The organism is Spirosoma jeollabukense (assembly GCF_054777855.1).
Map to the genome: position 1 here is coordinate 1 of NZ_BAAHAD010000007.1, position 57,671 is coordinate 57,671.

The 57,671-nt window shown below is 49.5% G+C and carries 45 protein-coding genes and 1 tRNA gene; 25 read left to right on the plus strand and 21 right to left on the minus strand.

The window, feature by feature from the left end; translation table 11 throughout:
* Nucleotides 1-565: 565 nt before the first annotated feature.
* Both ACYVEA_RS22785 and ACYVEA_RS22790 read left to right on the plus strand, forming a co-directional pair.
* Nucleotides 566-3,811 carry a SusC/RagA family TonB-linked outer membrane protein gene (locus ACYVEA_RS22785; protein WP_461115746.1) on the plus strand — a complete coding sequence of 1,082 codons (3,246 nt, stop codon included), beginning with the start codon at nucleotides 566-568 and terminating at the stop codon, nucleotides 3,809-3,811.
* A 21-nt stretch (nucleotides 3,812-3,832) separates the two neighbouring features.
* Nucleotides 3,833-5,269, plus strand: a complete 1,437-nt coding sequence (locus tag ACYVEA_RS22790) for a SusD/RagB family nutrient-binding outer membrane lipoprotein (protein ID WP_461115747.1) — start codon at nucleotides 3,833-3,835, stop codon at nucleotides 5,267-5,269.
* 166 nt (nucleotides 5,270-5,435) lie between these two features.
* On the opposite strand, the gene rocD is transcribed toward ACYVEA_RS22790, so the two are convergent.
* Nucleotides 5,436-6,689 carry an ornithine--oxo-acid transaminase gene (rocD, locus tag ACYVEA_RS22795; protein WP_461115748.1) on the minus strand — a complete coding sequence of 418 codons (1,254 nt, stop codon included), beginning with the start codon at nucleotides 6,687-6,689 and terminating at the stop codon, nucleotides 5,436-5,438.
* Between the two features lie 119 nt (nucleotides 6,690-6,808).
* On the opposite strand from rocD, the gene ACYVEA_RS22800 reads away from it, so the two are divergent.
* The 3 genes from ACYVEA_RS22800 (at nucleotide 6,809) to ACYVEA_RS22810 (ending at nucleotide 8,189) form a co-directional block, all read left to right on the plus strand.
* Nucleotides 6,809-6,979, plus strand: coding sequence for a DUF5522 domain-containing protein (locus ACYVEA_RS22800; protein ID WP_461115749.1), 171 nt, complete (start codon nucleotides 6,809-6,811; stop codon nucleotides 6,977-6,979).
* 60 nt (nucleotides 6,980-7,039) lie between these two features.
* Nucleotides 7,040-7,279 (plus strand): 50S ribosomal protein L28, encoded by a 240-nt coding sequence (gene rpmB / locus ACYVEA_RS22805; protein WP_093830281.1) that lies wholly within the window; start codon nucleotides 7,040-7,042, stop codon nucleotides 7,277-7,279.
* Nucleotides 7,280-7,466: 187 nt separating this feature from the next.
* The gene (locus tag ACYVEA_RS22810) at nucleotides 7,467-8,189 is read left to right on the plus strand and encodes an RluA family pseudouridine synthase (RefSeq protein WP_461115750.1); all 723 of its coding nucleotides are present in this window, start codon (nucleotides 7,467-7,469) and stop codon (nucleotides 8,187-8,189) included.
* 142 nt (nucleotides 8,190-8,331) lie between these two features.
* Here the strand turns inward: ACYVEA_RS22810 and ACYVEA_RS22815 are convergent, their stop codons facing one another.
* Nucleotides 8,332-8,760, minus strand: a complete 429-nt coding sequence (locus ACYVEA_RS22815) for a PIN domain-containing protein (RefSeq protein WP_461115751.1) — start codon at nucleotides 8,758-8,760, stop codon at nucleotides 8,332-8,334.
* A gap of 143 nt (nucleotides 8,761-8,903) precedes the next feature.
* Nucleotides 8,904-9,353: an excisionase family DNA-binding protein gene (locus ACYVEA_RS22820; RefSeq protein WP_461115752.1), complete on the minus strand. Its 450-nt coding sequence runs from the start codon at nucleotides 9,351-9,353 to the stop codon at nucleotides 8,904-8,906.
* A 139-nt stretch (nucleotides 9,354-9,492) separates the two neighbouring features.
* Here ACYVEA_RS22820 and ACYVEA_RS22825 point away from each other — a divergent pair, with 139 nt between their 5' ends.
* Together ACYVEA_RS22825 and ACYVEA_RS22830 are read left to right on the plus strand one after the other, a co-directional pair.
* Nucleotides 9,493-10,356, plus strand: coding sequence for a restriction endonuclease (locus tag ACYVEA_RS22825; RefSeq protein ID WP_461115753.1), 864 nt, complete (start codon nucleotides 9,493-9,495; stop codon nucleotides 10,354-10,356).
* 48 nt (nucleotides 10,357-10,404) lie between these two features.
* Nucleotides 10,405-11,979 carry a Na+/H+ antiporter gene (locus tag ACYVEA_RS22830; protein ID WP_461115754.1) on the plus strand — a complete coding sequence of 525 codons (1,575 nt, stop codon included), beginning with the start codon at nucleotides 10,405-10,407 and terminating at the stop codon, nucleotides 11,977-11,979.
* Between the two features lie 186 nt (nucleotides 11,980-12,165).
* On the opposite strand, the gene ACYVEA_RS22835 is transcribed toward ACYVEA_RS22830, so the two are convergent.
* The 3 genes from ACYVEA_RS22835 to ACYVEA_RS22845 all read right to left on the minus strand — a co-directional run bounded on the left by ACYVEA_RS22835 (nucleotide 12,166) and on the right by ACYVEA_RS22845 (nucleotide 17,689).
* Nucleotides 12,166-15,348, minus strand: a complete 3,183-nt coding sequence (locus tag ACYVEA_RS22835) for an efflux RND transporter permease subunit (RefSeq protein WP_461115755.1) — start codon at nucleotides 15,346-15,348, stop codon at nucleotides 12,166-12,168.
* Nucleotides 15,349-15,443: 95 nt separating this feature from the next.
* Complete coding sequence (locus tag ACYVEA_RS22840) at nucleotides 15,444-16,400, minus strand: efflux RND transporter periplasmic adaptor subunit (protein WP_461115756.1); 957 nt, start codon at nucleotides 16,398-16,400, stop codon at nucleotides 15,444-15,446.
* 2 nt (nucleotides 16,401-16,402) lie between these two features.
* Nucleotides 16,403-17,689 carry a TolC family protein gene (locus tag ACYVEA_RS22845; RefSeq protein ID WP_461115757.1) on the minus strand — a complete coding sequence of 429 codons (1,287 nt, stop codon included), beginning with the start codon at nucleotides 17,687-17,689 and terminating at the stop codon, nucleotides 16,403-16,405.
* A gap of 239 nt (nucleotides 17,690-17,928) precedes the next feature.
* Between ACYVEA_RS22845 and ACYVEA_RS22850 the strand changes: the two genes are divergently transcribed.
* The 3 genes from ACYVEA_RS22850 (at nucleotide 17,929) to ACYVEA_RS22860 (ending at nucleotide 23,307) form a co-directional block, all read left to right on the plus strand.
* Nucleotides 17,929-20,970 carry a SusC/RagA family TonB-linked outer membrane protein gene (locus ACYVEA_RS22850; RefSeq protein ID WP_461115758.1) on the plus strand — a complete coding sequence of 1,014 codons (3,042 nt, stop codon included), beginning with the start codon at nucleotides 17,929-17,931 and terminating at the stop codon, nucleotides 20,968-20,970.
* A gap of 12 nt (nucleotides 20,971-20,982) precedes the next feature.
* The gene (locus ACYVEA_RS22855; RefSeq protein ID WP_461115759.1) at nucleotides 20,983-22,539 is read left to right on the plus strand and encodes a SusD/RagB family nutrient-binding outer membrane lipoprotein; all 1,557 of its coding nucleotides are present in this window, start codon (nucleotides 20,983-20,985) and stop codon (nucleotides 22,537-22,539) included.
* A gap of 75 nt (nucleotides 22,540-22,614) precedes the next feature.
* On the plus strand, nucleotides 22,615-23,307 hold the full coding sequence (locus ACYVEA_RS22860; protein WP_461115760.1) for an N-acetylmuramoyl-L-alanine amidase: 693 nt from the start codon (nucleotides 22,615-22,617) through the stop codon (nucleotides 23,305-23,307).
* Nucleotides 23,308-23,321: 14 nt separating this feature from the next.
* Here the strand turns inward: ACYVEA_RS22860 and ACYVEA_RS22865 are convergent, their stop codons facing one another.
* On the minus strand, nucleotides 23,322-24,989 hold the full coding sequence (locus ACYVEA_RS22865) for a M28 family metallopeptidase (protein WP_461115761.1): 1,668 nt from the start codon (nucleotides 24,987-24,989) through the stop codon (nucleotides 23,322-23,324).
* A gap of 185 nt (nucleotides 24,990-25,174) precedes the next feature.
* Here ACYVEA_RS22865 and rihA point away from each other — a divergent pair, with 185 nt between their 5' ends.
* Complete coding sequence (rihA, locus tag ACYVEA_RS22870) at nucleotides 25,175-26,113, plus strand: pyrimidine-specific ribonucleoside hydrolase RihA (RefSeq protein ID WP_461115762.1); 939 nt, start codon at nucleotides 25,175-25,177, stop codon at nucleotides 26,111-26,113.
* A gap of 64 nt (nucleotides 26,114-26,177) precedes the next feature.
* On the opposite strand, the gene ACYVEA_RS22875 is transcribed toward rihA, so the two are convergent.
* Entirely contained in the window at nucleotides 26,178-26,759 is a 582-nt protein-coding gene (locus ACYVEA_RS22875; RefSeq protein ID WP_461115763.1) for a hypothetical protein, read from the minus strand.
* Nucleotides 26,760-27,160: 401 nt separating this feature from the next.
* On the opposite strand from ACYVEA_RS22875, the gene ACYVEA_RS22880 reads away from it, so the two are divergent.
* The 6 genes from ACYVEA_RS22880 to ACYVEA_RS22905 all read left to right on the plus strand — a co-directional run bounded on the left by ACYVEA_RS22880 (nucleotide 27,161) and on the right by ACYVEA_RS22905 (nucleotide 31,670).
* On the plus strand, nucleotides 27,161-27,403 hold the full coding sequence (locus ACYVEA_RS22880) for a hypothetical protein (protein ID WP_461115764.1): 243 nt from the start codon (nucleotides 27,161-27,163) through the stop codon (nucleotides 27,401-27,403).
* Entirely contained in the window at nucleotides 27,393-27,956 is a 564-nt protein-coding gene (locus ACYVEA_RS22885) for an NUDIX hydrolase (RefSeq protein WP_461115765.1), read from the plus strand. The genes ACYVEA_RS22880 and ACYVEA_RS22885 overlap by 11 nt, the downstream gene beginning before the upstream one ends.
* Before the next feature lie 136 nt (nucleotides 27,957-28,092).
* A complete protein-coding gene (locus tag ACYVEA_RS22890; protein ID WP_461115766.1) occupies nucleotides 28,093-29,301 on the plus strand; it encodes a pyridoxal phosphate-dependent aminotransferase in 1,209 nt (402 codons plus the stop codon).
* 81 nt (nucleotides 29,302-29,382) lie between these two features.
* Nucleotides 29,383-29,730 carry a GxxExxY protein gene (locus tag ACYVEA_RS22895; RefSeq protein ID WP_461115767.1) on the plus strand — a complete coding sequence of 116 codons (348 nt, stop codon included), beginning with the start codon at nucleotides 29,383-29,385 and terminating at the stop codon, nucleotides 29,728-29,730.
* A gap of 107 nt (nucleotides 29,731-29,837) precedes the next feature.
* Nucleotides 29,838-30,695: a prephenate dehydrogenase gene (locus tag ACYVEA_RS22900; RefSeq protein ID WP_461115768.1), complete on the plus strand. Its 858-nt coding sequence runs from the start codon at nucleotides 29,838-29,840 to the stop codon at nucleotides 30,693-30,695.
* 108 nt (nucleotides 30,696-30,803) lie between these two features.
* On the plus strand, nucleotides 30,804-31,670 hold the full coding sequence (locus tag ACYVEA_RS22905; RefSeq protein ID WP_461115769.1) for an aldo/keto reductase: 867 nt from the start codon (nucleotides 30,804-30,806) through the stop codon (nucleotides 31,668-31,670).
* 66 nt (nucleotides 31,671-31,736) lie between these two features.
* Here the strand turns inward: ACYVEA_RS22905 and ACYVEA_RS22910 are convergent, their stop codons facing one another.
* Nucleotides 31,737-32,192 (minus strand): ferritin-like domain-containing protein, encoded by a 456-nt coding sequence (locus ACYVEA_RS22910; RefSeq protein WP_093830239.1) that lies wholly within the window; start codon nucleotides 32,190-32,192, stop codon nucleotides 31,737-31,739.
* Between the two features lie 364 nt (nucleotides 32,193-32,556).
* Here ACYVEA_RS22910 and ACYVEA_RS22915 point away from each other — a divergent pair, with 364 nt between their 5' ends.
* Both ACYVEA_RS22915 and ACYVEA_RS22920 read left to right on the plus strand, forming a co-directional pair.
* Nucleotides 32,557-33,306: a ferritin-like domain-containing protein gene (locus ACYVEA_RS22915; RefSeq protein WP_461115770.1), complete on the plus strand. Its 750-nt coding sequence runs from the start codon at nucleotides 32,557-32,559 to the stop codon at nucleotides 33,304-33,306.
* A gap of 24 nt (nucleotides 33,307-33,330) precedes the next feature.
* Nucleotides 33,331-34,131 (plus strand): ferritin-like domain-containing protein, encoded by an 801-nt coding sequence (locus ACYVEA_RS22920; RefSeq protein ID WP_461115771.1) that lies wholly within the window; start codon nucleotides 33,331-33,333, stop codon nucleotides 34,129-34,131.
* Between the two features lie 134 nt (nucleotides 34,132-34,265).
* Here ACYVEA_RS22920 and ACYVEA_RS22925 read toward each other — a convergent pair whose 3' ends face one another.
* Nucleotides 34,266-34,664: a DUF983 domain-containing protein gene (locus tag ACYVEA_RS22925; RefSeq protein ID WP_461115772.1), complete on the minus strand. Its 399-nt coding sequence runs from the start codon at nucleotides 34,662-34,664 to the stop codon at nucleotides 34,266-34,268.
* Nucleotides 34,665-35,131: 467 nt separating this feature from the next.
* On the opposite strand from ACYVEA_RS22925, the gene carB reads away from it, so the two are divergent.
* Nucleotides 35,132-38,008, plus strand: a complete 2,877-nt coding sequence (carB, locus tag ACYVEA_RS22930) for a carbamoyl-phosphate synthase large subunit (RefSeq protein ID WP_461115773.1) — start codon at nucleotides 35,132-35,134, stop codon at nucleotides 38,006-38,008.
* Nucleotides 38,009-38,072: 64 nt separating this feature from the next.
* Here the strand turns inward: carB and ACYVEA_RS22935 are convergent, their stop codons facing one another.
* The 7 genes from ACYVEA_RS22935 to ACYVEA_RS22965 all read right to left on the minus strand — a co-directional run bounded on the left by ACYVEA_RS22935 (nucleotide 38,073) and on the right by ACYVEA_RS22965 (nucleotide 45,507).
* Nucleotides 38,073-38,507 (minus strand): hypothetical protein, encoded by a 435-nt coding sequence (locus ACYVEA_RS22935; RefSeq protein WP_461115774.1) that lies wholly within the window; start codon nucleotides 38,505-38,507, stop codon nucleotides 38,073-38,075.
* Nucleotides 38,508-38,680: 173 nt separating this feature from the next.
* A complete protein-coding gene (locus ACYVEA_RS22940; protein WP_461115775.1) occupies nucleotides 38,681-39,628 on the minus strand; it encodes a hypothetical protein in 948 nt (315 codons plus the stop codon).
* 134 nt (nucleotides 39,629-39,762) lie between these two features.
* The gene (locus ACYVEA_RS22945) at nucleotides 39,763-40,719 is read right to left on the minus strand and encodes a hypothetical protein (RefSeq protein WP_461115776.1); all 957 of its coding nucleotides are present in this window, start codon (nucleotides 40,717-40,719) and stop codon (nucleotides 39,763-39,765) included.
* A gap of 35 nt (nucleotides 40,720-40,754) precedes the next feature.
* Nucleotides 40,755-42,179 carry a hypothetical protein gene (locus ACYVEA_RS22950; protein ID WP_461115777.1) on the minus strand — a complete coding sequence of 475 codons (1,425 nt, stop codon included), beginning with the start codon at nucleotides 42,177-42,179 and terminating at the stop codon, nucleotides 40,755-40,757.
* The gene (locus tag ACYVEA_RS22955) at nucleotides 42,148-42,732 is read right to left on the minus strand and encodes an RNA polymerase sigma factor (protein ID WP_461115778.1); all 585 of its coding nucleotides are present in this window, start codon (nucleotides 42,730-42,732) and stop codon (nucleotides 42,148-42,150) included. The genes ACYVEA_RS22950 and ACYVEA_RS22955 overlap by 32 nt, the downstream gene beginning before the upstream one ends.
* A gap of 36 nt (nucleotides 42,733-42,768) precedes the next feature.
* Entirely contained in the window at nucleotides 42,769-43,713 is a 945-nt protein-coding gene (locus ACYVEA_RS22960) for a hypothetical protein (RefSeq protein WP_461115779.1), read from the minus strand.
* Nucleotides 43,714-43,959: 246 nt separating this feature from the next.
* Nucleotides 43,960-45,507 (minus strand): DUF4394 domain-containing protein, encoded by a 1,548-nt coding sequence (locus ACYVEA_RS22965; protein ID WP_461115780.1) that lies wholly within the window; start codon nucleotides 45,505-45,507, stop codon nucleotides 43,960-43,962.
* A gap of 219 nt (nucleotides 45,508-45,726) precedes the next feature.
* Between ACYVEA_RS22965 and ACYVEA_RS22970 the strand changes: the two genes are divergently transcribed.
* On the plus strand, nucleotides 45,727-46,545 hold the full coding sequence (locus ACYVEA_RS22970) for an aldo/keto reductase (RefSeq protein WP_461115781.1): 819 nt from the start codon (nucleotides 45,727-45,729) through the stop codon (nucleotides 46,543-46,545).
* Here the strand turns inward: ACYVEA_RS22970 and ACYVEA_RS22975 are convergent.
* A complete protein-coding gene (locus ACYVEA_RS22975) occupies nucleotides 46,542-47,321 on the minus strand; it encodes a Nif3-like dinuclear metal center hexameric protein (protein WP_461115782.1) in 780 nt (259 codons plus the stop codon). The two genes, ACYVEA_RS22970 and ACYVEA_RS22975, sit on opposite strands and share 4 nt — an antisense overlap.
* Nucleotides 47,322-47,748: 427 nt before the next feature.
* Between ACYVEA_RS22975 and ACYVEA_RS22980 the strand changes: the two genes are divergently transcribed.
* From ACYVEA_RS22980 to ACYVEA_RS22990, 3 genes are all read left to right on the plus strand, one after another.
* Nucleotides 47,749-49,134 carry an MATE family efflux transporter gene (locus ACYVEA_RS22980; protein WP_461115783.1) on the plus strand — a complete coding sequence of 462 codons (1,386 nt, stop codon included), beginning with the start codon at nucleotides 47,749-47,751 and terminating at the stop codon, nucleotides 49,132-49,134.
* A 189-nt stretch (nucleotides 49,135-49,323) separates the two neighbouring features.
* Complete coding sequence (gene hflX / locus ACYVEA_RS22985; RefSeq protein ID WP_093830218.1) at nucleotides 49,324-50,607, plus strand: GTPase HflX; 1,284 nt, start codon at nucleotides 49,324-49,326, stop codon at nucleotides 50,605-50,607.
* Nucleotides 50,608-50,665: 58 nt separating this feature from the next.
* Nucleotides 50,666-50,740, plus strand: a tRNA-Arg gene (locus ACYVEA_RS22990).
* Nucleotides 50,741-50,764: 24 nt separating this feature from the next.
* Here ACYVEA_RS22990 and ACYVEA_RS22995 read toward each other — a convergent pair.
* The 3 genes from ACYVEA_RS22995 to ACYVEA_RS23005 all read right to left on the minus strand — a co-directional run bounded on the left by ACYVEA_RS22995 (nucleotide 50,765) and on the right by ACYVEA_RS23005 (nucleotide 55,105).
* Nucleotides 50,765-51,697, minus strand: a complete 933-nt coding sequence (locus tag ACYVEA_RS22995; protein ID WP_461115784.1) for a DUF3078 domain-containing protein — start codon at nucleotides 51,695-51,697, stop codon at nucleotides 50,765-50,767.
* Between the two features lie 35 nt (nucleotides 51,698-51,732).
* Nucleotides 51,733-54,282, minus strand: a complete 2,550-nt coding sequence (locus ACYVEA_RS23000; protein WP_461115785.1) for an FdhF/YdeP family oxidoreductase — start codon at nucleotides 54,280-54,282, stop codon at nucleotides 51,733-51,735.
* A gap of 538 nt (nucleotides 54,283-54,820) precedes the next feature.
* The gene (locus tag ACYVEA_RS23005) at nucleotides 54,821-55,105 is read right to left on the minus strand and encodes a hypothetical protein (RefSeq protein WP_461115786.1); all 285 of its coding nucleotides are present in this window, start codon (nucleotides 55,103-55,105) and stop codon (nucleotides 54,821-54,823) included.
* A gap of 576 nt (nucleotides 55,106-55,681) precedes the next feature.
* On the opposite strand from ACYVEA_RS23005, the gene ACYVEA_RS23010 reads away from it, so the two are divergent.
* Nucleotides 55,682-57,652, plus strand: a complete 1,971-nt coding sequence (locus tag ACYVEA_RS23010) for an ATP-binding protein (RefSeq protein WP_461115787.1) — start codon at nucleotides 55,682-55,684, stop codon at nucleotides 57,650-57,652.
* The last annotated feature ends 19 nt before the right edge of the window (nucleotides 57,653-57,671 follow it).

Consider the following 57,671-nt stretch of genomic DNA (forward strand, 5'->3'; position numbering starts at 1 on the left):
GGAAGTGAATTACTTACAGGCTGATCGAGCGCGCATAAGCTGTTTCTTTCGGAAGAAGGAGGTAGCATTCTTTACGGACTAACTCACGCGTCTATAAAGATGGCTCTTGATCCATACTCGTCCGCCAGTCCGGTGAGAAAGTTGAGTTATATAATTTACCCCAAGATTTAATTTTGATTTATATAACATTATGAAAATTATATTTTAAAAATATCAATTTTAAATATCATTAAATTCGAAATATTACATAAATGCAATAAAAAATTCCTTACATGGCTTGACAGTCACCTATCCACCGGATTATATTTGAATTAAAGGGAAATTAAAAATTCTCCAAGTCAGCTGATTCTTATTCCAATCTCACTTCACACGATCCAAAATTGACGTGAGCGTTCTCTGACACCATACGGCCACCCATAAGTCGAAGCTACATAAACAAGTAACTACGCCAGCCATTCCAAACTGGTCCTTAGTCAAGATCATAAATACGCATACGCTTTTATTAACAGCGCTAACTCAGTGCTGCACCTACTCACAATAGTCCTTTTATTTAACCTATAATGCAATGCAAAACAGAGGTTTACTACTAATGCTGTTTTTTGTCCTTTATGTACCCGCCCAGCTTTTTGCTCAGAGCCGGACCATTAAAGGAATTATTACATCAGGAGACGACAACTCGGCTACGCCCGGCGTAAACGTTATCGTAAAAGGCACCAATGTTGGCGCATCCACCAATGCCGAAGGCGCATATTCGATCACGGTCCCCGAAAATCTGATCAAAAATGGGGTATTAGTTTTTTCCTTCATCGGTATGAAAACGGCGGAGGTTCCTATTGGGAATCAGAGTGCCATATCGATCAAGTTACAACACGACGCTACGTCGCTGGATGAGGTCATTGTCAGTGCATTAGGTTTTAAGGAAAACGCGGATAAGCGGGGTGCCACGGCCTCGAAAATCGAAGCCAAAGACATCGTCCGATCGGGCGAAACGGGCGTTATCAACGGGATGTCCGGTAAAGCCGCTGGAGTCCAGATTACCAAATCAGCCGGTGATCCCGGTGCCGGTTCCTACATCCAGATTCGGGGGCAGAATACGATTACGGGGTCTACGCAGCCACTGGTGATTGTGGATGGTATCCCCATCAGCAACTCGACACTTGGCGACCAGACGGCGGGCGTAACCCAGCAATCTCGTTTGAATGACATCAATCCCGAAGACATTGCTTCGATGCAAATCCTGAAGGGGGCATCGGCTGCGGCATTGTGGGGCTCCCGGGCGGCCAACGGGGTAATCGTGATTACGACCAAAAAAGGAGCGAACAGCGATAAAGTAAATATCTCCTACAGCGCTACGGTTTCGTTCGATAAACCTAACCTGTTGCACCCGCTGCAAAGCAATTACGGCCAGGGATCGGACGGGGTCTATAACCCAACCGTCGCCAATTCGTGGGGCGACAAAATTGCGAATCGGGCCGGGGGCGACGATATCCTTAACATGAATGGCGCGCGCTTTGAATCGTATACCGGAAAGACATACTACCCAATTCTGACTAAAAACTCGAAGGAAACCTATAACGATGCACGCAAAAACGCTGTTTTTCGGACTGGTACGTACATTGATAACAATCTGTCGATCAGTGGTGGGAATGAAAAAGGAAACTTCTACCTGAGCATTGGCGATCTGCGTCAGAAAGGCATTATCAACGGACAAAGTGATTACAATCGGACGACTCTCCGGTTTAATTCGGAACGTCGCTTCAATGATGTGATTAAATCGTCTACGAACGCTACGTATGCCCGGACAACCTCGAACCGGATTCAGCGAAGTAACAGTGTCAATGGGCTTTACATTGGGTATCTCCGCTCCGCCCCTGATTTCGACAGCCGCGATTACAAGGGAAATTATTTTGCGTCGCCAACGGCCAGCGCCATCCCAAACCGGCAGCGGTCTTACCGAAACTATTTAGGCGCGCTGGCCAATCCGATCTATAATGATCCGCTGTGGGCTATCAACGAATTGACCAATTTCTCGGAAGTTGACCGCTTCATTATGAGTTCGGAACTGCTGATTACGCCTTCAAAATGGTTCGACGTAACGGTTCGGGGCGGTATTGATGCGAACACAGATCACCGAATCACGAATTATCCCGTTAACTCGGCGGTAAACAGTGGGTTAGGCAGCTACGAAGAAGCGATCTACAAAGAATCGGAAATGAACGGCGACATTATTGGCCGGGCGTTCGGTGATTTTGGGAAGAACATTACCAGCACCCTGATCGTGGGTTTCAACCTGAACGACCGGAAATACCTGAACCTGGGTGGTACAATGAATACGTTCATTATTCCAGATGCCCCCGCCAACTTTGGCAACTCGCTGACGTCGAACGATGCCCCCTATCGAACAACCACGCACCGCCGAATGGCCCGACTCTATTCAACCTTGAATGTGGGTTTCTACAATCAGTTATACGTCAATGCATCGGTAGCCGCCGAATCGGGTTCTACGTTCGGTAGTCAGACGAAATCGACGTTCTACTACCCATCGGCCGATCTGGCCTGGCAGTTTACCCAGCTCCCTATTTTCCACGACAATCCAGTGCTGTCGTTCGGTAAGCTGCGGGCTTCATACGGTACGGTGGGCGTGCAGCCCGATGCGTATAAAAACGCCACAACCTACGTAAACGCATCGTTTGCGAGCTGGGCCAATCCGCTCAGTGGCTCGGGTTATGGCAACGGCGCTTACGTACGTAACGCTACGCAGGGTGATCCATTTCTGCAACCCGAACGGAAAACAGAATATGAAGTGGGAACCGATCTCCGCTTCCTGAATAACCGCCTGACCGCAGGTTTCACGTATTACTCGAACGAGATTACCAATCTGTTGCTGAACGTAGCGGCAGCCGGTTCGACGGGTTACACCTCGAAATACACCAACGCGGGCTCGATGACCAACAAAGGATGGGAGCTTGAAATGAACGTCAACATCCTGAACAAGAAAGGATTTAACTGGAATGTCTTTGGCAACGTGAGCCGTAATATCAACCGCGTAACGAACCTGGCCGGAACGGACATTATTACGCTGGGCGGTTTCAGCAGCACCGCCAGTACGGTGGCTAAAGTGGGCTACGCCATGTCGTCGCTCTATGGTGGTACGTATCTACGGACCGAATCGGGTGCTCTGCAACTCAATGCCAATGGCTTCCCGCAAGTCGGCACTCAATTTGGAGTTGTTGGCGATCCAAATCCAGACTATCGCGGGGGGTTTGGAACGAACCTATCCTACAAAAAAATCTCCCTGAACATCCTGTTTGAGACCTTTCAGGGGGGCGATTTCTACAATGGAACACGAGGAACGCTCTATAATTTCGGTACCCATGCCGATGTGGGTAATGACGTAACGCTGACGCAGGATCTGAAGAACTACGCGGGTAAAACTATTGCAGCCGGTAGTACTGTCCGGGGTAATATTCAGGATTTCGGTGCGGGCCCCGTGCTGCTTGACCAGTCGTATTACACCTCAATCGGTGGTGGATTCAGTACGTTGGTTGAGCAATTTATTACCGATGCCAGCTGGACGCGTCTGCGTGAAGTTTCGGTCGGCTATTCGATCAGCTCACCCAAGTTTCGGGCGAAAACCAAGCTGCAATCCATCGACATCACCGTAACGGGGCGAAATCCGATTCTATGGACCAAAATGGTGGGTATCGATCCGGAAACGGCTTTGAACGGAGCCAGCAACTCACGGGGGCAGGACTATTTCAACAGCCCGAACACCAAGTCGCTGCTTTTCAGCCTAAAAATCAATTATTAATCTCCCGACGAAGCCTCTATCATGAAACGAGTATATAAATCGATTTTCGCCGTTGTGTTTGGTTTTCAGTTTCTGGCGTGTTCCTCTATCGTAGAAAACCTGAACGTAGATCCCAACAACCCGACTAAATCAACGGCCAGTCTGCTGCTGACGGGTACCGAGCTTGCCAACATGGCCACGCAGGAAGGTATGGCCAGTCGCCTGACAACCATCTGGGATGGCTATGCCTCTGGCGCCGACCGCCAATGGCTGGATTACTACAATTACAACGTAACAGCTGGCGTGTATGACGCCGACTGGAACCTGGTCTATCAGGCCACGAACGCCAATGCACTGCTCACCATTGATCAGGCGAATGCGCTTGGAAACCGTAAAATGGTTGGTATTGCCAAAATTCTACGAGCCAATGCACTCGCCACCGGTACCGAACTTTGGGGGGATATTCCGTTCGATCAGGCGGGGGATATTGCCAAATATCCCAATCCGGCGTTTGAGCCGCAGGCGACGGTGTACACCAAATTGCTTGCGCTGCTGGACGATGCGATTGCCGATCTGAAATCGGGTGTGGGTACCGTTACGACAGAGGATATTCACTTTGGGGGTGATGCGACCAAATGGACACAAGTGGCCTACACATTGAAAGCTCGTTTGCTGACTGATACCAAACAATATGATGCGGCTTATACGGCGGCTCAGAGCGGGATTAGCGCCTATGCCAATTCGCTCTATGCCCCACACGGCAACACCGCCAGTGTGAACCAGAATTCGTATTTCTCCTTTCTGGCCAGCACACGAACCGGCGATATAAACGCCGTTGGAGCCTATAACACTACGTTGCTGAATCCCACGAGTGCCCGCTACCGAGGTAATTCGAAAACGATTGAGACGGCCCGGTTTAAATTCTATTATTTAGAGACTGGTATCAACAGCCCCGGCAAGATCGAACCGAACACAACAGGAGCGACGGGTTTCTTCGCGCAGAGTGCCAGTTTTCCGCTCATTACGTATCAGGAGAATATCCTGACGCTGGCGGAAATGGCTTTGCGTTCCGGCAAGGGTTTTGCAACGGCTCTGGGACATTTGAATACCTACCGGGCATGGCTGAACACAGGGGGTAATATCAACGCTACGTATCTGACCGCTGGTGCCTACAAATATGATCCCTACGTAGCGGCTGACTTTGCGGCTGGTGGCATCGAAAATGCCGATGGCATAACGGCCGACAACGCCCTGCTCCGGGAAATTTTGCAGGAACGCTACGTATCGTTCTACGGCCAGCATATTGGTTGGGACGATGAGCGCCGGACCCGCGCCGAACCCTACGGCATCAAGCTGACGCCAAACAATGGTACCCAACTTCCTTGGCGGTTCATTTACCCGCAAAATGAGCTGAACTCCAATCCGAACGCGCCCAAACCCGTACCCGCTACGTTCGAAGCACCCGCTATTTACAAATAACCGGTACGTGTCATCCTAAAACAGCAACGAGCCAATTCGCGAATTGGCTCGTTGCTGTTTTAGGATGTTTTATAAGCGGCAAAAGAAGTTGCAAGCAGATAAATTTCGCAGGGCTAACGCACCTTTTTGTTCAATCACCCTACACATACAAAGGAAGTCAGGCTTCTTAAAACGCCAAAATAGTTTTCTCAATAATGTCACACGCTTCATGCATCTGATCTTCGTTGATGACGAGCGGGGGCGCAAACCGAATTTTGTCGCCGTGGGTCGGTTTGGTGAGCAGGCCGTTGTCTTTCAGCTTCAGGCAGATTTCCCAGGCCGTTTCTTCACCCAGATCAGGACGTTCGGTAATCACGATGGCGTTAAGCAAGCCTTTGCCACGTACTGATTTAACGAGGTCTGTTTTGTGGGTCAACGCCGTCATACGGGCGCGGAAAATCTCGCCCGTGGCAGCTGCGTTCTCGGTCAATTTCTCGTCTTCAACGACCTGAAGCGCTTCCATCGTTACGACACAAGCGAGTGGATTGCCGCCGTAGGTCGAACCGTGCTCACCAGGTTTGATTGTCAGCATGACTTCATCGGACGTCATCACAGCCGACACCGGCATAGTTCCGCCTGAGAGGGCTTTGCCCAGTACAAGCAAATCAGGTTTTACGTTCTCGTGATCGCAGGCAATTCGTTTACCCGTTCGTCCGATGCCCGTCTGCACTTCGTCGGCAATGAACAGTACGTTATACCTTGTGCATAAGTCGCGTACCCCACGCAGATACCCTTCGTGGGGTACTACTACGCCTGCTTCCCCCTGGATGGGTTCTACCATAAACCCGGCAATGTTCGGATCTCGCTTGAACGTATCTTCCAGCGCATTCAGGTCATCGTACGGAATAACGACATAGCCCGGTAGCAGCGGCCCAAAGTCATTGGTGCTGCTTGGGTCTGTCGACGATGAAATGGCGGCCAGTGTTCTGCCCCAGAAGTTTCCGGCAGCAAAAACGACCTTTGCCTGATTCTGCGCAATACCTTTGACTTTATACGCCCATTTGCGGGTTAGCTTCAAGGCAGTTTCGCCCCCTTCAGCACCTGAATTCATGATCAGCGCTTTATCGTACCCAAAATACGCGCACAGGTATTTTTCGCACAAGCCGGTTTTATCGTTATAAAAAGCCCGCGAAGTCAACGTGAGTCGCTGCGCCTGCTGAATCATGGCGTTAATGATTCGTGGGTGACAATGTCCCTGGCTAACAGCGCTATAAGCCGACAGGAAGTCAAAATAACGTTTATCGTCCACGTCCCAAACGTGAATGCCTTCGCCCCGCGTCAGCACTGCCGGAATGGGATGGTAGTTATGTGCACCGTACTGCCATTCTAAGTGCATGGCCTGATCGGCAGACGAGATGGGCGTTGTTGGTTCGTGCATCATGGTGATAAGCGGTTAAAGTGAAAGACGTTGATGAAGTCAATTCGTGTTTTGCAACTAACCGGCGACATGGTCCGTTTCCTCTCAAAAATACAGTTTCTTCCACAGACGCCCAAAACCCGATGTCATCACCTTCAAAGCCTAAGAGAATCCCCGGCCTGGCCGATGACGACTATTACTATACGCCCGAAGGGTTTGTGGTTTTTACCGCTACGTATCACCTCAAACGGGGGTATTGCTGCCGGAATGGATGCCGGCATTGTCCCTACGGATTCAAAAAAAAGGAAGAATGACTTGCAGATTATGAATTAATTAGCCAATTTTGCGCCCTCATACGGAAAACGAGTACGGTAATGGCCAGAGTTTGTCAAATCACAGGAAAACGCACACGCACGGGAAACAACGTTTCTCACGCTAATAATAAAACGAAACGTAAATTCTTCCCGAACCTGCAAAAGAAGCGGTTCTTCGTCGAATCAACCGGCGAATGGATTACGTTAAAAGTGGCTACATCGGCCATTAAGACCATCAATAAAAATGGTCTGGAAGCAACGCTTCAGAAGGCTTACGAGCGTGGTACGCTGACCGTATAGTCTTTCGCACGATATTCACCTCTAAGCCTCTTCCGATCAGGAGGGGGCTTTTTGTGTTATATGATTATATCCTGGAACACGGAGGGCATTGAGGAAAACAGAGATACACTGAGTTTTTTATTCTTTTCTCTGTGTGTCTCCGTTTTCCTCAATGCCCTCTGTGTTCCAACTTTTGACTTAACAATCCATGAAACTGAATTTTGAAGACCTCATTGTTTTTGAGAATGAGGATTACATCCTCATCAATAAACCGCCCCGCGTAGCCTCGCTCGACGAACGTACGACCGACCGGGGTGGACAAAGCATTATACGTCTGGCGAAAGCTTATTACGCTGATGCTCAGCTTGGCCATCGCTTGGATAAGGAAACGTCGGGCATTCTGGCGATTGCCAAGAATCCGGACGCTTACCGACATCTGGCGATGCAGTTTGAACACCGGGAGGTAACAAAACGCTACCACGCGGTCACCAATGGGGTGCATAATTTTGAGGGTATCTCGGTCTATCTGCCTATCTCACCCCTCAAGGATGGCACAGCCGTTCGGATTGATCGGGAGCATGGAAAAGTGGCCGAAACGATTTTCAATACGTTGCAGGCGTATCGCACCACGACGCTGGTGGAATGTATGCCTATTACAGGACGCATGCACCAGATTCGGGTGCATTTGATGTGCCTGAAAGCCCCCATTGTCAACGACGCTACGTATGGCGGCAAGCCAGTCTATTTATCGGAAGTGAAGCGGAAATTCAACCTGAAAGAAGGCACGGAAGAACTGCCTCTCATAAACCGCGTTGCGCTTCACGCCTACTCGCTAACGTTCACGATGCTAAACGGCGAAGAGCAAACCTTTGTAGCGCCTTACCCAAAGGATTTTGGCGTACTGGTGAAGCAACTGGAAAAGTTCGCCTAAGCTATCCTTTGCCTGAGTGGTGGTTGTAAGACTGATAAAAACGAGAAGCCCGTTTCTTTGACCACCATTCCGTTCTACACCTCCGACAAATGGGACGTTTATCCGTATAAGGTGTGGGTGGCTAAGAAATAGATAGAACGGATCATTCTGGCAATAAAACCATTAGCCCATCGGCTGTTTTTCCGAGTCCTGTTTTTCGTAAGGCTTGGATAACTTCTTGGGCGGTCTTTGGTGGATTTTTGAGGCTCGCCACCTGCGACTGAAAGGCTTGCAATACTTCTTCCGGATTCAGTTCAAGCAGATATGTGATGAATTCATCTGGATGCTGTGCTTCTATATCGAATTGGCTCAAATAGTCATTGGGAAAATCTTTAAGATTAGCCGTCACGATTACATGAGCCTGCCCTCGAATGGCAGCCGCCAGAATATGACGGTCGTCTGGATCAGGGAGATTGATGGAATTGATAAGCGGTTCATAATGATGAACGGTTGCATCAGGAAAAGCCCTGTTCATCTGCTTGGTTGCCCGTAAAAGTTGGTCGGCCGATATATCGGGTCGATTGAGCAACAAATTCCGAGTCCATTACTCGTGAATTATGTCCGTCCATTTAGGCATATATAATCCGGCATCCGCCAAGTAAAGCAACAAATCACGTATTGGGGCAGGATAAAGTACGCAGGCATCCAGCAGGGCTGTAAGCTTTGAAAATTGAATCATTCGTAACCCAATTTAAGCTCCTGTGCTTGTTGGGTTAAAAACTGTAAATTTTCTTTACGCATCTCCTTTTGCTGGTTTGCATAGATCAATACGTCTTCCAGCAAAATACGCCGGTGACTACCTACCTTCTTAAACGGAATAACTCCTTCTTCGAGCAGCTTGACCACATGCGGCCTCGACACATTCAGGATGCCAGCCGCTTGTTGGGTACTGATCTCTGAATCGGATGGAATGAGTGAAATAGCCTTTCCCTGAGCCATGCTGGCAAGAATAACCGCCAGCAAATGCAAGGTTTTCGCTGGTACGCTGATTGACAGCGAATTAGCTTGTATCTGGATACTACCCTGCTCTGATTCCTTCTGAGCAATCGCCTTAGTAATGAGTGGGAGTGATTCGCGCGCTACTTGCTGATCCTGTAAAGTTGGTCTCTCAACAACGGTTGCCATAGCTCTTATAAATCTTCTACAAGTATAACAAACGAAATAAACGAAACAAAGTTCTTGACCTACTACGTCCATCAAGAATTAGATTGCCGCAATTGAGTTATGTATATTTGGAAGTTAGCATCAATTTCCAAACGCCTTCATGCCAGAACTGTTCAAGTATAAATACGACGACTTATTCAATCCAACATTAGCAGCTCTACATAACCTTGGGGGCTCAGGTTCAATAGAAGAGATTGAAGAAGAGGTGGCGAAAAATTTAAATCTGACAGACGGCCAAGTAAACGAGATTCATAGAGGCAATACAAGCAAACTTTCTTATCGCCTTGCTTGGGCTCGAAATTATTTAAAGCGCTATGGACTTTTAGAAAATTCATCTCGTGGAGTTTGGGCTTTGACAGAGAGCGGTTTAAAAACATCTTCAATAGATCAGGAGACAGTTAAAAAGAAAGTTGTTACAGAGGACAGACAGCAAAGGCTTAAAGACAAAACAAAATCAAATGATATTCCGGGTGATGCTGGAGTAGACGAAGAACTACAGAAATACTCTTGGCAAGAGCAATTAATCGAAGAACTTCAAAAAATTAGCCCAGCTGCCTTCGAGCGCCTGTGCCAGCGACTATTACGTGAACTTGGATTCCAGAATGTGGAGGTAACCGGGCGGTCAAACGATGGCGGCATTGATGGAAAAGGGACGTTGCGACTTGGCGGTGTTTTATCGTTTCATGTAATTTTCCAAGCTAAAAGATATAAGGGAACAGTGTCGCCATCAATTGTGAGAGACTTTAGAGGTGCAATGGTAGGGCGTGCAGATAAAGGATTAATTATAACTACTGGTAACTTTTCGAGAGAGGCAAAACGAGAAGCTTCTCGCGATGGCGCTCCTCCGATTGATTTAATGGACGGGAATGACCTTGCCGAAAAATTAAAAGAATTGAAACTTGGGATTGAAATTGAATTAGTAGAAAAAGTTCTCATCAAACCTGACTGGTTTAAAAGCATATAGAACTCGTGCTATTATTGGTTTCGGTCCCTCCCCTAATTTTTCACTACAATGCTTGAACACGTTACGTTTTATCTGGGGACGGTGCTGGTCATGTTGCTGTTGATCATCCTGGCTCAGAAAATAAAAGTGGCTTATCCGGTGTTGCTGGTGGTGGCTGGCCTGGGCATTAGCTTTGTCCCCGGCGTACCGGTGCTCAACATGGACCCGGAGCTGATCTTCATCATCTTTTTACCACCGCTGTTGTACGAGGCTGCCTGGTCCGTTTCCTGGAAAGAGCTGTGGAAATGGCGACGTATCATCCTCTCGTTTGCCTTCCTGGTCGTCTTTGTTACGGCACTGAGCACCGCCCTGATTGCCCGTCACTTTATTCCCGGCTTTACCCTGGCGCTGGGCTTTTTACTGGGCGGTATTGTGTCGCCCCCCGATGCGATCAGTGCGGCTGCTATCATGAAATTCGTTAAAGTACCCAAGCGTATTTCGTCCATTCTGGAGGGCGAAAGCCTGCTCAACGACGCGTCCTCGCTGATTATATTTCAGTTTGCGCTGTTAGCTGTGTCGACCGGTAAATTTGACGTGCAGGATGCCTCGCTTAGTTTTTTGTGGATGGTGATCGGTGGCGTAGGGATCGGCCTGCTGGTTGGCTGGCTGTTTATGAAAACGCATAAACTACTCCCGACCAATGTTAATATCGATATGGCCCTGTCCATTCTCACGCCCTACGCCATGTACATTGCCGCCGAAGAAGCCCATAGCTCGGGGGTACTGGCGGTCGTGAGTGGTGGACTGCTTATGTCCTACAATCGGTTCAATTTTTTGAGTGGACGATCCAGAATAAGAGGCTTTAATTTCTGGGAAAGCACATCCTTTATTCTGAATGGCCTTGTCTTTATTCTGATCGGACTCGACCTGCCGGAAATTGTTGCCGGCCTGGGTCACACCAGTATCGGGGAAGCGATTGGCTACGGCGTACTGATTACGGTGTCCTTGATTGTTGTCCGGATTTTATCGTGCTACGGGGCCGTCATCACCACCCTTGTGATGCGGAACTTTATAACCGTGGCCGATACCACAAATCCGGGCTGGACTACGCCCCTGTTCCTGGGTTGGACCGGTATGCGGGGCGTGGTCTCGCTGGCGGCCGCCTTATCCATTCCCATTCACATGGGTAATGGAGCTGCTTTCCCTCAACGAGACCTGATCCTGTTCATTACGTTCGTCGTGATTCTGCTAACCCTTGTTGTCCAAGGCCTTACGTTACCTGCTATTATAAAAAAATTCGCCTTTGAAGAACGGGATTATGTCAAGCCAGAGGAGAAGGTCGATGCCTTCATTGAAAAAGAGTTTGCTGCCCTGGCCCTGCAATACATCCGGGAGAATCTGAGCGAGTATGAACTTACCCAACCCGTTTACAAAAAATTAATTGACCACAGCTCCCGCCAATTATCGGGCGATGAAGCGTTTACCCTCACTGAGCCGGTCAAAGAACTCTACCGGCATATTCTGGATCGGCAACGGCAATGGCTGGTCGACAAAAACCGAAGCGTCATGACCCTCGACGAAGATATTGTCCGCAAGCATCTGTACTACCTGGATCACGAAGAGGAGCGGCTTTTTTTGCGTTAAATTGTAGTAGCCCTAAAAACCCCTAAATCCCCTGAAGGGGACTTTGTTCGCAAGTGAATTAAGTCCCCTTCAGGGGATTTAGGGGTTTACAGTCGGTTTCTAAGGAAAACCATGCCCAATACGAATAGGCGGCTTTATAAATCAAATTATTTTCTTTTTGAAAAACCACTCACCACCAACCTTTTTTCAAATCTCCGTCCCCTCTTCAATCGGTTCGGGGATGTGATGGCCCGTTGAGTTCAGTGGGGTTGGGCGAGGTCGTTTGCGGTTGACGAGGTAGAACAAGGGAGGAATGATCAGTGGCGCGAACAGCAACGTAGTGGTCAGTCCGCCGATGATAACCGTGGCCAGCGGGCGTTGCACATCGGAACCGATACCGCTGGAAATAGCCGCCGGAACGAGACCGATAATTGCCACGACCATGATCGCCATGATGGCCCGAAACTGCTCCTGCGCCGTTTCAATAGTAATCTCCAGCAATGACTTCGGGTTATTGAGCAGGTTCCGGTTCAAGGCCGAAACGAGTAAAACGCCCGCCATCACCGAAATACCGAAGATCGAGACAAAGCCCACCCCAGCCGATACATTAAAATTGTAGCCACGTAGCAACAGCGCCCCAATACCTCCGCCCAAGGCGAACAACAAACAGGTGAGTGTCAGCAACGTATCGCGGACGTTTCCGTAAAGCATAAACAAAAACAGGAATACCACCACAATGGTCAGCGGAATGGAGATGAGCAACTGACCGCCCGCCCGTTCCAGGTTTTCATATTGACCACCGTAGATGACGCTGTATCCTTCAGGGATTTTAACGTGCTGCCGGACTTTCTCACTGATTTCTTTCACAAATCCACCCTGATCGCGGCCCCGAATGTTGGTTCGGACGGTGACCATGCGTTTGCCATTGATCCGGTAAATATTCGTTTGTCCCTGCACATAACGAATGTCGGCCAGCTCGTTCATGGGAATCAACGCACCTGTGGCCGAGGGAACCTGCAACAACCGAATGGCGTCAATACTGCCCCGGCTTTCGGGGGTGAAACGAACCACAATATCGTAGCGTTTGGCTTCGTCGTAGATTGACCCAACGGTTTTGCCACCGATGGCCGCTTCAATCATGTTCTCGATTTCCGATACGTTGATTCCATAGCGAGCCGCAGCCGGGCGATTGATCTTAATAGCTAGCTGATCTTGTGGTCCCTCCTGCTCGATATTGACCGACACGGCTCCGCTCATCCCCCGCACCAACGTAGCAATACTGTCAGCTTTAGAGCGCATCAGCGTTAGATCGTTACCGACGACTGAAATGGCTAAGTCGGCCGCGCTGCCCGTCACGATTTCCATGACCTGGTCGATAATTGGCTGCCCCGATGAGAAAAACGCGCCCGGAAACGCTTCCTGCAATTTACTCTGCATCGACCGTACGATCTCTTTCTTCGCAATCGTATCCGACCAGGTACTGTAATCTTTCAGGCCAATCAGGATTTCGGTCCGGTCGGTTGGGAACGGATCGGTACCGTCGTCGTTACGTCCGGCCTGCGTTATCACAAAACTAACGGGCTTATACGTACTGATAATGTCCCGAATTTTGGGTGAAATCTTCGCATTTTCCTGAATTGTGATCCCTGACGGCATAAACGCCCGCATAAAAATGGACCCCTCATCGAGTTCGGGCAGGAACTCCGTACCGAGTTTCAACCCAAAGCCGATCATAACCAGCACAACCGCCATGCCAACGCCGACAATCAATCCCGGCACCCGCATCAGCGTTGAACGTAGCAGCCATTGATATCCCTTTTCCAGCGGTGACAGCAGGAAGTTTTTATGTTCTTTCAGCGGTTTGCCGTTGGGTGAAAGCGCTTTGCGAAAGGCAAACGAAATCAGCACCGGAATAATCGTTAGGGCACAGATCAGCGAGCCGATTACGGCAAACGACAAGGTTAACGCCATAGGGCTAAATAACTTCCCTTCAACGCGTTGCATCAATAGAATCGGCATGTAAGCCAGAATGATGATCGTGACGGAAAAGAAAATTTCCCGTGCCACTTCCCCCGCCGACCGCGCCGTTACGTTCACGACGCCCTGATTGCGTTCGGCCGGCCCCGCCGACCTATATCGTCTGATAAGATGCTCGGCCATAACGCTGGCACCGTCCACAATAATTCCAAAGTCGATGGCTCCCAAAGACAGCAGGTTGGCCGGAATCCCGACCAGTTTCATCAGGATAAAGGCAAACAGCAGCGAAAACGGAATCGTGACCGTAACGACCAAAGCTGCCCGCAAACTGCCCAGGAACAGAACGAGTAAAATCGCCACGATGGAAATACCTTCGATCAGCGTGTGGGCAACCGTTTCGAGTGAGTGATCGATCAGGAATCCGCGGTCGTAGAGTATCCGCAAATGAACGCCTTTAGGTAACTCGCGCGCTTCGAGATCAGCGATTTTCTCTTTGAGCAATTCCAGTACTTCGCTCGGGTTTTCGCCCCGACGTAGCAAAACGATGCCTTCAGTGGCACCAATTACGTCCAGATGCTCGTCCGGAATCCGGTAGCCCAGAATCCCCGACGGCGACGGGGGGTTGATCTCGACGCTGGCCACATCGCGCACCAGCACCGGCACACCCTCATTGGCTTTCAGGACAATATGCTGCACATCGTCGGGCGTTTTCAGGGCACCCAAACCACGTACCGCGAAGCCCTGCCCACCGCGGGAAATGACGTTGCCACCCGTGTTCTGGTTATTTTTCTGAACGGCCTCAATAACGTCCTGTAACGTCAGGCTGTATTTACGCAGCTTTGCGGGATCGGGAATTACCTGAAATTGCTTGATCGGCCCGCCAAACGTAGTGACGTCGGCCAAACCCGGCACCTGCAGCAACTGCGGAATAATGACCCAGTCCTGCAAATCGCGCAGTTGCATGGGCGTCATGCTGGCCGGAGCTTCGATTACATAGCGATAAATTTCGCCAACGGCGGTGGTCAACGGAGCCAGTTCGGGCGAAACGCCATCGGGCAGTTGAGCACCCGTGAGCCGCTCGATAACCTGCTGGCGGGCGAAGTAATCCGTAACGGTTTCATCGAAGTTCAACTGCACAACCGATAGGCCGAAGATGGTCCGCGACCGACGATCCGTTACGTGCGGAACGCTGTTGAGTACCCGCTCAATTGGAATCGTTACCTGCTGTTCGACCTCTTCGGCCGCCCGCCCATCGTATTTGGCAATCACGATGACGTTAGTATCGGCAATATCAGGATAGGCCTCAATCTTGAGCAGTTTGAAGCACCACAACCCCAGTCCCATCACGACCACCGCCATACCAACAATGGCCCAGCGGTTTTTGAGGGAAAATTCGATTAGTTTCTGAATCATATTTTTATGGAAAGGGGGGAAGAAAAAAGAAGGAGAGCATCAGTCTTATCCCATTCGTCTCCTTCCTCCCCTCCTTCCTTTCTCCTCCTCTTCTGTTAATACCCGAAGCTCAATCCCTTCAATTGTAACACATTAGCCGTTACAACCTGATCATTTTCCTTTAGGCCGCTTTGTACCACTACCCGATCATCCCGTTGCTGACCGAGTTGCACTGACCGGCGTTCGATCGCTTGTGGTCCGGCCTGAACAAACACGTAGTCGCGACCTTGTACCGTCACGATAGCATCCCGCGAGACCGTCATGGACTGCCCTTCCGAAACACCAAATTCCACCGTGGCGAACATACCCGCTTTAAGTCGACCGTCGGGGTTGGCCACCGAGATACGGAGCTTAATCTGGCGCGTGGTGTTATCGACGTAGTCATTGACATTGTCGATTCGACCAACAAATCGCTCGTTCGGGAAAGCGGTAAAATTAAGCGAACAAGTAAGCCCTTTCCGTATACTACCGAACTGATTTTCAGGTATTTCGCAAACGACAAGAATGGTATTTGGTGGCGAATTCCGAAGTTCTTTAGGATCAAAACCAGCCAGTTTCAGCGTAGCTTCATCCGAAATAATAGCGGCTTCTTCATTGGCTAACTGCGTCTGGGCTTCAATCACCTCTTTGCCTGAGGCCGCGCCGTGTGCCTGCAAATCCTTTACCCGATCCAGATTACCGCGCTCCGTTTGAATGTTAATCCGGTGCTGTAAAATGGCCGTGTAGTTCTCCGACAAACTGGGCTCATCGAATAAAACCAGTCGCTCAGCCGGATTCTCCACAGAACGCAGCACCATAGCCGCTACGTGGCCGGGCGCCGAAAAGTCGGTGCGAATAGCCCCTGAATGAGCGGGCTGTGTCGTGAAGGCCCGCATCATCACCGAATCCGGGAAAGTGATACGTCCGCCATCCGTACTGATTGTTGGGCGGGGAATTGACGTAACAACTGGCTTTGGTTTCTCTTTACAGGCAAACACCAGGAGAGCCAGCAAGCATATAGGGTGGAATTTCATTATCAGTAGGAATTGATCTGCCCGGTCACATACAATAGTCGGACGTAGTTTTGACGGTAGGTATAGAGTGTCTGATAATAAGCAGTTTGCGTATCGAACCACGACGTTTGGGCCTGGAGCAGGTCAATAAGTGTTGTAGCCCCCCGCAGATACGCATAGCGAACAGAGGCCAAAACCTGGTCGGCGTCGCGCCGGATACCAACGTATCGATCAATATTCTGACGGCTGATCATGAAGGACTGATAAGCCGTTTCCACTTCCGACCGTATTCGTATCTGAACCAGATCAGCCGCCTGTCCAGCCTGCTCCTGCAATACCCGCGACTTCTGAATTTCGCCCTGATTTCGGCTATACACCGGCAGTTCGAGCGTTAGAAATACACCCGCGTAGGGAACGGCATTTTGTGGATTCCAGATCAATCCCGCTTCGTTACGGGGCTTGGCCAGCACCTGCTGTAAATCTACATTTCTCCGGGCGGCTTCCAGATTGGCTTCCGCCACCCGCACATCGGTACGAGTAGTAGCCGCCAGCCGGAGTAAGCTATCCTCGCTGGCCTTTACCGTTGGGTATAACCGCAGGGGCGTTGTGAAAGGTGGATTAACAATCGAGTCGTTCAGCGCTACGTTGATGCTATCGGTTGCCCCAACCACCAGGCGTAGTTCATTCAGTCGATTGCGCAGTTCCTGCTGAGCCGTTCGGGTCTGAATATCATATTGATCCGAGATCAGTTGCGTACGAGTAAGATCGGTACTCGTGATAACCAGGTTTTTCAGGCGCACTTTATTGAGCTGCACCAACGTATCTACGTTGGCTTTGGCACGTTGCAGCAAGGCAAGCTGGACACGCGCATACCAGGCATCGAGGAAACGATTGGCCGCGTCGAAAAGTAAACTCCGTTCGGTTTCGGCCACGCTACGGACCGCAAGATTGGTGCTGGCTTCAGCAAAACGGCTCCGGTATTCCCGTTTATGGTGAATGTCAAACTCTTTCGTGGCCTGCAACCAGAACTGTCGCCGTTGCCGGTTTAACATACCTGCGCTTTCTCCACCCGGGATTGGGGTCAGTTGCAAAAGCGTTTGGTTGTTGATGACCGGATTAGGCCGTAGGTTGGCCGTCACCTGATCGGCCTGGGCCGCGTTGATATTCAGGCGCTCAACACGCAGCGCCGGACTGTTTGTACGTACCTGTTGAAGCGTCTGTTGCAACGTCAGCGTCACCTGTGCCGAAGCGGGCAGACAGGATAACATACAGATGCATAACAGGTATGGTATTGGAATTCGCAGATTCATTCGATAATTGGGGGCATAATAAAGGAACGTTTTGCCCGTCCTAAAACCGTAAAATTGCGATTAAAAGCCCATAAAACAGCCATTAAAAAATAGTTAAAAATACCTATATATACTTAGTACTATTAGGCTACCGAAGGTCACTGAAGCCCATTTCATTTAAGCAACCTTTAAAAGTCATTAAGATGGAATTAAAACCGGTATCAATTATCTTTACTCTACACAAAAACTCTTTTTGACATATGAGGAAACTACTACTCTTTATCTTACTGCTAAGCTTCCAGTTGATCGCCCGGGACGGGTGGGCACAGGCCGTGTCCATCTCGGGGGTGGTCACATCAGGTACAGATAACACATCCGTTCCTGGGGCAACCGTGGCGGTCAAAGGCACCACAACCGGCACGACGACAAATGCCGATGGGAAGTACACCATCAACGTAGCATCAGGAAAAATTCTGGTATTCAGCCACATTGGCTTCACAACCCAGGAAATCACCGTTGGCAACTCATCAATCATCAATGTGGTTTTGCAGGACGACTCCAAAAGCCTGAGCGAAGTGGTTGTTACGGCCTTTGGTATCAAGCAGGAAACGCGGGGCCTCGGTTATGCGGTGCAGAATGTCAAAGCCAAGGAGATTGTCGATTCGCAACAACCGAACATCGTGAATGCACTGCAAGGCAAAGTAGCGGGCGTTCAGATCACCAATTCGGGTGGTGCGCCGGGGGCATCGTCCATCATGCTGATTCGTGGTGGAACGTCCTTAAGCGGTAATAATCAGCCGCTTTACGTCGTGGATGGCATTCCGATTGATAACACGACGCCCGTTGGCCAGGGAGGCTTGACGGCCGATATGGCGCCGTCCTCCAACCGCGCCGTCGACATCAATCCGCAGGATATCGAAAATGTGACGGTATTGAAAGGTCCGGCGGCAGCGGCTCTGTATGGCTTACGGGCGGCCTCGGGCGTAGTAGTGATCACGACAAAAAAAGGCACGAACGGCAAAGCAAAAATCAACTATTCCAACAGTTTCTCATTCGACGTAGCGAACCGATTGCCCAAACTCCAATCGGTCTACAAACAGGGGGAACAGGGTGTTTTCAACCCGGCATCGGTCGGGTCCTGGGGGCCAAAATTTGAGGCCAACGAGCCGATTTACGACAACCTCGGCACCATGTTCCAAACGGGTTTCACGCAGAAACACGACGTATCGGTCAGCGGTGGCAGCGAACGGTCTACGTTCTACGCATCGGCGTCGCGCTACGACCAGAAAGGAATTGTGAAAAACACGGACTTCGTGCGTAACTCGTTTCGTATCGCAGCCGACACAAAAGTGGGAACACGATTGTCGGTGGGTGGGAGCGCCAGCTACATCAAAACGAACCGGGCGTACGTGTCGCAGGGAAGTGCGAACGGCGTGATGGGGGCCGTTTACTGGCCACGCAACGACGACATGACCAATTACCTCAAACCCGATGGAACCCAACGCACCATTGCCGCTAATGACAATCCGCAATGGAGCATCCGGTATAAACCCATTACGGACGATGTCGACCGAATTATTGCCATCGGGAATCTGTCGTACGACCCGTTTAGCTTCCTGAACATTACGTATCGGCTAGGAACGGACTATTACACCGACAATTTCACGAGCATCCGCTCGACGGGTTCGATGGTGGTGGGGGATGAAAAAGGCGCGATTTCGCAGTCGAGCAGCAACAACCAGATCACTACGTCGACGCTGCTTATCACGGCCAAAAAGTCCTTCGGCAATTTCAACGCCAGTTTTACACTGGGCAACAACGCCGAAGATTCCCGTCGGCAAACCGTTACGTGGTTCGGCCGGAATTTCATCGACCCGAATTTTGCCAGTATCAATAACGTACTGGAAACCAACCGGACGGTTTCACAAAACACGCAACGCCGACGGATCGTGGGCATTTTCGGCGATCTGAATCTGGACTGGAAAGGCATTGCTTTTTTGAACTTCCGGGGACGTAACGACTGGTCCTCAACCCTACCCGTTGCCGATCAATCGTTCTTCTATCCGGCGATAAGCGGTTCGCTGGTTCTGACCGATCTATTCAAGGAATTCGGAACAATGTCGGAGAATAATTTCCTGTCATTCGCCAAGATTCGGGCGTCGTGGGCACGTGTGGGCAAAGATGCGCCCCCGCACGTACTGACCTCCACGCTGGCCACCGTGACCAACGATTTCACGATTGCGCCCCGTGGGTTTATTTCCAATGTGAACAACTACTTCGGCAATCCAACGCTGAAACCGGAATTTACCAACTCGGTTGAAGTGGGTGCCGATGTCCGGTTCCTCCGCAATCGCTTAGGCCTGGACATTGCCTATTACAAAACGAGCACCGATAACCAGATTCTGGCCACGCGCACCCCGCCCTCATCCAGTACGTTCCTGGCTTACCTGAATGGTGGTCAAATCGACAACGAAGGCCTAGAATTTGTGCTGAATGTGCAGCCGATACGGGGTAAATTCAGTTGGTCGGCCGATCTTAACTTTGCCCGCAACCGTGCTACGGTTAAAGCCTTACCCGGTACGTTAGACCGCGTTGAACTGTCGGATGCGTGGGTAGCCGGTTCGGTGGCACAGGGCGCGGCTTTCCTCGGTGGGTCACTGTTTGGCATCAACGGCAACGTTTGGAAACGAAACGACAAGGGCCAACTGTTGCTGGACAACAACGGCTATCCGCAGGTAAAATCGACGCTGGAATCCATCGGCGACCGCGCACCAAAATGGACGGGTGGCCTCACGAATACGTTCACGTACAATTCATTATCGCTGGCGTTTATGATCGACGTTCGGATTGGTGGGCAGGTTTACAATGCGACCGAAAACACGCTGGTATCGTCGGGTCTCAGCCTTAAAACCCTCGATCGCGGGCAAACGAAAGTGTTTGAAGGACTTATCGAATCGAGTGGTGAAACGAACGCCAAGGCTGTTGTGCTGGATCAGAATTACTACCAGACGCTCTACACCAAACAGGGCTACGATTTCGTCGAAGATGGCGGCTGGTATCGGTTGCGCTACGTAACGCTGAACTATTCGCTACCTAAAACCCTGCTGGAGAAAACACCGATCAGCAATCTGCAACTGTTTGCCACCGGTCGCAACCTGATCCTGATCACGAATTATTCGGGTGTAGATCCGGAGGTTTCGGGAAGTGGTGCCGGTGTTGGTGGGTCGGGTTCGTTCGGGTTCGACAACCTTGGCATTCCAGCTACGCGCGGCTTTGATTTCGGTTTGAAGTTGACTCTTTAATTGCCCTCACTCATGAACACATACGTATCAAAATTCTATTTTCTTTTTCTGGGTACAGCCTTGCTGACAAGCTCGTGTAAGGAATACCTGGACGTTAACAAAGACCCGAACTTACCGACGCAGGTGCCTGCCGCCAGCCGGTTAGTAGGCACTATCACGACCACCAACGGAGCCGCCATGTTTCGGGGAGCGCGCGAAATCACGGGCGTCACGCAGTATGGCGTAACGAAACTGACCACCGGCACCAACCGAAATGCGGAAACTTGGCGCTTCACGGCCTCGTATTTCCTCTGGCAGAATGCCTATACCTGGGCCATTCCCAACTGTGTGGATATGGCGTTGCTAGGGGAGAAAGAAGGCTCCCCGCACTTCGTTGGCGCGGGTAAAGTGATGCTGGCCATCAACTATGGGATGCTGACCGATCAATACGGCGCCATCGTCATGTCGGAAGGTTACGACGGGGTTTCGCAGGTGAAACTGACGCCCAAAATGGACGATCAGCAAACGGTTTATGCTGGCATCGACAAACTGCTGGATGAGGCCATCGTAGCCTTCAACAATCCCAATAACAAAACGGGATTGAACGCCAACGGTGGCGACATTATGTACGCGGGTGACGTCGACAAATGGCGTCGATTGGCGTGGTCGCTGAAGGCCCGCTACCTGAGCCACCTGTCAAAAAAAGGCGCCTTGTACGATCCGAAAAAAATCATTGAAGCCTGCACAAACGGATTCAATAAAGACGGCATGGACGCCGAATTTGCCTATCTGGCCAGCGCTCAGCAAACCGACCAGAATCCGTGGTTCAGCTGGGGCGGTTTCACCAGCGCTACCGATCCGCGTTACTTCACCTACTCGCAGTTTTTCGTGGATTTGCTGTCGAAATTTCCGGTGACGGAAACGGTATTTCAGGACCCACGTATCAGCCGAATTATGAGTCCGGCTCCGTCCGATGGCAAGTATCGCGGTCTGAAACCGGGTTTAGGTCTGGCCGGTGGTCAGGGCGGTACTGGTCAGTTCAAGAACGAGAACGATTACGGCAAGTTCAGCAATAGCGGTTTCTACACAAAAGCGGCTTCTCCGTTCCCGTTCATTACGTATTCGGAAGTAAAACTCATTGAAGCAGAGGCTCGGTTGCGCTCCAACGACGTAGCGGGTGCGTTGGTGGCTTACGAAGAGGGCGTAAAATCGAACATGCGGAAACTGGGCGTAACGGCGGCCGAAATCAATACGTACTGGACGGCTCAACTGGCCGACGGATTAGCTGCGCATTTCACCAATCAAACCAGCGGACTAAGCCACATCATGCGCCAGAAATACATCACGCAATGCCTGAACCCCGAAACCTGGGTCGACATGCGCCGGATGGATTACAACACGGATATCTATGGCCCCAGCCTGCAACGCCCGGCGAACCTGAACACGGTAATCTTTGATGCAAATAACGCCAAGGACTGGATTCAGGCGATGGTTTACGAGTCGAACGAGCAAAACCGGAACCCAATGAATGTGGGCGACAATACGGAAAAGACACGGCTGAAAACGCCATTGTGGTGGAATCAGCCTTAATACGTACCGATAAAAAGAAAATCCTCTCAAGTTGAGAGGATTTTCTTTTTTTGCAATCTCCCAAGCCCACCGACAATGACTCGTTCTACCTACCCAATCAACTATCTTTCCCGGATTTTGCCCTTCGCGGCCCTATTCGTAATCAATTCCTGCGTCGCCCAGAAACCAACATTCCGGATGATTGACAAACCGATCATTTTTGATGAGGAACGTAAAAAGCTATCACTCGAATATCTGTCTCAACGACATGGAATTCAGCAGACGGAGCCCTTCATTAAACCCAAAATGATCGTGCTGCACTGGACGTCGATTCCAACGCTCGAAGCGACGTTCGACGTTTTCAAACCAAGCGTGTTACCCGGCCGTCCGGACCTCCAGGCAGCCAGTCGACTGAATACGTCCGTGCCCTTTCTGGTTGACCGCGACGGCACTATTTTTCGCTTATTGCCCGACACTACGTTTGCCCGCCACTGCATCGGCCTGAATTATTGCGCCATTGGTATCGAAAACATTGGCAACAACGACCTGACCAAAGCTCAGATAAAAGCGAATATCCAATTGGTTCGCTACCTCAAACGTCATCACAAAGGCATCGAATACCTGATTGGCCACTACGAATACAAAGACTTCATCGGCACACCGCTCTGGAAAGAAACCGACCCTAACTACCTGACCGGCAAAACCGATCCCGGCGAATCGTTTATGCGAAAAGTCAGGAAACAGGTCAAAGATTTGAATTTAAAAGGTAGTCCCAAAGATGCTGAGTGACAAAAAAACGCGTTCTACCTCACTACGTTACCCATCCCGAATTTCGTCCCGAAAAAATCACCCTGATTCCAGGTAGGACGCTGGTCGGATTGGGCCGTTAAGTAGGCGATCAGGAATTGCAATTGAGCGTGCTTAGCCGCGGAGTTGAAGTCGAATGGCTGGTTCATGTCGTCCTGGGGCGTGTGGTAAATCGTGGCCCGCCAGTCGAGGTTTAGTTTCGTACCGTCGAGGTTTGGATTGCCGGTTTCTGAACCGCTTTTGATAAACAACGCCGGAATTCCCTGCCGAACAAAGCTGAAGTGATCACTCCGCATAAAGACGGTCTGCTCAGGAATTGGGTCCGGGCTGATTTTCACCCCCAGAAACGCAGCCGCCTGACGAACTTCCTGACTCAAACTTGAGTGTTCGGCCCCGTAAGGAACAATATCGAGTAAGGGATGAAAGAAAAACGGCATGTCTAACGCCAGATTGGCCACTATCTTTTCTTTTGGCACAGTTGGATTGCTGGCAAAATAATCGGAACCCAACAGGCCCATTTCCTCCCCGGTTACGCCCACAAACACGATCGATCGCCGGGGTGCTTTAGGAAGCGACGCAAAGAGCCGGGCCATTTCCAGGTTGATCGCCACACCGGACGCGTTATCATGGGCACCGTTGTAAATCGAATCGCCTTTCACGGGTCGGCCAACGCCTAAGTGATCGATGTGAGCGGCACAAACAACGTATTCATTTTTCAGGGCCGGATCGGAGCCTGGCAGCATGGCCACGACGTTGTACCCCGCTACGTCCTCCACCATATCGGTTTGCACATGCATACGAACCGATATGTTTAGCGGAAATGGCTGTGGTTTATTTTTAATGGCACTGTTCGTTACATCACTGAACGTAGTGGATGCGCCCGCAAAGATCAGCCGGGCGGCCGAATCACTCAGCGACGCTGCGCCTTTAATGGCCGGAAACGTACGCTGGGGTTTTCCCTGTTTATCTAGCCAGCGGTAAATTCCCTGCCGGGCGCGGGGGGCAGCTGTTTCGATGCGGTTGCGTAAATCGGTTGGCAAGTTGAACGCTAACGTTCCCACGGCACCATGTAAAGCCGCATTTTCGGCCTTAGACGATGTATAGTAAGCGCGTTGATTGGATGGAAACGTGGAAGGCGCTCCATTAAGATACAGAACGATTTTACCCTTGACATCCAGGCCTTTGTAGTCGTCGTAACCCAACTCAGGTGCCGACACACCAAATCCAACAAACACTACGGGCGCCGTTACGTCGCTGACAGGATGGTCGGGCGTAGGGCTGAAGATGAATTGCCTGCCATACGTCAGTGGCTGCTCGCGTCCATTGACCAGTAAGGTTAGGGCACTATTTCCCTCATTCACCTGCCACCGACGTAGTGGCACATCCTGCCGATACGTATTGTTTTCTCCGGCGGGTTGCATCCCCAGCGCTTTCAACTGGCTCACTACGTAGGAAGCGGCCATATCGAAGCCTGGCGTACCCGGTTTCCGACCTTTCATCGAATCGGCAGACAGGATGCGCATATGCGTTTGAATCGCAGTGGGTCGGGCTGTTCGGCTAACGCGTTGCACCTCTACGGGTATGGCATCGGACTGTGCCAGCAATTGACCTGTACTGCACAGACCACTGAGCAGGCTAAAGAAAGTAAAGAAGGGTATCCGCATGATGTCGTGTAAAAACTAGGAACTGTTAGCTAAGATAGTTGACAGATCTAGTAGAAAAAATTTGAAAGACAGCCTGGGATTACTTTTTGGGCTTTTCGATTCGCTTACCGGACATATAGTATATTCGTCGCCAAAATTCGGGTACAATCGCTAGCCTTTTGCCAACGAGTTCCTAGATATACTTCATGAAGAAATTACCCATATTAATTGACTGCGACCCCGGCCACGATGATGCTGTGATGCTGATGCTGGCCGTTGGCAGTGGTCTGTTTGACATCAAGGCCATTACGACATCGGCCGGCAATCAGACCCAGGAAAAAACGCTCAATAACGCGCTGAAACTCGTGACGCTGATGAACGTCGATATTCCGGTCTATAAAGGCAGCGATAAACCCCTTTTCCGCGAGCTGATCATTGCCGACTACGTGCATGGCCAGATGGGCATGGATGGCCCAACGCTGCCTGAGCCGGATCTAAAACCCGGACCTTTATCGGCAGTAGAAGCCATAGCTAAAATCCTGACGGATAGTCCCGAAAAAATTACGCTTGTGCCCACCGGCCCATTAACCAATGTTGCTACGTTCCTGCTGTCGTACCCGCACCTGAAATCGAAAATCGAGCGAATATCACTGATGGGTGGCGGGGCGTTTCGCGGCAACATCACCCCCACGGCCGAGTTCAATATTTACGTCGATCCAGAAGCGGCTTCGGTCGTGTTCAACTCCGGGGTTCCAATTACGATGTGCGGTTTAGACGTAACGCACAAGGCCTTGGTATTTCAGGAGGACATTGAGTTGTTCCGGTCCATCGGCAATGAGTCGGGAAAAGTATTCGCGGATTTAATGGACTTCTTTTCCATTTTTTATCGCCAGGAACGGCAGGAGCTCGATGGTGGCGCTGCGTTGCACGACCCTTGCGCCATCGCCTGGCTGATAGATCCGTCAATGTTTACCACAAAGTCGTGCTACGTTGATGTTGAGGTGAGTGGTACGTTAACCGCAGGGACTACGGTCGTCGATTTTTACGATGTCCTGAAACAAACCCCGAATGTGGAGTTCGTTTACGACATCGACCGGGAGAAGTACATTCAACTGATTTATAACGCCGTCCAAAAGTTGCCGTAATAGGTTTTCGACAGGATAGAAAGGATTATGGTTGATAGAAAATCCTGTCTATCCTGTCGAAAATTTAAAACCAGGGCCGCTTGACTTTGAAGGACTTTTTCAGGCCGCTGATCATCAGGAACGCCCCAACAACGCCGAAAATGATAGCCAGAATCGTGACGTGCAAGATGGCGAACACCACGGCTACCAGCAGGATAATAACCGACGCTTTTAGTTTCCAGCTGATCCGTTGCCACCAGTTCAGTTCCGGGCGAAGTCGCATGCCTAAACTCTGGCGAATCTGATTACCTAGCTTAAGTTTTTTCTTTGGTTTCGGGTCTGGCTGCTTATCGGTTGTTTCGGTGGCAGAGGCCAACAATGAGCCAATCCGATGTAGCCGCTGTTCAACACGGGTGTTGGTCGATTGAACGGGATTCTGTTTCAGACTCGCAACGACCGGTGCCTCGATTTCGGGAGCGATTATAACTGATTCATCGGCTGTTACTACCGAATCTGGTATCGATGCGTCAGTCTGGGCCAACGGTTTTTCAACGGGTAATCGGGCCGCGGCCTGACGGGGCGTTGGCTGAAAATAAGCAACAGGGCGATGGCAGGATGAAAGGAAAAGACATAATGTAGCAATAGAAAGGGCAAAGGCGTTTCTCATCAGGTTGTGCGTTGTACGAGAGAAAATTGCAGTGGCAAAAATCTCATCTACAACGAATCAGAGAGGTCGGTTAATATGAATTGGGCGAAAAAGCTCACTAAAATGAATAAGCTGCGTAGCTTTTTTCCGTCTAAAAGCTACCTGGCTAGAGCAATCCCCCCAACGATTCCGGGGAGAAAGCAAGGGGTTAGCCAAGTGACCTTAAGACGGCGAAAACCGTACTGGTAGCCTTTTGGCTGTCCAAATTCAACCAATCGTAACGTATCGGCTTTGCCTGAAAAACTATACTAAAACGTATGACCCGTAACACTATCAGCACTTTTTTTGACGAGCAGATATGGTCCTACAATGCCGGTGCCCCCGGCAAGTTGAAAATAGGTAGCCATCGCTAACGGTCATCAATGATCAGCCCGAATGGCGAGTTTTTAAGTGCCGTAAATGCGGAGTCTGCTTTTAGGTTGTACGATGAAACCGGATGCGGAACGGCTACGTTTCCGGCACTTAACCAGCCCATCGGGCAACCGATACGTTACCTCGACCGAACCGGCAAACACACCGTAACGGACTACGATTGGGAACAACACCTGCGCTTCGCCGATGAATTAGTCCGCTGGTCATGCCTACCTTTGCGGCATGACTCCTGAAAATGATCCTCGACCCTGGGCGGTCGAAAGCTCCGAATATATTCATCAGTTGCCGTGGTTCACGGTGCGTAAAGAGGCCATTCGCATGGATAACGGTGGCGTTATTCCTAACTACTTCATCTTCGAATACCCTACCTGGGTAAACGTAGTGGCCGTCACGACCGAAGGGCAACTGGTTCTGATTCGCCAGTATCGGCATGGCATCGCCGGTGTTCATTACGAACTCTGCGCGGGCGTTGTCGATCCCGGCGAAGACCCGCTCGTTGCCGCCCAGCGCGAACTGCTGGAAGAAACTGGCTTCGGTGGAGGAACGTGGACACCGTTAATGACACTATCCGCAAACCCCGGTACGCACAACAACCTGACTCACGCTTTTCTGGCAACAGGCGTTGAGGTAAAACAGGCGCAGCATCTTGAAATCACCGAAGAAATATCAGTACATCTCGTGTCGCCGGAACGGGCCTTAGGCATTATCAATCAGGGTGAAATGATACAGGCGTTGCATTTGGCACCCTTGCTGAAATACTTTCTTGACCGGAATTTATCTGATTAATTTGACTGACTTTGATATTGACAATGTGTGGATTAATGATTTACAGCATTACCCTAACAAGTATCTTTGCCGTCCAAATTAGTATGATAGCCTGACTTCAACTTAAAATCATAGTCAGTCAAATAAATCCCGGTTCATGATTATCCCCCTCGCCCACCGCGCCGACCAAACGCAGGAATATTATTTTTCGGTTAAGCTGGCCGAAGTCCGTCGCCTGATGGCGGCTGGCCACGATGTCATCAATCTTGGCATTGGCAATCCCGACATGATGCCGTCTGCCAATACGTTGGACGCACTTGTAAAGTCAGCGTATCTACCGACATCCCACGGTTATCAACCCTACAAAGGTACACCCGGACTACGTCAGGGTATTACTCAATTCTACAAACATACGTATGGCGTTACGCTCGATGCAGATACCGAGATTTTGCCCCTCATCGGCTCGAAAGAAGGCATTACGCATATTTCATTAACATTTTTAAATGAAGGCGACGGTGTCCTGGTGCCAGAACTTGGATACCCGGCCTACCGGGCAGTCAGTACGATGGTTGGAGCAACCGTTCGCGAGTATCCGTTGCTCGAACACGGCGGCTGGCAACCCGACTGGGATGTCATGACCGATCTGGTTCAGGAAACTAACGCAGCAAGTGCTACGTCGAAGCCCACGAAAATTATCTGGCTGAATTACCCGCACATGCCTACCGGTGCCCCCGCGACCCACGCCCTCTTTGAGCGAGCGGTTCGGTTTGCGCATGACCACCAGCTATTGTTATGCCATGACAACCCGTACAGCCTGATTCTGAATAAAAAACCGCCCATCAGTTTACTCTCAATTGATGGGGCGAAGGACGTAGCGATTGAGTTAAATTCACTCAGTAAATCGCACAACATGGCAGGCTGGCGCATTGGGTGGATGGCTGGCGCCAAATCGTATGTTGATGCCGTCCTGACGATCAAAAGCAACGTCGATTCAGGCCAATTCAAGCCACTCATGGACGCGGCCGCCGAAGCCCTCACCAATTCTGATGAATGGCATCGGGAACGTAACGCAGTCTATCAGGGTCGCCTGGATGCCGTTCACGCCTTTCTGGATGCGCTTGGATGCACCTACACTACTGATCAGGAGGGCCTTTTTATCTGGGCTAAACTCCCCGATTCGGTCGAATCAGTGGAAGCGCTGGTTGATGATCTGCTGGTCAACAAACACGTTTTCATTGCGCCAGGCTTCATTTTCGGCCCCAAAGGAAACCGGTACGTGCGGGTGTCGTTGTGTATGCCTGAAGAACGTATCGAAGAGGCAACGGGACGTCTGAACCGCACAGGCGGCCCTGCGGGATTTTTATGATTTAGCTGACTGACTTTGATTTAGTGCTGGTTGGTTATTGATTGCAACTTTTATTTGCGATTTGTAGACAAACAAGCTTATATGATTAAAGCTGAATACAGACACTCAGAATTAACTAGTAAAGTAATTGGTTGCGCATTTGAGGTTCATAAGATTCTAGGAAATGGTTTTCAAGAAGTTATATATCAACGGGCATTAGCCATAGAATTGGAAGAATGTGGAATTGGGTTTGCTCGTGAGTTTGACATGCCCATTTTCTTCAAAGGACGACATATAGGCTCCCGCAGGGTTGATTTTTTAATTGAAGACGTAGTATCGGTTGAATTAAAAGCAATCGTTGCACTCAATGATGATCATCTGGCTCAGGGAATCAACTACCTAGAAGCTTACAATATTGAAGTAGGGATGCTCATAAATTTTGGTAGCTAAAGCCTTCAGTTCAAAAGATTAATGAATAAGAAATTTAAGACTGAGAAATAAATTAAAGTCAGTCAAAAAAAACATAAAAATCCCGCCGGGTTGCCGGTGCAATTCAGATGGTTGTCAGTATCATAGGCGTAGGATTACTCGGCGGTTCGTTCGCCCTGGCCGTACGCGAGAAGTACCCAAAAATGCACTTCATTGGTGTAGATTCATCCGTAGTAAATGGTCAATTGGCGTTGGCGAAAGGAATTGTTGATGAAGTATTGCCACTGGCCGATGCCGTAGCCCAAAGTACAGTCGTTGTACTGGCAGTACCCGTCAACGTCATTATTGACCTGTTGCCTACCGTACTTGATCTGTTGCCACCAAACGCCACCGTGATTGATCTAGGCTCAACCAAAGAGCTGATTTGCGCTGTAGCCGATGCGCATCCCAAACGCGCACAGTTTGTTGCCGCCCACCCAATGGCGGGCACCGAGAATTCGGGGCCAGGCGCAGCATTCCGGGAGCTATTACCGGGGAAAAACCTGATCATCTGCGACCGCGAGAAAAGCAACGCCGATAGTCTGACGCTGGCCGAAAGTTTGTTCCGGGATGCAGGCATGAAGCTTTTCTATATGACTCCGCAGGAACATGACCTGCATTTAGCCTACGTATCTCATCTGAGCCATATCAGTGCTTTCGCCCTCGGATTGACCGTGTTGGAAAAGGAAAAAGATGAGCAAGCCATCTTCGATATGGCCAGCACTGGCTTTAGCTCAACGGTACGTCTGGCCAAGAGTTCACCGCAAATGTGGGCCCCCATTTTTGATCAGAACCGGGTGAATGTATCCGATGCGCTGGCGGCTTATATCGAGTTCCTACAGCAATTCAAGCAGGTAATCGACGATCAGGACGTAGTGACTTCGCTCGATTTCATGCAACGCGCCAACGTGATTCGGCGGGTGCTGGACGGGATTGAGAAACGGTAATAAATACGAAAACTTTAAGGGTTGCTGATACAAAAAACGTTTCTGTTAGTTTATGTATCGAGGGCGTGAATACCTGCTCTGTTTATAAATACAACCAACAGTAAGATCATGCAAGCAACAGAACAACAACCCGCTACCGCGGCTGGAACCATTACCATCGGCGGAGATATTACCGTTAACCGAATGGCTTACGGAGCTATGCGCCTGACCGGCGACGGTATCTGGGGACCGCCTAAGGACCATGATGAGAGCATCCGCGTTTTGAAACGTACACTCGACTTGGGCATTAATTTCATTGATACAGCCGATAGTTACGGGCCGCATGTTTCGGAAGAACTCATCGCGGAAGCGCTCTACCCCTACCCTAAGGGACTAACGATTGCTACTAAAGGCGGATTACTACGTACTGGGCCCAATCAATGGCCCGTTGACGGGAGCCGTAAACACCTTGAAGAAGCGCTGAACGGTAGCCTGAAACGCTTGAAACTCGACCAGATCGACTTGTATCAGCTTCACCGTTTCGACTCTAAAGTACCAACTGATGAGTACCTGAGCTTTTTGCAGGAAGCGCAGCAACAGGGGAAAATCAAGCATATTGGCCTCTCGGAAGTAGATGTTAATCAGATTGAAGAAGCCAAAAAGTATTTTGAGGTCGTATCGGTGCAGAATATGTACAACTTCGGCGAACAGCGCTGGAACGATGTGTTGACGTATTGTGAGCAAAACAACATTGCCTTCATTCCCTGGTTTCCGCTTAATGCCGGCAATATTTCGGCCGAAGAAGCCATCGAAAGAGTGGCTAAACGACACAACGCGACCGACTATCAAATTGCGCTGGCGTGGTTGCTGGCGGCTTCACCCGTGATGCTCCCCATTGCCGGAACGTCATCAGTGAAACATTTGGAGGAAAATGTACTGGCAGCAACGATTAAACTGACAGACGAAGACTTTCAGGACATGCCCCTGCCCGCCTAGAAATACCTAATAAACCAAAAAAGCCAGTCAATCGACTGGCTTTTTTGGTTTCCCTTTATGCCTGTTTTAGGCTACTTTCTGTAGGCCTTTTACTTTATCCCAAGCTTCGGTCAATTGACCAAGCTGCTTTTGCAAATCTTCTTTGATGTAAGCCGGGATGTGATCTTTCGCAATCGCGTCCTGATAAGCTTCTACAGCTGCGCTTTCGCCAAATTCGACCGAGCTTAATACTGTTTCACGGTCCTTACCCGTCAAGGCTGACTTGATATCAATCCAGGCGCGGTGAATTTTACTCGACACATCGGTCGACGTAGCATCAGACACGGCCAGCCCATCAATGCGAACTATATGGTCGGCCAGCTGGCTACGGAAATTTTGACTCTGAATAACGTAGTGCCGGAACAGATCATCCAGTTCTGAGTCCTCGTTGTCCTCAATGGCTTTTTCGTATCCCTGAATACGGTCATTATTGATTTTGACCAGATCGTTGAGATCGTCAACAATTTCTTTATTCGTAATCATAACAGTTTCTTTTTCGATGTTTCTAAACTTCTACTTACAACTAGCTCAGAAGACGATTGTTTTCAAAATAATCGCAATTCTGGCAAGCATTTTCCGTACAATCCATTATTTATCTTTGGGTTACATCGATCTTATATAAGTAACATAATTTCATATAAATCTTCAAAAGCTACAAATTTCTCACCACTAAACTGTTTATTTTTTTATTAATTTCTTTCGTAAACGGTCTTTTCCGGCCCGTTTACGCGATAAACAATTTTATTACAAAATATTTTCGATTTCACCAAAACCTTGTAGGCCATTATCGCGTAGATAATGCAAATCTTCCGACGAACGGGGGTATTCCAATAAATTATCTAGCTCAATGACACAACTTCCTAAAGACTCGACTGACGTTAGTCGCTTACTTACGGGCATAGATTCGGCCAGACTCGGGCGCCGTATTTTTATGCGATATCTTGGTGTAACAGCGGCTGCCGGCGTAGCCCTAAGTGCCTGCCACAGTGAAGTAATGGATTCAGCGGTTCCGCGCGGTGCTGGCCGTGCAGCTGCAATAGGTGAAGTGGTTGACCTTGGTGATCTTCAAACAAACGATGTAGCCATCCTTAACTACGCGTATGCGCTGGAACAACTTGAAGCGGCTTTCTATGTTCAGGTAATGATGACACCTTATTCGGGAATAACGGACAAGGAACGCATTATCCTTAAGGATATCAGAGACCACGAAGTGGCTCACCGCGAATTATTCAGAACGGCGCTGGGTGGTGCTGCTATTCCGGATCTTACTCCCGATTTCAGCACGATTGACTTCAAAAGCCGTGATGCTGTACTAGGTGTTGCCAAAACGTATGAGAACGTTGGTGTATCTGCGTACAATGGTGCTGGTAAATTTATTAAAAGCGCCGACTATTTAACGCTGGCAGGAAAAATCGTATCCGTTGAAGCCCGTCACGCAGCTGTTATCGCGACCTTAATTGATCCAATGTCAGTAGCATTCGCCGGAATGCCAGAGGTTGATGATGCAACTGGCCTGGACAAAGTACGATCGTTCAGAGAAGTACTAACCATGGTAGCTCCATTCCTCAAACAGAAGTTCAACTTCAACGCTGCTTAAGCCAGCTTCTAATCTCCTATAGCCATGATATTACAAAACATACTTAATGATATTGAAAAGGTAGATGGCGAGGTGTTCGAACGCCTTGAGCACATCTCACGCCGGAATGTTTTCCAGACCTTTATGAAGAAGGCAATGAAAGGTGCTGCCGCTGGCGCCCCTGTCGTTTTTGCCTCTATGCTAAACAAAGCCTACGCCGGAGCAGATGATGTTGTCGACGTACTGAACTTTGCCTTGACACTGGAATACCTGGAAGCCGAATTCTACAACATGGGCCTGGCTGCGTCAAATTTACTTCCTCAGGGTAGTATGGCTCGTACCATTTATACCCAAATTGCCAAGCATGAAAATGCACACGTTGCGCTGCTGAAAGGTGCTTTAGGAAGCGCTGCTATCAACAAGCCTACGTTCGACCTTACCTATGGTGGTGCTTTTGGAAACGTTCTTACCAACTATGACACATACCTTGCTGTATCCCAGGCGCTGGAAGATACAGGTGTTCGGGCTTACAAAGGCCAGGCACCACGGCTGATGGGTACGCCTGTGTTAGAGGTAGCTTTACAAATTCACTCGGTTGAAGCTCGTCATGCAGCGCGTGTTCGCTATCTGCGTGGCTACAAAGGCTGGATCACCAACGAGGATACCACTAACATCCCGGGTGTTGGAGCTGTTTACAAAGGCGACAATATGATTACGCAAGCCAATCTTAACGTAGCATCCATAAGCGGTGTTTCGACGGATACTACGTCGGAAGCATTCGATGAGCCACTGACCAAAGAACAGGTTTTAGCTATTGCTACGCCGTTCGTTGTAAAATTCAATTAACAGTAGCGACTACGTAAAAAAATCGGTAGTGGGGATTAACCCGCTACCGGTTTTTTGCTTTTTGGTAATGCTAACTAGCATGGTCGGGATCGCAGGCTAGTTTCTAAAAAGTTTTACGTCAACTCGTTTACATATTATCCCTTAGCAATTGGGGATGAACTCCCCACATGATTAGGTTTGGGAGCGATAAATAGCGTTAACCAGGTTCTGCGTGCTACCCGAAAAAAATAAGGTGTCAGAATAAGGTAGGACGGAATTAATCCCATCAGATAATAGTCTACATCCACTTTGAGCCACTGCACTGCAACGAAGAAAGTGAGCAGGGTCCAGATGGTAAAGAAAGCATAACTTACAAACATGGATGCCCAGTAGAAGCCGGGTTCGGGCGTAAAGTTCTCTCCACAATGTGGACAATGATCGTGCATGTCGTCGAAGTGGCGACTGAAAGCGCTGTTGGTAACAAAAAAGTCGCCCTCATGACAACGAGGACATTTGTTAAACAATATGCTGTAGGATCGGCTATCTTTTATCATGATTGTCAGACGGTTTTGGGACATAAACAGACGCTTACAGCCTGGGCGGTGTTCGGCTTGTTTACGTTTCAAAGGTACCGCGTATACGTAGCGTCGGCAAAGACAGACTACGCTACGTATGGTACAAATCAACGATCATCGTCAGGTTTCTAACCAAATATTCTGTGCCACAACCCATTAAAAGTCGTCAGAAATACTGATTTTTCAGATGGTCTTACTACCGGACTATAGTAAACAGTATTAACGTATAAGGCCTCTTAGCGTTCAATTTGTTAGGAAGCAGACTTTTTTTCGGATTATTACCCTGTTCCTTTGGCCGGGATGCACTACTTTTGCAGGATTTTTGGCTAGCCATCAACAGCTAACAAGTCGTAAATTCATCTTGGTTACCACTATTCAATAGACATTATTCCTTCGGGGTCGCCCGCGTGCCGGGTGACCGTAGCGGTTCATTGTCCCACTGAAAGATGCCTAAAAACTCCCAAATTCGCTCAGTTCTTATTATCGGCTCAGGCCCAATCGTCATTGGTCAGGCGTGTGAGTTCGATTACGCTGGTTCTCAGGCCGCCCGATCCATTCGCGAAGAAGGCATTGAAGTGTCGTTGATCAACTCCAACCCGGCCACGATCATGACCGACCCGATCAACGCCGATTTCGTTTATCTGCTGCCGCTGGAGAAAAAATCCATTGTTGAAATCCTGAAAAAACACCAGGAAATGGGTCGGCCTATTGACGCCGTCCTCCCAACGATGGGCGGTCAAACAGCCCTGAATCTGGCCATTGACTGCGATAAGGCGGGTATCTGGCAGAAATACGACGTCAAGATCATCGGCGTGGATATTAAAGCCATTGAAACAACCGAAGATCGTGAGAAATTCCGGTTGTTGATGATCGAACTAGGTGCCGGTGTTTGCAAAGGACGCACCGCCCGTTCCTTTCTGGAAGGCAAAGAAATTGCGCAGGAGATTGGCTTTCCGCTTGTCATTCGGCCATCGTTTACGCTCGGTGGTACGGGGGGTGGTTTCGTGAACCGGCCCGAAGATTTTGACAAAGCACTCACCGCCGGTTTGCACGCATCGCCTGTTCACGAAGTGTTGGTCGAACAAAGTGTAATGGGCTGGAAAGAATATGAGCTGGAGTTGCTACGTGATAACAACGGCAATTTCGTCATCATCTGCTCCATCGAAAACTTCGACCCGATGGGTATTCATACCGGCGACAGTATTACGGTTGCTCCGGCGATGACGCTGCCCGATACGTTATACCAAAAAATGCGTGACCTGGCCATCCGCGTGATGAGCGGCATCGGCCAGTTTGCGGGCGGGTGTAACATCCAGTTTTCGGTCAACCCGCAAACCGACGACATCATTGTTATTGAAGTGAACCCACGAGTGAGCCGGTCGTCGGCGCTGGCGTCAAAAGCAACGGGTTACCCGATTGCAAAGATTGCCGCAAAAATGGCGGTAGGTTACAATCTCGACGAGTTGATCAACCCCATTACGGGAACAACATCGGCCTTTTTCGAGCCTGCCATCGACTATGTTATTGTGAAAGTGCCTCGCTGGAACTTCGATAAGTTTCCGGGTGCCGACCGTTCGCTGGGGCTGCAAATGAAATCAGTGGGCGAAACAATGGGCATTGGCCGAAACTTTCAGGAGGCTCTGCAAAAAGCCTGTCAATCGCTCGAAATACGACGTAATGGCCTTGGTGCCGACGGTCACGAACTTACCGACCGTAACGCGCTGACGGAAAGTTTACAGCACCCCAGTTGGAACCGTCTGTTCCATATTTACGATGCGTTCAAGGCCGGTATGTCATTCCGCACCATTCAGCAATTGACAAAAATCGATCCCTGGTTTTTGCACCAGATTGAGGAGTTGATTGAGCTGGAGCGCGAAATTCAACAGTACGATCTGGATGATATTCCGCCCGAACTCCTGCGCACGGCCAAACAAAAAGGCTATGCCGACCGTCAGCTAGCTCACTTGTTACAGGTGAAGGAAAGCAAAATTTATGCCTACCGACAGGCACATAATATCCGTCGGGTGTATAAATGCGTAGATACCTGCGCGGCTGAATTCGAGGCTAAAACGCCGTACTATTATTCGACGTTTAACAATCAGGTACCCATCACGACCGATCATGCGGAGCCCGTTTCCGACTTGCCCGGCAATGAATCGATACGTAGTAACCGCAAGAAAGTGGTCATTTTGGGTTCAGGACCAAACCGGATTGGACAGGGAATTGAGTTCGATTATTCATGTGTACACGGGGTATTGGCCGCTAAGGAAGCGGGTTATGAGACGATCATGATCAACTGCAACCCGGAAACTGTTTCGACCGATCCCGACATTGCCGACAAGCTGTACTTTGAGCCGGTTTTCTGGGAACACGTTCACGCGATCATCATGCACGAGCAGCCCGAGGGCGTTATTGTGCAGTTGGGTGGACAAACGGCGCTAAAAATGGCCGAAAAGCTGACTCGCTACGGTATCAAAATTATTGGTACGAGCTGGGAAGCCCTCGACCTGGCTGAAGACCGGGGCCATTTCTCGGAAATGCTCAGAACACTGGATATCCCCTACCCCAAATTCGGGACGGTACGGGAATCGGAAGCAGCGCTGGAATTATCGCGCGAACTAGGTTTCCCGCTGCTGGTACGTCCAAGCTACGTACTGGGTGGCCAGAATATGAAAATTGTCATCAACGAGGACGAACTGGAACAGCACGTGATGAAGATTCTGGAAGATATTCCGGATAACAACATTCTGCTTGATCACTTCCTCGAAAACGCCATCGAAGCCGAGGCCGACGCTATCTGCGATGGTGAAGATGTGTATATCATTGGCATCATGGAGCACATCGAACCCGCTGGTATTCACTCAGGTGATTCATACGCTGTGCTACCAACCTTCGATTTGAGCGAGAACGTAATCCGCCAAATTGAGGAACATACCCGTAAAATTGCGGTTGCCCTCAAAACCGTCGGGCTGATCAATATTCAGTTTGCCATTAAGAACGAGGTCGTTTACATCATCGAAGCCAACCCGCGCGCCAGCCGTACGGTACCGTTCATTTGCAAGGCATACCAGGAGCCGTATGTAAACTACGCGACGAAGGTGATGCTGGGCGACAAGAAGGTAAAAGATTTTACTTTCAACCCGGTTAAAAAGGGATATGCGATCAAGATTCCGGTGTTCTCGTTCAGCAAATTCCCGAACGTGAATAAGGAACTGGGCCCCGAAATGAAATCGACCGGCGAGGGCATCTACTTCATCGACGACCTGACCGATGATTTCTTCCAGAAGGTGTATTCCGAACGGAATTTGTACCTGAGCCGGTAGACTTTTCTTTTAGACGAAAAAGCACCTTATGACTAAGAGGCTTTTTCGTCTAAAAGAAAAGTCTTTAATGCCTGACAAAACTACTGCCGAAACCATCATATATATTATCACCAATAGATAACCTATTGGCTGATAACGTTATAACGACGCCTTCAACGACTATTGGCTGCCGAACTTTTAGCTGATAACCGTTTTTTATCTCTTTCGTTTCGATCTTGGGTTCCTCTTTGCCAGAATATATACTCTGCGCTTTGGTTACCCGAAATGTGCCCATGTAGGCAAGTGTATCATTTTGATGAACGCTAAATTGGCCATCATCTGAGAAGGTTAAAATAACGCGTTGCGAGGGTTGAGGCTTACTAACCATACCGCTAATCCCGCCCGAGGAACTTTCCCATAGCCAGTCACCAGTCAATTGCGGTGGAACTGATTCTGTATGGCATCCGCCTATTAAAACAACTAGTAACACGACGAGAAGAAATTTTTTCAATACGTCCATAATCGATGAACCGTTAGTAATCCTGGTCAACTTGACTCTGATTTTGGTCAAACGGTTGGAAAAATTTCAGGCAAGTATCGCCACTACGGTAAGTTGCTCAAACCGTTCCAGCAGGTTAGCGAATGATACTGTCTGGGTGCTCACTTAAGCATCTATTTGACCATTGCTTCCCTTTACGGCGCATACGTAAACTGGTTGACTGGCCCCCAGTCAGACCAGGCAATCGAGTCGAAGCTTATTAAATTCCGGGACCTCATCGTGACTAATCGACCCTGCGCATCATGTTGGTACTCATAATCTACAGTTATATTGTATGGACTTGCCGTTGATCCTAATAGGCCTGAACCTATCACATAATGTTCAGTTAGCTGATAAGTAGGTTGTAGATTTAGGTGTGTGCCCGGATCAGACTGCTGGTTGTAATAACGTTTACCAACAGAAGGGCTGGCATTTGATGGAAAATCCTCCACTCGGGTGAAGTCCCCGTTTTCCCAATAAAAAAGCGTAGAGCTAAAGCGATTTCCCGCCTGACGGTTGATATAACGCGTTAATTCCAACTGGCCTTTTGCATCATATTCGTACTGTACACTTTCCGTTAATTTAAAGTGGCCTTCCTGCCACAAAATATAACGTAGTGCCTGTTTTAGCCGTTTATCAGCACCATACTTATATTTTATCACCACCGAGGTTCGTAAACTAGTCAATGGCTGACGCTGGGCAACAACACGATCAGTAACAAAACAGTCTGCCAGGTAGTCGCCCTGATAATGAGCTTTCACTATTTCTTCATGAGTACTAAAGCGCTCTAGCGTACCAATCAGGCGGCTTTGCGGATCGTAGGTCATTACTTTAAAAGCATTATTCGGGTCAGTTTTATCCCAGCGAATGAGCGATCCGGCTGGCCCCTGCCCTTTTTCAGATACGGTTGAGAAATCAACCTGTTCCGTAAACGTAATCACCGAATCATGTTTTATAGTCGCCAACAGATTGGCCGGTACAGCGTCAGGCTGGGGCGTACCCTTCGGGTGACAACCCGCCAGTACCATGATGAAAAACCACAGTAGGTAGTGCATTGTCAATGGCCGGATGCGCATGAACTTGTTTTCGTAATAAGTCTTCACCTGGTTAATTTTGGCGATCCAGTAATCATAGCCACTTTTTTTATGCTGACGTTAGTTGTCAGATGTCAATGATTTATTGTGATAAAGTTGGTGTGGATAGAGTTAGTTAAGCCGATCATTTTGCCGTGTCTTATTCAGGGTGCATACGTAAATTTGACGGGACCGGACCAGTCAGTCCAACGGTCGGAATTGCTTGATATTGACGAGCGGGATTTCTGCAGAAGCACGCGACCTTGAGCGTCGAATTGGTTATCATAGTCTATTTTAGTCTCCTCGTATTGCTGTACAAGGGAGCCCCCTGCCGTACCATACACTTTTATACCCGTCATCGCATGCTCACTCACCTGATTATTATTCATAAGAGCATACGGATTGGGCTGTTGATTATACGAATAAGTGTGTTTGGAAACGGCAGGCATTGGCCTACTACTGGTAGCTGGGTAGTAGACCTCTTCATGGATAAGATCTCCATTTTCCCAGTAATTCACAATAGCGGTAGGCCCAATTGCTTTTGGCGGAAAGGTAGTTCTGGTTAGCTGAAGCTGACCCATCGAATGGTATTCGTAGGCTGTAGCTTGAGCCAGTTTAAACGTATCTGTATCAGTAACACGTTCATACATAAGAATCATGGCCAGTTGCCCACCCTTGTTGTACTGATATTTTGTCATACTGTGGGGTTGAACAGTCGTCAACGGTTGCGCCAGATCAAAACGATAACCGCTAAAATCCTGTGCTAGAAAGTTACCCTGATAGTAGTATTTCCCGATTACATGATACCCATAGCTTGTTGCTAACGTACCCACCAGCCGGCTCCGCTGATCGTAGGTATTAGCCTGAAATGAACCCAAAGGCAGCCCTAAACCATCCCATCGAATCAACGTACCTGTAGGGCCCTGGCCGGTTTCGGATACAGTCGAAAAATCAACTTGTTCGGTTAGTGTAATGATCGAGTCAAGTTTAGTCGTTACCAGCAAGTTCGCCGGTACAGGCTCGTTAGGCTGGGGAATATCCTGCTTTGGCTGGCACGATCCCAACAGGACGACAAGGCTCAAGAACCCGGCTACGTAGTGAGTGAGTAAGCGCTGAGTCATAATGCATTTGTTCTTGGGTGAAAAGTCTTCGTTTTTTAAGGCTTCGTTGGGCGTATGGTTATGGCTGCGCCAATCAGATAAGGGTGAATGATAAGCTGACGCTCATTACTCCATAATCGGCTGAAACCATATTCGACGGTTGGACCAAATTGAAGCTGATAAACCCTTTGAAAGGGCAGGGTCAGACCAAGCGCTGCTTTTGCCCAGATCAGTGTCTGGTTCGAGGCAGGCACGTAGGACGTTTGACCGCCTATACGGGCCACGTAGCGGCTGTGCACTCCACCCAGTCGGTATTGTTTGTTGATACTTGCTCCCAGCATGGTTAGCGATACGTTTTCAGCAACGGGCTGATCCAGACTGGTTATCTGGTACTTATTTACCCCAATGGGTCTAATCTGGTAGACGTCGGTTGCCAGGTCATAGTAGGCCCACCGCCGGATTTGGCCAAACGATAGCTGAAAATCAAACGTCCGCCACGCCACACCTCCACTCAGTTGGTAACCCCAGGTTGGCCCGGAAAAAGCCGATGGCGCATCAACCCGCTGCACATAGGCATCGGGTTTAGCCACCACCGTCATCAGTTGATAGGTACTGAGTGGCGCTACGCCAACCAGCCAGCGAACGGGTGTTGTGCGGGTTTTCGGTTGTTCTGAAGGTGAAGCGGCCGCTACGGGTAGCTGGACGTTTCGACTGATCTGAGACCCCATTCCACCAATAGGGCGAAGAGCGAGTGAACGTAACGATTCCCACGAAACGGCCTCATGTTCAACCAACTCCGCAGATTCACTGGGTAGCGTCAAAGGTGTGGCCGATGTTATTTCCGGCGCTTTACCACGTATCACGGCAGAACGAGCAGCCAGCTTATCCGTCTGACTAACAGCAGCGCTAAAGCCTGCCAGCGTTTCTGGAAACGCCTGACTGCTTCGGGTGCTACGTCGGTTATTGACTAGCCTCCGACTTGCTTCCTGCCTTTTTGATTGTGCCAATCTCAATTTCCTGCCCGTTGCACTGACAGGCCGAACTAGTTGATCATCAGGACGATGGCTGTCTTTACTCTTTGTCTCTACCGTTGCCTGGCCGATTGGTGCAGAGGACGCGCCGGTTGTGTTGCTAAAGTGATGACTGTAAAAAGAACCCGGCTCCGATTCTTTTCTAGCCTTATTGGATTGGTCTTTTCCAACCGGCTCCGCTACGGTAGCCTGCTGAATTTTTGCTTCGTAAGAACCTACCAGTGCGTGATACGAACGGATATACAAACCCGTGCCAATCAGTAAAAGCACCCCAAGAATTAGTACGCCATACGGTCTGCGTTTCCTGGCAGGTACGTTTAATCGCTGCCAGATACGCGATGTGAGCGATGCAGAAGGCTGCACCTCAAAGTCGTCGAAGACCTGCTGAAAATGATCTCGCAACGATTTATCTATAGGATCATCCGAAGAATTCATGTCGTTCGATGCCATTTTGTTGAATTGTTTTGATGAGTAGCTGTCTCGCCCGGCTGTACTGCGACCTGACGGTTGCTTCGGGCATATTCAGAAGCCCGGCAATCTCGGCGTGCGCATAGCCTTCGATCAAATACAGATTGACGACAAGTCGGTAACTGTCAGATAATTGGTTGATGAAGGCCAGCAGGGCGTCGAGGTTCAATTGTTTGATCAACACATCATAGTCATCACTGATCAGTTCGTCTGCTACGTAGTCATAGGCCGTAAAGCGTTCTTCCTGGCGAGTGGTCCGATTGTAGTAATTGATGGCGGTTCGTACCACTACGGCCCTCACCCAGCTATCGGCAGACTCAGGCTTTTTGAGTTCATGAATGCGCTCGAAAATTTTAATAAAGGCTTCCTGAAATATATCCTCTGCCTCAGCCACCGTTTTGGCGTAGCGCACGCACACACCAAGCATTCGGCTCTTATATCGTTCGTAAAACGCATCCTGTGCCCGGCGTTCCTGCTGCTGGCAGGCGCTCACCAACTGGCTCAGACTTGTGTATTTTTTGCGAAACAACGCCATCCAGATAATCTGTTTAATAGAGTGATGACGTAGGTTCTAGGCTAGATTTAAGTACGAGCGTGCCGTTAATTCTCCACTACTGTTAAAGGTCAAAAACCAGGTTTCCCGACCTTTCTGAAGGTTTACCGTATAGGTTTCTACCACACCATACTTAGTTTTGGCCAGCAGCGTAAACTGACCTCCCAAACCAAACCCGGCCAGTTCTGGCGTGTTGCGCAAATACCCCTGAATGGCTGTCGGCAACTGACCGATTTCACTAAAATATTGCACAGTCGGTGAACTGGAAACCGATGCCAAAAGCCCCGCATCGGTATAATTGAGTGTAAAGGAGTTACTATTTTGTTTTACCGTAATGCCATATCGTTTTTTTACCTGCTGATCAACCTGAACAATGGCATAATTAAAATCAAGGGCCTGATTTTTGAGAGATTCCCGGATAGGAGCAGGTAAATCGGCCAGCGTTACGGTACGATACTCGAGTTGATAAAAGGGAAACAATTCCGTTACGTAGGTTGTCTTACCATTTAGGTTGGTTACGGTCCATCGAAACGTGTAGCGTGTTCCCCGCCAGTCGTAATCTGCAAAAATGAACTGCCCATTGTTGGAAGCATCTTTGAACCACGAATAATTCTGCAGTCTGAGGTTGGAAAATGTCCCCCCGTCGATCACCGTATTGCGAACCAGTGATGTTAGTGAATCCGGCACTGCGCGATCGGCTGACTGATAGGCGACCAGGAGCATTTGCTGGTTTGTGGCAGCACTGTAGCGGGCGGCTTTTTGCGTAAAATTCACCTGCCAGACCTGATTTTTCTCCAGGGTTTTAAATACGATCCCTTCAGCCTGCGGAAACTGGCCTGTAACAGCATCGATGGCACTCGTCGGAATCTCTTCCGTTGGATTAGGATTAGGCTGTATATCAGTCACTCGATTACAGGCGGCACTCAACAAACAAAGGAGTGAAATCCAAACGGTATTTTTCATAGATCACGCAATGTCATGCATTAGTCGAACAGGCCGGAAATCAACAGAGCAAGCCTATTCGTTACGTTCATGCCCGGCATTTGTTTAGACACATGGAACGACTGAATTTGTTGCACTGCCTGATTTAATTGTTTGGCATACCGGCACAAAACGAAACGAATGTCAGCCCTGAGTGGCTGGTTACCAAAAAGAATGGCCCGCCTTGTTTCAGACAAGGCGGGCCATTCAACGTAATAAAACGTCTGTCTAGAACCCTAAGCCGAGCGTGAAGCCACGAACGGTGGGACTACCCGGCAGGGTTGCGCCAGCCGTAGCAGCTCCAGTCGTTAAGTTGATCGTATATATTTTTGTTGAGCCACCGACACGTAGCAGGGCGTAAGCAGTACCGGTCGTTCCACCAATGTCGAATCCGTTGGCGCTTTCGGCATCAACACCCAGCATTCCTACAGAATTCAACGTTCCGTTGTTTGGTGGGGCTTGTGTGAACAGCATAGCACTGCCCGTTCGAATGTCAATATCATACAACGTAGTAGTAGTAGCTCCTGCAAAGTTGTTGGTATAAGCCGCGGCTGATACGTTAGGTGTACCGCTCACTCCTGAGAAAGACAATACACCATCGGTAGCCGCTAAAGTCCCATTGTCTGGAACCAGACGCAGGTTTTGCCCGGTATTACTCACCACCCGAATTCGGTCTACCGTTGGGTTGAAATCAAACCCAAAATCTGTACCAGCCAGCGTAAATGCCCCTGCACTGCCAACGGCAACGGCACTCCAGCTGGCAGTAGCGGTAACGGCAATTGAGTACAGACGGCTGGAGCTTCCCAGGGCAAACAGTTGCCCATTCAGCGGCCGGGTATCAATACCGACCAGTGTTTCACCATTCTGTAAACCGGCAATTGCTTTAGACACTGGGGCTGGACTCATTGGATTGAAAACCAGCAGATTGCTGGCACCTTCAATGGCGTAGGCAACGGGTTCCGTTGGGATAGCCAGGCCAATGATCGTGCCGGGCAGATTACCTAATTTTTGTAAGCGCCCCGTAGCGAGGTTGATTTGCTGTAATTCCGATGCACCGTTAAACGTGACAGCCACCAGCCCTTGTGTGTTATCGGTTGGTGAAATATCGAACCCAGCCGCTCCGGTAATGTCCAGACCCAGTGGTCCAACGTCGGTTAACGTACCGTTGTTTGGCGGATTTTGAATGTATAGCCGGTCCGTTGCAGGATCTATGTCATATAAGGTTGTCGTTGTTGCACCAGCCTTATTATTGGTGTAGGCTACTTCCGTGATCATAGCGCCCGATACGCCATTGATAGAACCATCAACAGCGGCTACAGTCCCGGTTTCAGGGTTCAACCGCAAATCCTGACCCGTGGCGGTTACCAGCCGGATGCGATCAACCGTTGGATTAAAATCCAGACCAACGACAGAACCAGCAATAGCGGGGGTAAATGCCGTGGTACCGAGTGCTCGTGCTGCTCCCGTCATCGGATTAATCACGAACATGCGGCTCTGATTGCTGACGCCATACAACTGTCCGGTGGCGGGTCTGAAATCGATAGCCAGTATACGTTCATCCTGATTTGTTCCCGAAATAGATACCGGAACGGTAGTACCAGGTGTGCGAACGCTGAATCGCAGGAGTTGATTGGCGTCGTTCAGGGCGTATACCGTAACATCAGGAACCGTAGCCGGGTCGGGAGCTAACCGGTGATCCTGACAAGCATTCAGGATTAATAAAGAGCCAATAGCCAGGATACCCAGGAGGCTTCGAACTTGTTTTTTGTAAAGCATAGTCATACCGTTATAAGGGATTATTGATTGACAAGTGACTATACGGCTGTACGCATCATACGGATTTATATAAATTAAAAAAAGATTAAAAATTAATTAAAGGAGAGATTTTCATTATGATTTCCGGGTCAATTGAGCCTAGAAATCCCAAAAGGTGGGTCTTCACAAAAACATCTTGACCGATTTTATTCTTCTACTAGCAGAACCATACGATAGTCAATGAAAATACCATCTACGACTCTTAATAATGGCGTTGAAATGCCCCTGCTGGGACTTGGAGTTCATGCCCCCAAGAATATCAGCGAGGTTCAGCAGGCCGTTGAGTGGGCGCTAGAAGCGGGGTGCCGCCTGATTGATACGGCTACGGCTTACAACAACGAACGCGAAGTAGCCGACGCCATACGGGAAAGTGGTATTCCCCGAAGTGATATTTTCATTACAACCAAAGTCTGGAATGATGACCAGGGATATACCCGCACACTACGTGCCTTTAACCGGAGTTTGGAACGGTTACGACTTGATGTCATCGACTTGTATCTCGTTCACTGGCCCATCAGGGAACACCGACACGAAACATGGCGGGCACTGGAGAAAATCTATGCCGACGGCCGCGCCCGTGCCATTGGCGTCTCAAATCATTATCCAGCCCATATAGACGAACTTTTAACCGAGGCCCGCATCATACCCGCGGTCAATCAGGTGGAGTTTAGTCCATACAGTTACCTACCCGATGTCATTGCTTACTGTCGTGATAAAAACATTCAGCCCGAAGGCTATGCACCTTTGGTACGAGGCCAAAAACAGGATGATCCAAAGTTGATCGCTCTGGCTGAAAAATACGGCAAATCAACGTATCAGATGCTGGTCAGGTGGTCCATCCAACACGGCGTCGTTACGATACCAAAGTCGGTGAAGCGCGAGCGCATCCAGGAAAATTTCAACGTATTGGACTTCAGTATTTCCGATGAAGACATGACGTTGATGAATACGTTCTACGATAATACACGCGTTGCCGATGATCCACGCACCATTGCTTAAAGTCTGCTCATTGCCGTTGATTGATGAACGTAGCAATCAATTGGCCAGCGTTCATGCAATAAATCAGCTAATTCCTTCAGCCCCCATTCTTCGCTCCGCCGATGGCCAACAGCCACAACGGCCATACCACATTCATCGACGGCTTGCTGGGCAGGTTTACGATACGCCCCCGTCAGGTAAACCTGAGCGCCCCGTTCGGCAGCTTCGCGAACAAGCGCATCCGTCATCGCACCGACAACCGCTACCCGGTGAGTAGCTGCTGGTTCTCCAACTGAATTCAGCCCAGCCTCCGCCCGTTCATATCCGCCAAAAATACGTTTGCACGTATCCAGCCACGCATCAAACTCATGATGCGCTACGTCAATCAACATGCCAATCGGCCGGGCGGGAAGTAACTCACCTGCGGAGGAATTACCCTGTTTATAACCCAATGGTTCAGGCTGGCCAATAGCGCCAAGTTTTCTGGCCAGCCGGACATTGTAGCCGATCGTTAGTGTTTCATCGAACGGCAAATGATGGGCCACAATACCTACGTCGGGCGGGAGAGCAGCTAAATCAAGTTGCCAGTGGCGATGTATCCAGAGTCCGTCAACCTGGGTTTCTTTTACCCAGACAGGCAGTCCGGAAAAGGGTTCCAGCAACAGACCAAGCCGCTTTACCGGACGTTCAGATGGATGATAGATACCACCCTGCTCATCGTCCGGATATCGGCCCGTTGTCAGTTCAGTACGTAGGTAATCATCAATCTCATGTAGAAAAGGGTGGGACGTATTCATACTTGGTTAACTCCACAAGCTCATTATGGTTTGCTGCCCTTAGCTAGTAAACGTAGTAAAACCCTTTTGCTCAAACGGATTTTTAGTCGCACATTCACGCTTGACTTTCTAACCGGGCTGGCGCAAATGAATGGTTATAAAGTATCTAATTACCAATAACTTACCTTTAAAATACTACCGTTTACTCAAACGAATTTGGATTTCGCCAAAAGAAACCCGTAGATTTGCAGTCTTAACTGCGTCCGCAACGGCGGTCCATCAAAGCCCATGATTTTCCTCGCTTAAAAACCCTTCGGGGGTTTTTCTTTCCTCTCCTGGTTTCTGCCACCCGCCGATCTATCGGACTATCCGGGTAGCCACACTTGTTTTCATACTATCCAGTACGCTGTCAGTAGCCTGTAAGGCTGCGGCATAGTTTTTTGTTTCAATGACCAAATTCTTTCGGTTATTCCTGGCTGCATTGCGCGGTACAGAAACCAATTTTACAACTGGCAGTATTAACCGGGCCATTTTCCTGTTGTCGGTTCCGATGATTCTGGAAATGGTCATGGAATCGCTATTCGCGGTTGTCGATGTATTTTTTGTGGCTAAAATCGGCACGCAGGCCATTGCCACGGTGGGTCTTACCGAATCGGTACTAACGCTGGTCTACTCCGTGGCCATTGGCCTCAGTACGGCGGCAACCGCCTTAGTTTCCCGTCGAATCGGCGAGAAAAATGTGCGGGGTGCCAGCACGGCCGTTGGGCAGGTGATCCTGGTTTCGCTTGGGCTCGGCCTGATTATGGGCGTACTGGGTTTTGTGTTTGCCGAAGACATTCTCCGGCTAATGGGTGGCGATGAACGGCTCATTGCCAACGGGGTAGGATTTACCCGGATGATTTTCGCCAGTGCACCCGCCATCATGCTCCTGTATACGCTAAGCGGTTGCCTACGCGGTTCGGGCGATGCCTCTGTAGCGATGCAATCATTATGGATCGCCAATGGCATAAACATTGCCCTTTGTCCGGTATTCATTTTCGGACTGGGTCCGTTTCCTGAACTTGGCGTCATGGGATCGGCCGTTGCGACTACGACGGGACGTAGCATCGGTGTCCTCTACCAACTTTATGCGCTTACCCGCGTAAAAGGTGTCATACGGGTTCTCCGGTCTGACGTTTCACCCGATATGGGTATTATTCGTCACCTGCTCGGCTTGGCGGTGGGTGGCACCAGTCAGTTTCTGGTGGGCTCAGCCAGTTGGATATTCCTGACGCGCATTCTGTCGACATTCGGCAGCGACGTAGTGGCGGGTTACACCATCGCCATCCGAATTATTGTGTTCACGATTCTGCCATCGTGGGGCATGGCCAATGCAGCCGCTACGTTGGTTGGACAGAATTTGGGGGCTGGTCAGCCCGAACGTGCAGCAACCTCCGCCTGGCGGGCGGCTTTCTGCAACATGCTCTTCCTAGTAGCCGTTGGGCTTGGGTTTTACCTAGGCGCGGCAACTATTGTGGGCCTTTTCGACAACAATGCGCACGTAGTTGCTATTGCCGTCGAATGCCTCCAGATATTTTGCCTCGGCTATCTGTTTATGGCTTATGGTATGGTATTAAGCCAGGCCCTCAACGGTGCGGGAGATACCCGTACGCCAACACTTATTAACATTGTGTGCTTCTGGATGGTTGAGATTCCATTGGCTTATCTATTGGCTCATACGTTAAACTGGGGGCCACCGGGGGTATTCTGGTCGGTAGCCATCAGCGAAACATTACTGGCCGGTATTGCCGTTTTAGTGTTTCGACGCGGCCGATGGAAAACAGTTCAGGTGTAACGTAAGCTGTTCATTTACGCTTCGTTATCACCGAAACTTTTACCCGAAATGACCCGTTATTATTTACAGGCTTATAGCTAATCTGTAAGAGGCCATTCAACGTAGTGGAGTCGGGTTGTTAGCCCTGACGTCAATCCGGAGCCTTTGATTACAGAGCTATAAATTACCTAATTATCCCTAAGAATTTACATGAACGATACCCATAAACCCGAAGAAACCGCCGTTCTGGTCGCGCTGATCACCCAAAAACAGACTGCCGACCAGACCAAAGAGTACCTGGACGAGTTAGCGTTTCTGGCCGAAACCTCGGGTGTTAAAACGATTAAAACGTTCACCCAAAAACTCGAACATCCTGACAACCGCACCTTTGTCGGTAAGGGAAAACTGGAAGAAATCCAGACCTATATTCTTGACAATCCGGTTGATGCCATCATTTTCGATGATGATCTGACACCGTCGCAGGTGCGAAACCTGGAAGATAGTTTCAAGGATGTTAAAGTGCTTGACCGCAGCCTGCTCATCCTGAATATTTTCTCGATGCGCGCGCAGACGGCCCAATCGCGGGTGCAAGTCGAGTTGGCTCAATACCAGTATATGTATCCTCGTCTGACCCGTATGTGGAGTCACTTAACCAGCCAGAAAGGGGGTGTAGGGATGCGTGGACCGGGGGAGAAAGAGCTCGAAACGGACCGACGGATTGTGAAAGACAGGATTTCTTTCTTAAAAGAGAAACTGGCCAAGATTGATAAGCAGAGTGTTACCCGCCGGAAAGAGCGCGACAGGCTGGTACGTGTGGCGCTGGTCGGTTATACCAACGTAGGTAAGTCAACGCTCATGCGGACGCTGGCGAAAACTGATGTTTTCGCCGAAAATAAGTTGTTCGCTACCGTAGATTCAACAGTGCGCAAGGTGACGCTTGGCAATGTTCCATTTTTGTTAACCGATACCGTTGGGTTTATCCGGAAATTACCGACAATGCTGATCGAGTCGTTTAAATCAACGCTCGACGAAGTACGGGAAGCCGACATTCTGGTTCACGTAGTAGACGTATCGCATCCGAATTTTGAAGAACAGATTGAAGTCGTAAACGCTACGTTGGCCGATATCAAAGCGGCCGACAAACCCATGGTGCTGGTTTTCAACAAAATGGACCGGTTTGTGCCGAAAGAGGAGTGGACAGAGACCGACGAGACAAGCGCTGAGGACGAATTTACGGAGGATGGCCTGCGTGAGGAAGTTATTATCCCGGTAGCGGTACGTCGGAAAACGGCTCTGGAATACCTCAAGAAAACGTATCTGGCCCAAAAAGCTGACTACGTAGCGTTTATTTCGGCCGAAACGGGTGAGAACATTGGCGAACTTCGTGAGTTGCTTTATGATCTGGTGAAAGAGAAGCACTACTACATTTACCCCAACTGGGTTCATGTGCCACTCAGCGAGTCGGCCGAATACAGCGATGGTTTGGCAGGTTAACAGATTTTCGGCAATTTTGCATTCATAAGCGAGCGGTCAACATGACCGCTCCTTTTTTGGTCTCGTAGTTCAACGGATAGAATAAGCGTTTCCTAAACGCTTGATACGGGTTCGATTCCCGTCGAGACTACCATACTCTTTACTAAGGGTAGGTTCCTCATAAGGTAAACAGCAGACCGATAGCAAGAGACTGGCTACATTGAACATGCGTGTCCTGATCCTGATCATACAGCAGCACGGCGCTCAGGTTAGCATTCACTAAGTTAGTAATCTTGCCGGTTAGGGTCAGATCGATAGGGTGGTCAGGAGCCCCCAAATTACGATACTCAACAAAGAACAGATACCGGAGTTTGAGGTTCAGGTTTTTGGCTACATCCCGGTCAATGTTGGTTAACGTCTGAAAGGCTACTTCCGTACGTACCGTCTGATCCAGCGGTACACCATAGTTCTCCGGCACATAAAGCCGAACGACCGGGTCGTTCACATAGGTTTGCCGAAGGGTAAAAAGGCCCAGCCGCAAATCGAAATGATCATTGGGTTCAAAGGTCAGCCCTACCGATTCAGTAAGGTAGCCCGGGGCAAACAAGTTAGAAATTCGGTTGGCCTGCTGCTGACCCGATGGCAGGAGAACATAAGTATAGCCAGGGGCAAACTGCGACAATAGCGTCACAGACCCGAACCACTGCCAGCGGGTAGAGAAAAGAAACCCTGCTTTGGCATCCACATAGAGCCGGTCGGCATTTTTTCGCGGAGCCTGCTGTGCGTTCTTGACAAGGCCATATTGTAACTGAGTCAGCACACGCCAGTTGAAGCGATTGCGCCGGTAGGACAACTGCCCATTGAGCGCAAAGCCCAAGGCTACGGAATTGACGCCCCCACCTTTCCAATTAGTGCTAAACGACCCCTGATTTAGATTAAAGCTTACTTCAAGCTGGTGACGCCAGTAGGTTGAGTCGGGACGGTTTGCTACACTATCTACCGTATTGCCTTGATCTAAAAGCGATCGTAGCGACGATAGACTATCCGTCTGTGCATTAACCACATGGACGCTAATCAATAAACAGAACAATAACCGAATCGAAACGAGCATTGATGGAATCAGCAAATGAATACAAAGTCGGTGCCTTAGTCAGCGACAGCCACCACTTGAGTTGATCCATCGCCTTTGACGAAAGCTCCAGCAACGGGTGCTACCGTAACGACCACAAATTTTGAGGTGGGTGTGTTACTGATATAGGCCACGCTGGCCACGGGCACCAATACGTTCGCTTCGGGATAATAGGCCGCCGTATTACCCTTGGGAATGTTGTAGGGAATAGCAATCATGTTTTCCATCGTTCGGGTCTGTCCTTCGAAGTGGCTGGTGATGGTCACCAACTGCCGCTCCTGAATGCCCCGCTCCGCCATGTCCTGCGGATTCAGGAAAACAACACGCCGTTCGCCGTGGATACCCCGGTAGCGGTCGTTATAATCGTAGACCGTCGTGTTAAACTGGTCGTGACTGCGGATGGTCATCAGCACGAGTTGGTCAGGTTCCAGATGGTGCATCACCATGTCGGTAACCGTGAAATTAGCTTTGCCGTTTTCCGTCGTAAAGTTGCGCTCGCGGGGACCGTTGGGTAGATAGAAACCACCCGGCTTACGGATTTTTTCGTTGAACTGTTCAAAACCAGGAATTACTCGGGAAATGGCATCGCGAATGGTGTCGTAGTTATTTATATAGGCTTGCCAATCGACAGTGCTACGGTCACCCAGGGTCGCTCTGGCAATCCCACAAACAATAGCAACCTCGCTTTTCATGTCGCCTTCCAGCGGTTCCAGCACCCCTTTGCTCTGACTAACTACCCCCATTGAATTTTCGCAGGAGGTGAATTGCTCTCCTGATCGCTGCTGGTCAATATCCAGGTGCGTAAAGCAGGGTAATAGCAAGGCGGTCTTGCCGGTGGTGAGGTGGCCGCGGTTGAGTTTGGTAGCGACAAAGGCCGTCAGACGTAGTCCCCGCATACAAGCCGCCGTAAACTCCGTATCCGGCCCGGCCGACAGCAGATTTCCGCCAAGGCTCATAAAGGCCTTGATTTTACCATTGTGCATCGCTTTAATGGTCTCCACCGTATCGAAGCCGTGTTCGCGGGGCGGATTAAACCCATATTCTTTTTCCAACGCATCCAGAAATTCTTTGTGGGGACGTTCCCAGATACCCATCGTGCGGTCGCCCTGCACGTTGGAATGACCACGGACGGGGCAAAGGCCGGCTCCAGGTATACCAATAGCGCCTTTCATGAGATGCAGATTTACGATTTCCTGAATACTCATCACCCCATTTTTCTGCTGCGTAAGCCCCATTGCCCAGCAGGTAATAATCTTCTTTTTTGGGGCAATGATGGTAGCTGCTTCGAGCAATTGCTCGCGCGTAAGGCCGCTCATGAGCTGAATATCCTCCCAGGTCGTGTTGTGTATTACGTCCACAAACTCGTCGTAATGGGCAGTGTATTGCTTGATAAATTCATGGTCGACAACCGTCCCCGGTTTCTTGGCTTCGGCCTCCAGCAGGTGTTTCATAATGCCCCGCAGTACGGCCATATCCCCGTTGAGCTTAACCTGTAAAAATAAGTCGCTAATGGGAGTACCATGGCCCAGGAGTGTACCGACCGCCTTGATCGGATTCATGAAATCCTGGGGATTCTTGAAGTGGCTCAGGCCCGCTTCGTGAAGCGGATTCACCGAGATTATTTTGGCTCCCTTACGCTTGGCGATCTGCAGGGCTGTCAGCATCCGGGGTGTATTGGTTCCGGGATTCTGGCCCATAATGATAATCACGTCGGCCTCATAAATATCGTTGAGCGTAACCGACCCTTTACCTAGTCCAACCGTTGGGCTCAGGGCCGAGCCGCTACTTTCGTGGCACATGTTGGAACAGTCAGGTAGATTGTTGGTGCCAAACTGTCGCACAAACAGTTGATAGACATACGCTGGCTCATTGGGTACTTTGCCCGAGGTGTAAAAAGCAGCTTCATCCGGCGACTGCAATCCGTTTAACTCGTCTGCCACGAGCTGGAAGGCATCATCCCAGGCGATGGGCCGGTAGTGAGTATCGCCGGGACGTAACACCATCGGGTGGGTTAAACGGCCCGCATTATTAAGGTCCCGATCAGTCATCCGCGACAGTTCGGCGAGACTATGCTTGGCAAAAAAGTCAGGGTCAATCCGGCGGGTGTCGGCATCCGACGCGGTGGCTTTGGCTCCGTTTTCACAGAATTCGGCAATGGAGCGGTGCCCATCCGGATCGGGCCAGGCGCAGGACGAGCAGTCGAAGCCATCTTTCTGATTTAACTTCAGCAGCGCGTGTGTTCCTCGTCCGATGCCCCCTTCACCCCAGGCAAACTCGCCGGATTTGATTACGGCCATCAGCCCAGCAGCTACGTTGGCGGGTTTTTCGAGTTTGAGCCCCGTAAACAGTTCGGGTGGCTGGGCCAGAATCGCAAACGTGCGTTTTGCGCCAAGTGTATCGGGAGCGGGTAGCACTCGTTTATCGGCGTCGGGCTTACCACGCGGGTCGTAGTGGTCGTTGGTCATAGCCTCCCCCTGGCTGGGTCGCTCCCCACTCAGGGGCTTATTTTCGATCTCCTGCTGCGGGATGTCGGCGGGTTTCTTCTGACTGTTGGGTGACTTATCCATACCAATTGACAAGGCTATTTAGCGCCTGGTTATCCTAACGGAAACTAGTGAAAACCGTTTTAGAAAACAGGTGTATCCCAAAATTGGTGAGCAAATGGTTCTGCATAGGCTATTTAACCATCCTCAACACAAGGCTTAAAATACTCCTTACTGACTTGTCACCAATTCAGGTACGCTCATACGGAATAAGCGGATTTTGCCCCGAAAGCGGTACCCGGCCATTGTTGTGCTGGCGAACGATCCGCTACGTAACGGCGCCCTTGCACGGGCAGACTCCATCAGTTTTTTAGAAAAAACAATCGCTACCCAATCAGGTAGCGATTGTCTGGCAGCAGGCTTAACTGAAATTATTCACAATACAAAGCTGCCGGTGAGTTGATTACGTCAAATCAAAAAAATCAGGCCACTCCGAATCCGGAGTGGCCTGATTGGCTTTAGAGTATCGTTGATGGGCTACCCAGCCCATGAAAAGTATACGTCTAAGGTTAATAAAAGGTTTATAACAACCGAGCCAACGGTACTCAGGTCGAAAAATAAGCTAGGGTGCCTGAAAAATAGGCAAATCACCTGTTTGAAAAATAGTGATGATCGTGCTGGCGGTCAGGTGCTCATAGGCCGTCGTTTGCTCGCCTTTGGTTAGGCTCAGGGTATATTTGCCAGATTCCTCCTCCGTAATGAGGAAGTTGAACTCCCGATCATTCAGGCTCAACAGCCCTTCCACTTCATAGCCATCATTGGCGTACCCAATAATTTTGCCTGAGCGACCCAAGACTGAACCACTGGCCTCGTAGGTCTTATTCAGAAAATTAAAAATCTCGTCCATAAACGAAGGTAAGAAAATAGGCAATTGCCGCAGAGGCTGCTCTTGTTTTGGTTAGTAAGTTGCCACCAAAGGAGTTTGTTGTAACTAGACGCTTTACGCAGCCGGATTCTGTAATACGGAAAGAAATGAATGGTGCATTTGTGTTACAAAAATCACGCTTATTGGCGGTTTACCTATAAAATTTATTTAGCGGCAAGTGAACATAATTGTCTGACTGTAAGTATCTTTGCAGGCAAGTTCTATAAAATGGATTGTATTCCAGATAAGCCCGGTGCTTTCGAAGCGCCGGGTTTATTTTTTGTCTCAACTATTTTTACTTTTTTCTGCGGAAGACTCCGTTTGAGTGCTGGCTACTACTACTACCGGGCAATAGGAAAGGATTCTGAGTATCAGCGCGCTCATTATGGGTAGTGCGGTAGGCGAGGTGAAGGGGGTTAACAAAGCGGCTGCCAGAACACTAGCTTATTTCAGCAAATAAGTCCCCTACCTTTCCCTAAGAATACATTCCTTCGGTTCTTAAAACGCAATAAGTTTGCAGGCAATTATAGCGGTTGAACACGCACCGCCAGCACCGCCATGAATCCGATTTTATTGCATACTCATTCGGTAATGGCGTATATACTGCTCCTGGTATCAAGTAGCATGTACGTCTATCTGATTAACCTGAAGGTTGAGTCGCCGGGAAAAAAATGGTTTACCATCTTTTATTTGAGCCAGATCGTATGGCAGGCAGGCGACATGATCCGGTATAGTATCCATCCGGCTTATGTTGGCTCCTGGCCCTATCAGCTTCAGATTATACTGATGTTTGTGCCCGCCTTAGGCCTTGTCGAAATTGCGTATATCCAGTTCCTTTACCGATTCGTGACGCCCGCGTTTGAACGCGAGCAGAAAGTTCTTCTCTACGTAATGATCGCTTTTGTGATCGGCCTGATTGCCTTTAACACCTGGAACGAATTCTACAACCAGAGCGACCTGCTTATGATGCAGGCTTCCATGTTTATTTATGGCTTATTAACAAATCTCTGGGCCGTAAACATAGGTTGGCGCAAAGGTCGCTTATTCCGGAAACAGGGGAACGAGCAAGCCGCCAAAGGAAATACCTACATGGTCTTTGTCAATTTGTGCTTCGTGATTCCCTGCATTGTTGCCGTCATCTTTGGCATATACAGCACCATTGGCTACTGGACTTTTTTTGTCCTGCTCTGGTTTGGAAACCTGGCTCAAATTGTTGTGTCGATTACGTATGCCGCCGTGCCGACCAGTTTCCAGATAAAATTGGTTGGCTTCACGTTCATCATGATTGCCACCGTACTGCTAATTGTGACGCTGGTATTTTACCCCCCTTACTACCCTACCGATTACGTTCCCCGCTATACGCAACAGGATGGTCTGATTAAGATGTTCGGCATCATTACGGTATCGACAGCCGGGCTCGTTTTGATTTTGCCGCGGATTCTCCGGGTTACCCTTACCAGTCCGCTACAGCAATTGCTGGAAGGCGTTCAACAGGTCAATGCCGGCAATTTAACGACCCTTGTTCCAGTGGGCTTACCCGACGAAATCGGCGATTTAACCTTGAACTTCAATCGGATGACCCAGTCGCTGAAAAAAGCAAAGGATGCCCTGACGATGTATACGGAACAGCTTGAAGTACAAATCGAAGAACGAACCGCCGAGATCACCCAGCAAAAACAGGAACTGGAAGTTCAACGGGATTCGCTGGCGCAAACACTGCTCGAACTGAAAGAAACGCAGTTGCAGCTTATTCAGAAAGAAAAAATGGCCTCGCTTGGTGAACTGACGTCGGGTATTGCACACGAAATTCAGAACCCATTGAATTTCGTCAACAATTTCTCAAAAGTCAGCCTTGAACTACTGGAGGAGCTTAAAGAAGAAATCAAGGCCGATCATAAAACAGATTCCGTGCAGATCGCCGATGATCTGGTACAGAATCTGTCGCGGATTTCGCACCATGGTCAGCGGGCCGACAGCATTGTCAAAGGCATGCTGCAATTATCGCATGGCACTACGAGCAACGGCAAAAAGCAACTCACTAACCTGAATGATCTGGCGACCGAGTATTTGCAGATCGCCAACAAAGACATACTGTCGAAAAACAAAAACGTTTCGGTTAAGCTTGCCATAGCGCTTGATCCTGCTATTGAACCGGTAAAAGCTGTGCCCCAGGATATTGGCCGGGTATTGCTCAATATTTTCGATAACGCCTTTTACGCGCTTAATCAGAAACAGGAACAACTCAAGACCAATTACGAGCCCATCTTGTCAGTATGTACACAGGCCAACGTCACCGACCAAATGGTACGTATCTGTATCCGCGACAACGGCACCGGCATTCCAACGACCATTCTCAACAAAATCTACCAGCCTTTTTTCACGACAAAGCCAACTGGGCAGGGAACAGGCCTGGGTTTATCGCTGAGTTACAACATTATTACCCAGGGTCATGGCGGCATACTAGCCACTACGTCTGAGGTGGGCCAATACACTGAAGTTACCATTCAGTTGCCTGTTTCTTCGGACTGAAGTAGCCAGAATCAGGGGC

Coding starts and splice junctions, on each gene's coding strand:
- ACYVEA_RS22785 (WP_461115746.1), top strand. CDS start 566: ATGCAAAACAGAGGTTTACTACTAATGCTGTTTTTTGTCCTTTATGTA.
- ACYVEA_RS22790 (WP_461115747.1), top strand. CDS start 3,833: ATGAAACGAGTATATAAATCGATTTTCGCCGTTGTGTTTGGTTTTCAG.
- rocD (WP_461115748.1), bottom strand. CDS start 6,689: ATGATGCACGAACCAACAACGCCCATCTCGTCTGCCGATCAGGCCATG.
- ACYVEA_RS22800 (WP_461115749.1), top strand. CDS start 6,809: ATGTCATCACCTTCAAAGCCTAAGAGAATCCCCGGCCTGGCCGATGAC.
- rpmB (WP_093830281.1), top strand. CDS start 7,040: ATGGCCAGAGTTTGTCAAATCACAGGAAAACGCACACGCACGGGAAAC.
- ACYVEA_RS22810 (WP_461115750.1), top strand. CDS start 7,467: ATGAAACTGAATTTTGAAGACCTCATTGTTTTTGAGAATGAGGATTAC.
- ACYVEA_RS22820 (WP_461115752.1), bottom strand. CDS start 9,353: ATGGCAACCGTTGTTGAGAGACCAACTTTACAGGATCAGCAAGTAGCG.
- ACYVEA_RS22825 (WP_461115753.1), top strand. CDS start 9,493: ATGCCAGAACTGTTCAAGTATAAATACGACGACTTATTCAATCCAACA.
- ACYVEA_RS22830 (WP_461115754.1), top strand. CDS start 10,405: ATGCTTGAACACGTTACGTTTTATCTGGGGACGGTGCTGGTCATGTTG.
- ACYVEA_RS22835 (WP_461115755.1), bottom strand. CDS start 15,348: ATGATTCAGAAACTAATCGAATTTTCCCTCAAAAACCGCTGGGCCATT.
- ACYVEA_RS22840 (WP_461115756.1), bottom strand. CDS start 16,400: ATGAAATTCCACCCTATATGCTTGCTGGCTCTCCTGGTGTTTGCCTGT.
- ACYVEA_RS22845 (WP_461115757.1), bottom strand. CDS start 17,689: ATGAATCTGCGAATTCCAATACCATACCTGTTATGCATCTGTATGTTA.
- ACYVEA_RS22850 (WP_461115758.1), top strand. CDS start 17,929: ATGAGGAAACTACTACTCTTTATCTTACTGCTAAGCTTCCAGTTGATC.
- ACYVEA_RS22855 (WP_461115759.1), top strand. CDS start 20,983: ATGAACACATACGTATCAAAATTCTATTTTCTTTTTCTGGGTACAGCC.
- ACYVEA_RS22860 (WP_461115760.1), top strand. CDS start 22,615: ATGACTCGTTCTACCTACCCAATCAACTATCTTTCCCGGATTTTGCCC.
- ACYVEA_RS22865 (WP_461115761.1), bottom strand. CDS start 24,989: ATGCGGATACCCTTCTTTACTTTCTTTAGCCTGCTCAGTGGTCTGTGC.
- rihA (WP_461115762.1), top strand. CDS start 25,175: ATGAAGAAATTACCCATATTAATTGACTGCGACCCCGGCCACGATGAT.
- ACYVEA_RS22875 (WP_461115763.1), bottom strand. CDS start 26,759: ATGAGAAACGCCTTTGCCCTTTCTATTGCTACATTATGTCTTTTCCTT.
- ACYVEA_RS22880 (WP_461115764.1), top strand. CDS start 27,161: ATGATCAGCCCGAATGGCGAGTTTTTAAGTGCCGTAAATGCGGAGTCT.
- ACYVEA_RS22885 (WP_461115765.1), top strand. CDS start 27,393: ATGACTCCTGAAAATGATCCTCGACCCTGGGCGGTCGAAAGCTCCGAA.
- ACYVEA_RS22890 (WP_461115766.1), top strand. CDS start 28,093: ATGATTATCCCCCTCGCCCACCGCGCCGACCAAACGCAGGAATATTAT.
- ACYVEA_RS22895 (WP_461115767.1), top strand. CDS start 29,383: ATGATTAAAGCTGAATACAGACACTCAGAATTAACTAGTAAAGTAATT.
- ACYVEA_RS22900 (WP_461115768.1), top strand. CDS start 29,838: ATGGTTGTCAGTATCATAGGCGTAGGATTACTCGGCGGTTCGTTCGCC.
- ACYVEA_RS22905 (WP_461115769.1), top strand. CDS start 30,804: ATGCAAGCAACAGAACAACAACCCGCTACCGCGGCTGGAACCATTACC.
- ACYVEA_RS22910 (WP_093830239.1), bottom strand. CDS start 32,192: ATGATTACGAATAAAGAAATTGTTGACGATCTCAACGATCTGGTCAAA.
- ACYVEA_RS22915 (WP_461115770.1), top strand. CDS start 32,557: ATGACACAACTTCCTAAAGACTCGACTGACGTTAGTCGCTTACTTACG.
- ACYVEA_RS22920 (WP_461115771.1), top strand. CDS start 33,331: ATGATATTACAAAACATACTTAATGATATTGAAAAGGTAGATGGCGAG.
- ACYVEA_RS22925 (WP_461115772.1), bottom strand. CDS start 34,664: ATGATAAAAGATAGCCGATCCTACAGCATATTGTTTAACAAATGTCCT.
- carB (WP_461115773.1), top strand. CDS start 35,132: ATGCCTAAAAACTCCCAAATTCGCTCAGTTCTTATTATCGGCTCAGGC.
- ACYVEA_RS22935 (WP_461115774.1), bottom strand. CDS start 38,507: ATGGACGTATTGAAAAAATTTCTTCTCGTCGTGTTACTAGTTGTTTTA.
- ACYVEA_RS22945 (WP_461115776.1), bottom strand. CDS start 40,719: ATGACTCAGCGCTTACTCACTCACTACGTAGCCGGGTTCTTGAGCCTT.
- ACYVEA_RS22950 (WP_461115777.1), bottom strand. CDS start 42,179: ATGGCATCGAACGACATGAATTCTTCGGATGATCCTATAGATAAATCG.
- ACYVEA_RS22955 (WP_461115778.1), bottom strand. CDS start 42,732: ATGGCGTTGTTTCGCAAAAAATACACAAGTCTGAGCCAGTTGGTGAGC.
- ACYVEA_RS22960 (WP_461115779.1), bottom strand. CDS start 43,713: ATGAAAAATACCGTTTGGATTTCACTCCTTTGTTTGTTGAGTGCCGCC.
- ACYVEA_RS22965 (WP_461115780.1), bottom strand. CDS start 45,507: ATGCTTTACAAAAAACAAGTTCGAAGCCTCCTGGGTATCCTGGCTATT.
- ACYVEA_RS22970 (WP_461115781.1), top strand. CDS start 45,727: ATGAAAATACCATCTACGACTCTTAATAATGGCGTTGAAATGCCCCTG.
- ACYVEA_RS22975 (WP_461115782.1), bottom strand. CDS start 47,321: ATGAATACGTCCCACCCTTTTCTACATGAGATTGATGATTACCTACGT.
- ACYVEA_RS22980 (WP_461115783.1), top strand. CDS start 47,749: ATGACCAAATTCTTTCGGTTATTCCTGGCTGCATTGCGCGGTACAGAA.
- hflX (WP_093830218.1), top strand. CDS start 49,324: ATGAACGATACCCATAAACCCGAAGAAACCGCCGTTCTGGTCGCGCTG.
- ACYVEA_RS22995 (WP_461115784.1), bottom strand. CDS start 51,697: ATGCTCGTTTCGATTCGGTTATTGTTCTGTTTATTGATTAGCGTCCAT.
- ACYVEA_RS23000 (WP_461115785.1), bottom strand. CDS start 54,282: ATGGATAAGTCACCCAACAGTCAGAAGAAACCCGCCGACATCCCGCAG.
- ACYVEA_RS23005 (WP_461115786.1), bottom strand. CDS start 55,105: ATGGACGAGATTTTTAATTTTCTGAATAAGACCTACGAGGCCAGTGGT.
- ACYVEA_RS23010 (WP_461115787.1), top strand. CDS start 55,682: ATGAATCCGATTTTATTGCATACTCATTCGGTAATGGCGTATATACTG.